General features: G+C 49.1%; 51 protein-coding genes and 5 tRNA genes (1 of these 56 running past the window's edge). 26 read left to right on the forward strand and 30 right to left on the reverse strand.

Going from position 1 to position 57,671, the window contains the following annotated elements:
- The 4 genes from fusA to MA2_RS07030 form a co-directional block, all read right to left on the reverse strand.
- Positions 1–2,062, reverse strand: a 2,062-nt coding sequence (gene fusA / locus MA2_RS07015) for an elongation factor G (RefSeq protein WP_067058318.1), incomplete at its 3' end; no start/stop codon positions are given.
- A 347-nt stretch (positions 2,063–2,409) separates the two neighbouring features.
- Positions 2,410–2,883: a 30S ribosomal protein S7 gene (gene rpsG, locus MA2_RS07020; protein ID WP_067058320.1), complete on the reverse strand. Its 474-nt coding sequence runs from the start codon at positions 2,881–2,883 to the stop codon at positions 2,410–2,412.
- Positions 2,884–3,051: 168 nt separating this feature from the next.
- On the reverse strand, positions 3,052–3,426 hold the full coding sequence (rpsL, locus tag MA2_RS07025) for a 30S ribosomal protein S12 (RefSeq protein ID WP_003656377.1): 375 nt from the start codon (positions 3,424–3,426) through the stop codon (positions 3,052–3,054).
- Between the two features lie 225 nt (positions 3,427–3,651).
- Positions 3,652–4,602, reverse strand: coding sequence for a hypothetical protein (locus tag MA2_RS07030; protein ID WP_067058322.1), 951 nt, complete (start codon positions 4,600–4,602; stop codon positions 3,652–3,654).
- Positions 4,603–4,899: 297 nt separating this feature from the next.
- Between MA2_RS07030 and MA2_RS07035 the strand changes: the two genes are divergently transcribed.
- Positions 4,900–6,123 (forward strand): beta-ketoacyl synthase N-terminal-like domain-containing protein, encoded by a 1,224-nt coding sequence (locus tag MA2_RS07035; protein ID WP_067058408.1) that lies wholly within the window; start codon positions 4,900–4,902, stop codon positions 6,121–6,123.
- A 46-nt stretch (positions 6,124–6,169) separates the two neighbouring features.
- Here MA2_RS07035 and hisC read toward each other — a convergent pair whose 3' ends face one another.
- Entirely contained in the window at positions 6,170–7,285 is a 1,116-nt protein-coding gene (gene hisC, locus MA2_RS07040; RefSeq protein WP_067058410.1) for a histidinol-phosphate transaminase, read from the reverse strand.
- A 236-nt stretch (positions 7,286–7,521) separates the two neighbouring features.
- Between hisC and MA2_RS07045 the strand changes: the two genes are divergently transcribed.
- Both MA2_RS07045 and MA2_RS07050 read left to right on the forward strand, forming a co-directional pair.
- Positions 7,522–8,799, forward strand: coding sequence for an MFS transporter (locus MA2_RS07045; protein ID WP_158080607.1), 1,278 nt, complete (start codon positions 7,522–7,524; stop codon positions 8,797–8,799).
- Positions 8,800–9,019: 220 nt separating this feature from the next.
- Complete coding sequence (locus MA2_RS07050) at positions 9,020–9,595, forward strand: ferritin (protein WP_067058326.1); 576 nt, start codon at positions 9,020–9,022, stop codon at positions 9,593–9,595.
- 153 nt (positions 9,596–9,748) lie between these two features.
- Here the strand turns inward: MA2_RS07050 and lon are convergent, their stop codons facing one another.
- Both lon and MA2_RS07060 read right to left on the reverse strand, forming a co-directional pair.
- Positions 9,749–12,253 carry an endopeptidase La gene (lon, locus tag MA2_RS07055; protein ID WP_067058412.1) on the reverse strand — a complete coding sequence of 835 codons (2,505 nt, stop codon included), beginning with the start codon at positions 12,251–12,253 and terminating at the stop codon, positions 9,749–9,751.
- A 160-nt stretch (positions 12,254–12,413) separates the two neighbouring features.
- On the reverse strand, positions 12,414–13,292 hold the full coding sequence (locus tag MA2_RS07060; protein ID WP_079352190.1) for a 5-formyltetrahydrofolate cyclo-ligase: 879 nt from the start codon (positions 13,290–13,292) through the stop codon (positions 12,414–12,416).
- A gap of 197 nt (positions 13,293–13,489) precedes the next feature.
- Here MA2_RS07060 and fumC point away from each other — a divergent pair, with 197 nt between their 5' ends.
- The 5 genes from fumC to MA2_RS07085 all read left to right on the forward strand — a co-directional run bounded on the left by fumC (position 13,490) and on the right by MA2_RS07085 (position 16,817).
- The gene (gene fumC / locus MA2_RS07065) at positions 13,490–14,905 is read left to right on the forward strand and encodes a class II fumarate hydratase (protein ID WP_067058328.1); all 1,416 of its coding nucleotides are present in this window, start codon (positions 13,490–13,492) and stop codon (positions 14,903–14,905) included.
- Positions 14,906–15,133: 228 nt separating this feature from the next.
- Positions 15,134–16,249 carry a quinolinate synthase NadA gene (nadA, locus tag MA2_RS07070; protein WP_067058331.1) on the forward strand — a complete coding sequence of 372 codons (1,116 nt, stop codon included), beginning with the start codon at positions 15,134–15,136 and terminating at the stop codon, positions 16,247–16,249.
- A gap of 212 nt (positions 16,250–16,461) precedes the next feature.
- Positions 16,462–16,538 (forward strand) — tRNA-Pro (locus MA2_RS07075).
- 68 nt (positions 16,539–16,606) lie between these two features.
- Positions 16,607–16,683, forward strand: a tRNA-Arg gene (locus MA2_RS07080).
- A gap of 58 nt (positions 16,684–16,741) precedes the next feature.
- A tRNA-His gene (locus tag MA2_RS07085) sits at positions 16,742–16,817 on the forward strand.
- A 148-nt stretch (positions 16,818–16,965) separates the two neighbouring features.
- Here the strand turns inward: MA2_RS07085 and ppk2 are convergent.
- Positions 16,966–17,976 carry a polyphosphate kinase 2 gene (gene ppk2, locus MA2_RS07090; RefSeq protein WP_079352186.1) on the reverse strand — a complete coding sequence of 337 codons (1,011 nt, stop codon included), beginning with the start codon at positions 17,974–17,976 and terminating at the stop codon, positions 16,966–16,968.
- A 184-nt stretch (positions 17,977–18,160) separates the two neighbouring features.
- On the opposite strand from ppk2, the gene MA2_RS07095 reads away from it, so the two are divergent.
- The 6 genes from MA2_RS07095 to MA2_RS07115 all read left to right on the forward strand — a co-directional run bounded on the left by MA2_RS07095 (position 18,161) and on the right by MA2_RS07115 (position 23,479).
- A complete protein-coding gene (locus MA2_RS07095; protein ID WP_067058334.1) occupies positions 18,161–18,715 on the forward strand; it encodes a hypothetical protein in 555 nt (184 codons plus the stop codon).
- A 113-nt stretch (positions 18,716–18,828) separates the two neighbouring features.
- The gene (topA, locus tag MA2_RS07100; protein WP_067058336.1) at positions 18,829–21,522 is read left to right on the forward strand and encodes a type I DNA topoisomerase; all 2,694 of its coding nucleotides are present in this window, start codon (positions 18,829–18,831) and stop codon (positions 21,520–21,522) included.
- Entirely contained in the window at positions 21,519–21,644 is a 126-nt protein-coding gene (locus MA2_RS11440) for a hypothetical protein (RefSeq protein WP_255246912.1), read from the forward strand. The genes topA and MA2_RS11440 overlap by 4 nt, the downstream gene beginning before the upstream one ends.
- A 79-nt stretch (positions 21,645–21,723) precedes the next feature.
- Positions 21,724–22,734, forward strand: coding sequence for a DNA cytosine methyltransferase (locus tag MA2_RS07105; protein WP_067058338.1), 1,011 nt, complete (start codon positions 21,724–21,726; stop codon positions 22,732–22,734).
- A 98-nt stretch (positions 22,735–22,832) separates the two neighbouring features.
- On the forward strand, positions 22,833–23,222 hold the full coding sequence (locus tag MA2_RS07110) for a helix-turn-helix domain-containing protein (RefSeq protein WP_067058340.1): 390 nt from the start codon (positions 22,833–22,835) through the stop codon (positions 23,220–23,222).
- Between the two features lie 59 nt (positions 23,223–23,281).
- Complete coding sequence (locus tag MA2_RS07115; protein ID WP_147285184.1) at positions 23,282–23,479, forward strand: hypothetical protein; 198 nt, start codon at positions 23,282–23,284, stop codon at positions 23,477–23,479.
- A 14-nt stretch (positions 23,480–23,493) separates the two neighbouring features.
- On the opposite strand, the gene MA2_RS07120 is transcribed toward MA2_RS07115, so the two are convergent.
- Positions 23,494–23,808 (reverse strand): hypothetical protein, encoded by a 315-nt coding sequence (locus MA2_RS07120; protein WP_211269864.1) that lies wholly within the window; start codon positions 23,806–23,808, stop codon positions 23,494–23,496.
- A gap of 124 nt (positions 23,809–23,932) precedes the next feature.
- Positions 23,933–24,811, reverse strand: a complete 879-nt coding sequence (gene rsmI, locus MA2_RS07125; protein WP_067058344.1) for a 16S rRNA (cytidine(1402)-2'-O)-methyltransferase — start codon at positions 24,809–24,811, stop codon at positions 23,933–23,935.
- A gap of 234 nt (positions 24,812–25,045) precedes the next feature.
- On the opposite strand from rsmI, the gene MA2_RS07130 reads away from it, so the two are divergent.
- The 3 genes from MA2_RS07130 (at position 25,046) to MA2_RS07140 (ending at position 27,536) form a co-directional block, all read left to right on the forward strand.
- Complete coding sequence (locus MA2_RS07130) at positions 25,046–25,999, forward strand: biotin--[acetyl-CoA-carboxylase] ligase (protein WP_067058346.1); 954 nt, start codon at positions 25,046–25,048, stop codon at positions 25,997–25,999.
- A gap of 131 nt (positions 26,000–26,130) precedes the next feature.
- The gene (locus tag MA2_RS07135) at positions 26,131–26,919 is read left to right on the forward strand and encodes a type III pantothenate kinase (protein WP_067058348.1); all 789 of its coding nucleotides are present in this window, start codon (positions 26,131–26,133) and stop codon (positions 26,917–26,919) included.
- A gap of 74 nt (positions 26,920–26,993) precedes the next feature.
- Positions 26,994–27,536 carry a hypothetical protein gene (locus MA2_RS07140; RefSeq protein ID WP_067058350.1) on the forward strand — a complete coding sequence of 181 codons (543 nt, stop codon included), beginning with the start codon at positions 26,994–26,996 and terminating at the stop codon, positions 27,534–27,536.
- A gap of 73 nt (positions 27,537–27,609) precedes the next feature.
- Here MA2_RS07140 and MA2_RS07145 read toward each other — a convergent pair whose 3' ends face one another.
- Together MA2_RS07145 and hisD are read right to left on the reverse strand one after the other, a co-directional pair.
- A complete protein-coding gene (locus MA2_RS07145; protein WP_067058352.1) occupies positions 27,610–29,181 on the reverse strand; it encodes a TerC family protein in 1,572 nt (523 codons plus the stop codon).
- 190 nt (positions 29,182–29,371) lie between these two features.
- On the reverse strand, positions 29,372–30,673 hold the full coding sequence (gene hisD / locus MA2_RS07150) for a histidinol dehydrogenase (protein ID WP_067058354.1): 1,302 nt from the start codon (positions 30,671–30,673) through the stop codon (positions 29,372–29,374).
- Positions 30,674–30,982: 309 nt separating this feature from the next.
- Here hisD and poxB point away from each other — a divergent pair, with 309 nt between their 5' ends.
- The gene (poxB, locus tag MA2_RS07155) at positions 30,983–32,710 is read left to right on the forward strand and encodes a ubiquinone-dependent pyruvate dehydrogenase (RefSeq protein ID WP_067058356.1); all 1,728 of its coding nucleotides are present in this window, start codon (positions 30,983–30,985) and stop codon (positions 32,708–32,710) included.
- Positions 32,711–32,879: 169 nt separating this feature from the next.
- Here the strand turns inward: poxB and hisG are convergent, their stop codons facing one another.
- From hisG to ettA, 11 genes are all read right to left on the reverse strand, one after another.
- Positions 32,880–33,527, reverse strand: a complete 648-nt coding sequence (gene hisG / locus MA2_RS07160) for an ATP phosphoribosyltransferase (protein ID WP_067058418.1) — start codon at positions 33,525–33,527, stop codon at positions 32,880–32,882.
- Positions 33,528–33,537: 10 nt separating this feature from the next.
- Complete coding sequence (gene murA / locus MA2_RS07165; RefSeq protein WP_067058416.1) at positions 33,538–34,803, reverse strand: UDP-N-acetylglucosamine 1-carboxyvinyltransferase; 1,266 nt, start codon at positions 34,801–34,803, stop codon at positions 33,538–33,540.
- Position 34,804: 1 nt separating this feature from the next.
- On the reverse strand, positions 34,805–35,050 hold the full coding sequence (locus MA2_RS07170; protein WP_067058358.1) for a BolA family protein: 246 nt from the start codon (positions 35,048–35,050) through the stop codon (positions 34,805–34,807).
- A 115-nt stretch (positions 35,051–35,165) separates the two neighbouring features.
- Positions 35,166–35,582: a YraN family protein gene (locus tag MA2_RS07175; RefSeq protein ID WP_067058360.1), complete on the reverse strand. Its 417-nt coding sequence runs from the start codon at positions 35,580–35,582 to the stop codon at positions 35,166–35,168.
- Between the two features lie 93 nt (positions 35,583–35,675).
- Positions 35,676–35,752: transfer RNA gene (locus tag MA2_RS07180), tRNA-Asp, on the reverse strand.
- A gap of 63 nt (positions 35,753–35,815) precedes the next feature.
- Positions 35,816–35,891, reverse strand: a tRNA-Val gene (locus tag MA2_RS07185).
- Positions 35,892–36,251: 360 nt separating this feature from the next.
- Positions 36,252–37,391, reverse strand: a complete 1,140-nt coding sequence (locus MA2_RS07190) for a DNA cytosine methyltransferase (protein ID WP_067058362.1) — start codon at positions 37,389–37,391, stop codon at positions 36,252–36,254.
- A gap of 3 nt (positions 37,392–37,394) precedes the next feature.
- Positions 37,395–37,661, reverse strand: a complete 267-nt coding sequence (locus MA2_RS11330; RefSeq protein WP_211269865.1) for an Eco47II family restriction endonuclease — start codon at positions 37,659–37,661, stop codon at positions 37,395–37,397.
- A complete protein-coding gene (locus MA2_RS11335) occupies positions 37,622–37,771 on the reverse strand; it encodes an Eco47II family restriction endonuclease (protein ID WP_211269866.1) in 150 nt (49 codons plus the stop codon). The genes MA2_RS11330 and MA2_RS11335 overlap by 40 nt, the downstream gene beginning before the upstream one ends.
- On the reverse strand, positions 37,761–38,150 hold the full coding sequence (locus tag MA2_RS11340) for an Eco47II family restriction endonuclease (protein ID WP_211269867.1): 390 nt from the start codon (positions 38,148–38,150) through the stop codon (positions 37,761–37,763). The genes MA2_RS11335 and MA2_RS11340 overlap by 11 nt, the downstream gene beginning before the upstream one ends.
- A 109-nt stretch (positions 38,151–38,259) precedes the next feature.
- Positions 38,260–39,921, reverse strand: a complete 1,662-nt coding sequence (ettA, locus tag MA2_RS07200; RefSeq protein ID WP_067058364.1) for an energy-dependent translational throttle protein EttA — start codon at positions 39,919–39,921, stop codon at positions 38,260–38,262.
- A gap of 282 nt (positions 39,922–40,203) precedes the next feature.
- Between ettA and MA2_RS07205 the strand changes: the two genes are divergently transcribed.
- Positions 40,204–40,479 carry a GNAT family N-acetyltransferase gene (locus tag MA2_RS07205; RefSeq protein ID WP_067058366.1) on the forward strand — a complete coding sequence of 92 codons (276 nt, stop codon included), beginning with the start codon at positions 40,204–40,206 and terminating at the stop codon, positions 40,477–40,479.
- Between the two features lie 35 nt (positions 40,480–40,514).
- Here MA2_RS07205 and MA2_RS07210 read toward each other — a convergent pair whose 3' ends face one another.
- The 3 genes from MA2_RS07210 to MA2_RS07220 all read right to left on the reverse strand — a co-directional run bounded on the left by MA2_RS07210 (position 40,515) and on the right by MA2_RS07220 (position 43,376).
- Positions 40,515–42,140, reverse strand: coding sequence for a radical SAM protein (locus tag MA2_RS07210; RefSeq protein WP_079352187.1), 1,626 nt, complete (start codon positions 42,138–42,140; stop codon positions 40,515–40,517).
- A 165-nt stretch (positions 42,141–42,305) separates the two neighbouring features.
- Entirely contained in the window at positions 42,306–43,085 is a 780-nt protein-coding gene (locus tag MA2_RS07215; RefSeq protein WP_067234176.1) for a prolipoprotein diacylglyceryl transferase, read from the reverse strand.
- Between the two features lie 63 nt (positions 43,086–43,148).
- On the reverse strand, positions 43,149–43,376 hold the full coding sequence (locus MA2_RS07220; protein WP_067058368.1) for a hypothetical protein: 228 nt from the start codon (positions 43,374–43,376) through the stop codon (positions 43,149–43,151).
- 350 nt (positions 43,377–43,726) lie between these two features.
- Here MA2_RS07220 and pgsA point away from each other — a divergent pair, with 350 nt between their 5' ends.
- On the forward strand, positions 43,727–44,386 hold the full coding sequence (gene pgsA / locus MA2_RS07225) for a CDP-diacylglycerol--glycerol-3-phosphate 3-phosphatidyltransferase (protein ID WP_067058370.1): 660 nt from the start codon (positions 43,727–43,729) through the stop codon (positions 44,384–44,386).
- A gap of 33 nt (positions 44,387–44,419) precedes the next feature.
- Here the strand turns inward: pgsA and MA2_RS07230 are convergent, their stop codons facing one another.
- Positions 44,420–45,301: a crotonase/enoyl-CoA hydratase family protein gene (locus tag MA2_RS07230; RefSeq protein WP_079352191.1), complete on the reverse strand. Its 882-nt coding sequence runs from the start codon at positions 45,299–45,301 to the stop codon at positions 44,420–44,422.
- 86 nt (positions 45,302–45,387) lie between these two features.
- Positions 45,388–48,486 carry an ATP-binding protein gene (locus tag MA2_RS07235; protein WP_067058371.1) on the reverse strand — a complete coding sequence of 1,033 codons (3,099 nt, stop codon included), beginning with the start codon at positions 48,484–48,486 and terminating at the stop codon, positions 45,388–45,390.
- A 257-nt stretch (positions 48,487–48,743) separates the two neighbouring features.
- Between MA2_RS07235 and cysM the strand changes: the two genes are divergently transcribed.
- The 4 genes from cysM to MA2_RS07255 all read left to right on the forward strand — a co-directional run bounded on the left by cysM (position 48,744) and on the right by MA2_RS07255 (position 52,571).
- Complete coding sequence (gene cysM / locus MA2_RS07240; RefSeq protein WP_079352192.1) at positions 48,744–49,688, forward strand: cysteine synthase CysM; 945 nt, start codon at positions 48,744–48,746, stop codon at positions 49,686–49,688.
- Entirely contained in the window at positions 49,685–50,569 is an 885-nt protein-coding gene (locus tag MA2_RS07245) for a 3'-5' exonuclease (RefSeq protein WP_079352188.1), read from the forward strand. Before cysM ends, MA2_RS07245 begins: the two co-directional genes overlap by 4 nt.
- Positions 50,570–50,629: 60 nt before the next feature.
- Complete coding sequence (locus MA2_RS07250) at positions 50,630–51,334, forward strand: fumarylacetoacetate hydrolase family protein (RefSeq protein WP_067058427.1); 705 nt, start codon at positions 50,630–50,632, stop codon at positions 51,332–51,334.
- A 133-nt stretch (positions 51,335–51,467) separates the two neighbouring features.
- Positions 51,468–52,571 (forward strand): RNA-guided endonuclease InsQ/TnpB family protein, encoded by a 1,104-nt coding sequence (locus MA2_RS07255; RefSeq protein WP_067058373.1) that lies wholly within the window; start codon positions 51,468–51,470, stop codon positions 52,569–52,571.
- 45 nt (positions 52,572–52,616) lie between these two features.
- On the opposite strand, the gene MA2_RS07260 is transcribed toward MA2_RS07255, so the two are convergent.
- A complete protein-coding gene (locus MA2_RS07260; RefSeq protein WP_067058375.1) occupies positions 52,617–53,240 on the reverse strand; it encodes a glutathione S-transferase family protein in 624 nt (207 codons plus the stop codon).
- Positions 53,241–53,520: 280 nt separating this feature from the next.
- Between MA2_RS07260 and MA2_RS07265 the strand changes: the two genes are divergently transcribed.
- Both MA2_RS07265 and MA2_RS07270 read left to right on the forward strand, forming a co-directional pair.
- Positions 53,521–54,249, forward strand: a complete 729-nt coding sequence (locus tag MA2_RS07265) for a glycosyltransferase (protein ID WP_067058377.1) — start codon at positions 53,521–53,523, stop codon at positions 54,247–54,249.
- A gap of 321 nt (positions 54,250–54,570) precedes the next feature.
- The gene (locus MA2_RS07270; RefSeq protein WP_067058379.1) at positions 54,571–55,152 is read left to right on the forward strand and encodes a BLUF domain-containing protein; all 582 of its coding nucleotides are present in this window, start codon (positions 54,571–54,573) and stop codon (positions 55,150–55,152) included.
- Positions 55,153–55,282: 130 nt separating this feature from the next.
- Here MA2_RS07270 and MA2_RS07275 read toward each other — a convergent pair whose 3' ends face one another.
- On the reverse strand, positions 55,283–57,671 hold the 3' portion of the coding sequence (locus MA2_RS07275) for an insulinase family protein (RefSeq protein WP_067058429.1). It continues 605 nt past the right edge of the window; only the last 2,389 of its 2,994 coding nucleotides appear in the window; its start codon lies off the right edge, out of view; it ends in the stop codon at positions 55,283–55,285.

Raw genomic sequence — 57,671 nt, forward strand, 5'->3', positions numbered from 1 at the left:
CAGCGTATTTCGCAAACTCCATTGAGTAAGTGGCACGACCCTGAGACATTGAGCGCAACTGAGTGGCATAACCGAACATCTCTGCTAGCGGTACTTCAGCGCGGATTTGTTTGACACCGCCAAACAAGTCATCCATACCTTGTACCATACCACGGCGACGGTTTAGGTCACCCATGATGTCACCCATGTAGTCTTCTGGTGTTTCCACCTCAACTTTCATAACTGGCTCAAGCAGTACAGGGTTGGCATTCATAAAGCCTTTACGGAACGCAATCGAACCTGCCATCTTAAATGACAATTCGTCCGAGTCCACGTCGTGGTATGAGCCATCATACAACGTCGCCTTAACGCCAACAACAGGGTAGCCTGCCAAAACGCCGCTCTTCATACGGTCTTGGATACCTTTATCAACCGCACCGAAGAACTCTTTTGGTACCACACCACCGACAACTTCTTCGGCAAATTCGTACTCTTTGCCTTCTGCTGGGTCAAGCGGTTCTAAACGTAGCCAAACGTGACCGAATTTACCGCGACCACCTGTTTGACGTACGAATTTACCTTCTTGCTCAACAGTGTTGCGGATAGTTTCACGGTAAGCCACTTGAGGCGCGCCCACATTGGCTTCAACGTTGAATTCACGCTTCATACGATCTACCAAGATCTCAAGGTGCAATTCACCCATACCGCTGATGATGGTTTGACCTGATTCTTCATCCGTATGAACGCGGAATGATGGGTCTTCTTTTGCCAATCGGTTCAAGGCAATTGACATTTTTTCTTGGTCATTTTTGGTTTTTGGTTCAACCGCCAATGAAATCACAGGATCTGGGAATTCCATACGCTCTAGCGTGATGACATTCTCTTCATCACATAAGGTATCACCTGTGGTCACATCTTTCATACCAACCAAAGCTGCGATATCACCTGCACGCAATTCACCGATTTCTTTTTGCTCATTGGCATGCATCTCAACGATACGACCAATACGCTCACGTTTCATCTTAACGGGGTTGTAAACCGAGTCACCTTGTTTGACCACACCTGAGTACACACGTACAAACGTCAAGTTACCCACGTACTTATCGTTCATGATTTTGAACGCTAGGGCAGCAAATGGCGCATCGTCTGATGACTCACGGCTCGTTTCGGTCTCGTCTTTGTCATCTAACACACCGCGGATCGCTTCAACGTCGTCAGGTGCTGGCAAGTATTCAATTACTGCATCCAACATTTTTTGCACGCCTTTGTTTTTAAAGGCAGTACCACAAAGCATTGGAATAATTTCGTTAGCGATAGTACGCTGACGGATTGCGGTTTTGATTTTTTCGATAGGCAAGTCACCGTTTTCTAGGTACTCATCCATCAGTTCTTCTGACGCTTCGGCAGCCGTTTCAACCAACTGTGCGCGGTACTCTTCTGCCAAATCTTGTAGATCAGCAGGGATGTCACGTTCTTCAAATTTCATACCTTGTGACGCAGTATCCCAGAAGATCGCTTTCATAGTGATCAAATCCACCACACCTTCAAAGCTATCTTCTTTACCAATCGGCAATACCACAGGCACAGGGTTACCACCTAGACGGTTTTTGATTTGGTCTTTAACGCGGTAGAAGTCTGCACCAATACGGTCCATTTTATTGACAAACGCCAAACGTGGCACGCGGTATTTGTTTGCTTGACGCCATACGGTTTCAGACTGTGGCTGCACACCACCTACTGCACAATATACCATACACGCACCGTCTAGCACACGCATTGAGCGCTCTACCTCAATGGTAAAGTCCACGTGACCGGGGGTGTCAATAAGGTTGATACGGTGCTCTGGAAATTGCTTTGCCATACCTGACCAAAAGCAAGTGGTTGCCGCTGAGGTAATGGTAATACCGCGCTCTTGCTCTTGTTCCATCCAGTCCATGGTTGCCGCGCCCTCATGGACTTCGCCCAATTTATGGCTACGACCTGTATAAAACAAAATACGTTCTGAAGTGGTGGTTTTACCCGCGTCAATATGGGCTGAAATCCCGATATTGCGGTAACGGCTAAGGGGTGTTGTACGAGCCATAATTTTTCCTAAATATTCTAGGTGCTAATTGTTAATTGCTAAGCATTAACCCAACATGAATCATCATTATCATTATTCGGATATGTCATTGTGGTAGGTCAAACACGCGCATCGGCTAAAATTTAGACAGTTGTTAAAGTTTTTAATCACTTGCCTAAATTATGTCAATTCACATCTTCGACAGACGATAGACATAGGCGTATTATGATAGGGGCAAGTCATGACAGATCAATGACAAAATCATCTGACCAGACAGCTTGCCTTATGATTGCGAACACTAGATGGGGCTTGCGATCAATTTTACAAGCCCCGTCATTGACAACAAAATAATAATCAAACGCTAAACATTAGAAGCGGTAGTGCGAGAACGCTTTGTTAGCGTCTGCCATGCGGTGAACCTCGTCACGGCGTTTCATCGCATTACCTTTGCCTTCAGACGCGTCCATCAATTCGCCCGCTAGGCGCAATGCCATGGATTTTTCTGAACGGCGAGCAGCAGCATCTACCAACCAACGCATTGCCAAGGCAGTACGACGGGAGGGACGTACTTCCATAGGCACTTGATAGGTAGCACCACCCACACGGCGAGCCTTGACCTCAACCATTGGGCGAACTTTTTCTAGGGTATCTTCAAAAAACGCCACTGGGTCAGTGATGTTATTTTTTTCAACCACACGGTCTAGCGCGCCGTAAACGATTTTTTCGGCGATTGATTTTTTACCATCCACCATCACATGGTTGATGAATTTGGCGATAGTCTGGCTACCAAATTTTGGATCTGGTAGAATTTCACGGGCGGCAATGACGCGACGTCTTGGCATGATAAATTCCTTGTGTATTCAGGGGGATCTGGTCGGGGCAATTTGGGTTTTTTTGACAATAAATTACCACACCAGCCTTACTGCTCATGGCGGTATCGATTCAAATTTAGTGAATCGACCTATCCATCAGCAAACAATTATAAAATAACTTAGATCAAATGACCTAAATTACGCTTTTGGACGCTTCGCGCCGTATTTAGAACGACCTTGTTTACGGTCTTTTACGCCTGCACAGTCTAGCGCGCCGCGTACGGTGTGGTAACGCACACCTGGCAAGTCTTTTACACGACCACCGCGAATCAATACAACGCTGTGTTCTTGTAGGTTGTGACCTTCACCACCGATATAGCTTGATACTTCATAGCCGGAAGTCAAACGCACACGGCAAACTTTGCGCATCGCAGAGTTTGGTTTTTTAGGGGTGGTGGTGTAAACGCGGGTACATACGCCGCGACGTTGTGGGCATGCTTGCAACGCAGGAACTTTTGATTTTTCCTTGATGGTTGTGCGCCCTTTACGGATTAATTGGTTTGTGGTTGCCATATGGCACTCTTCTCCCGTTACAGTCAATGCAATAGACATGACACGGCAAAACCGAGCCAGTCATTTTTTGGACAGCGTATTATAGAGAAACTGTCAAGTTTTTTCAAGTGTTTATTGTGAAAAATGCCTAAAGCTGAGCAAATTGGCAAAATAAGGCAAAAAAACACGGTCGTATAAGACAACCGTGTTTTGTATTTACTCGTTAAACAAAACGTGTCAAGCAAATTAAGCAGATGGATGGGCTGGCTGCTTGTGAGTAAGCTGATCGGGCTGGTCTTGCTTAGCCGAGTGATCGGCAAAAATCGCTTGGGTCACGGCGATGACTTCATGAATGATTTGGTTGTTGTAAGCGGTACCAATTCCGACCGCGGTGATGGGCAAAACTTTGTGCAAAATACCAACGTTAAACCGCTCAAGGTTGAGATTGATATTTTCAGCAATTTCATCAAATGCCGAAAATAACTGCGCAATGGTTGAATTGTCCAACAAATCTTGGTTTTCTGCTAGTGTATCATCGGTCATGGCTTCAAATAAGCCTAAGCCTGCCAATAACGTTTGTTTTTCTTGTAATTTTTTTAAATTAACTTTGCTCAAAATTTCATACGCTAAGATCACGCCCGTACTGCCCGTCAATGGGCGATCATACACATAGCTGATTTGGAAAATATGGCGTAAACACACCGCCAACAGCCAAAATGTATCGCCCAAAATGCCCAATAGACCTGCAAAGTTGCTCACACTACCTAAGGTTGCCAAGGCACGGTTTTGGTTGGCGATTTCCTCGGCAAGTGCGTCGCGTTCGGCAGTAGATAGCTGCTTGCCAAATTGCGGATTGTTGTGTAAATCGGTATCTGCCCAGCTTTGCGCCAATTTGCCGACGCGCATAAACACGCTGTCACTGGCTTTGTCAAACAGTGATTGCGGTACAAAGCGATCAGCGTATTTTTGGTAACGGCTTAACGGGGTTTTACCCATCAGCTTGGCAGATAGAGCAGGGATTTGGTCATGAAAGGCGTTTTTGTGTGCGCGAATATCGTCGCGTAAGGTAGTTAAGTCCAAATCTTGCAACATATCTTTGGGCAAGTCGCTGCTATCTGTGAATGTTGCTAAACGTCCACCCAACGCGTTTAAGCCGTCACGGGTTTTGCCAAAAATTGTATGGGTTAGATTTGCCATGGGTATTCCTTATTGTGGATATATTTTGGGTATCAACTGGTTAAGTAAATGCAAACGCACATTAGGGTAAATAAAACCTTGCGCTATTACAAGGTGTGAACGTTATGCAAACGTATGGGCTTGGTTAAAGCTGCGTGTATACTGGGCAAATGTTGGTTTTTTTAAAAAGCTCTATTAAGGCTCAGTTTATAGAAATATTTTGTAACAAAATCGGACTGCTACTAGCGTTTATAGGCTGAATTCACTACAATTTTGCCTTTGTGGACTTAAAAATTTTTGACAGATAAAGGCAAAGCTATGCGGCGGGTGGTCATCACAGGGGCAGGTTTGGTATCGTGCATTGGCAACGATTGGGCAAGTGTGGTACAGGCACTGCGTACAGGGCAATCGGGCATTGCGTTTAATCCGATGTACGCCGAACAGGGTTTTAAATCCTGCGTGTCGGGCTCAGTGGATGATGCCGCACTGGATACGTCGATGATTGACCGTAAGCTCAAGCGATTTTTGTCAAAACCTGGGTTGTATGCCTATGTCAGCGCGTGGCAAGCATTGGCGCAAGCAGGCTTGAGTATGGATGCGGTGGCGCACAATCCACGGATTGGGGTAGTCGCAGGCTCGGCAGCGTCTTCAACACATGATGTGATGGTGGCGTTGGATGGCATGCGTGACAAGGGCTTACGCGGTGTTGGTGCGATGACGGTGCCAAAAACCATGTCTAGCACGGTATCGGCAGCACTGGCGACGGGATTTAAGCTTGCAGGTGTGAACTATTCGATCGCTTCAGCGTGCGCCACCTCAGCGCATTGCGTGGGGCACGCCATGGAGCTGATACAGCTTGGTAAGCAAGATATCGTACTGGCAGGCGGTGGTGAGTTGGAGGATTGGACGCAATCATGCATGTTTGATGCTATGGGTGCGCTTAGCACGCGCTACAATGACACGCCCACCCAAGCCAGCCGCCCGTACGACGCTGCGCGTGATGGGTTTGTCATCGCAGGCGGTGGCGGTATGGTGGTGGTCGAAAGCCTAGAGCACGCGATAGCGCGCGGTGCGCCGATTTTGGCAGAAATCGTTGGCTATGGTGCGACATCCGACGGTGCGGATATGGTCGCACCCAGCGGTGAGGGCGCGGTGCGTTGTATGCAGCAGGCGCTGGCACAAGCAAGCATGACGACGGTGGATTATCTCAACACGCATGGCACCAGCACGCCGATAGGCGATATGGCAGAATTAAATGCCGTCAAAGCGGCGTTTGGTGCACACACGCCGGCGATTAGCTCAACCAAATCCATGACAGGGCATAGCCTTGGTGCGGCAGGCGTGCACGAGCTGATTTATTGCTTGATGATGCTGCAAGAGGGTTTTATCGCGCCAAACATCAATATCAATCACCTTGATGATGCAGCCCAAGGCTTTGATATTGTCCGTCAGACGCGTAAGACACAGCTTGACAGCGTGATGACCAACAGCTTTGGCTTTGGGGGTACCAATGCCAGTTTGATTATTCGTCGTTTTGTTTAAATATATTTAAAAATAGCCTTAAAATTTAAACTTGGCAAGCGGTTAATCATTCTGCCAACGCCGCCAACGCATCAAGCAAACGCTGATTTTGCTCAGCCGTGCCAATCGTGATACGCAAATAATCACGGATTTTGGGCTGGTTAAAATAACGCACAACGATGCCCTGCTCACGCAACGCGGCAAAAATTTGCGCAGCATTGCCATTCATCAAACCAACAGGCGGCTTGGCAAACACAAAATTGGCTTGTGACGGCAATACATCAAAACCTTGGGCGGTCAAACGCGCACTTAAATCTTGACGTAGAGCGATGATCTCATGGCAGCGCGTGGTAAAATATGCGACATCTTGCAAACTTGCCAACGCGCCTGCTTGTGCCAAGGTATCTATTGGATAGCTATTAAAGCTGTTTTTATAACGAGTCAAAGCTTCAATCAACGATGGATTAGCAAACGCCATACCAACGCGCAGCCCCGCCAGCGCGCGTGACTTTGAAAACGTCTGCACCACCACTAAGTTGTCGTATTGCTTAACCAATTCAACAGCAGAGGCATGTGCCACATCAGCAAAATCAATATACGCCTCATCAATCACTACCACGGCATTGGTGTGTTCTTTGAGCAATTTTTCGATATCGCCACGCGCAAGTAAAATCCCTGTCGGCGCGTTGGGATTGGCAAGGATAATCCCACCACACGGGCGACGGTAGTCATCGACATCAATGCTAAAATCGGCTTTGAGCGCAATTTTTGCCAACTCAATGTGAAATGTGTCAGCGTACACGGGGTAAAAACTGTAGCCAATCTCAGGCGTAAGTACGGGGCGATCTTTGACAAAAAAACAAGTAAAAATATGCGCCAGTACCTCATCTGAGCCATTACCAACAAATACCTGATTGAGATCTAACCCATGCAAATCCGCCAATGCTTGGCGCAGCTCATCGGATTCAAAACTTGGATAACGCCTGAGCGTATCGGCTTGATTGGCAAGCGCGGCAACAATCGCTTCGGCAACACGCGGTGAAGGCGCAAACGGATTTTCGTTGGTATTGAGCTTGCACAAATTGGCAAGTTTGGGCTGCTCACCGGGTACATACGGGGTGAGGTTTTTGATATGCTGACTCCACAGTCGGTTGTTGATGACCGTGGGGGTGGTGGAAGTCAGGTGAGAGGTTGCAGACGTATCTGTCGATGCCACAGTGTCACTCCGTTGATAATGATAAGCGCAGGCAAACGGCGAGGTATAAAAAAATTTGTCAAATACCACAAGCAATAGCTAGCAATATCGGCTAATATGCTACACCGCATGGGCGATTATCTTAGCATAAAACCGCGTGCCGCCCTAGCGTGTGCCGTCATAAAAAAATGCGATACGGGAGCAAAAAATTGGTTAAGCCTGTTATGTCGTCATCCACACTGTCCTCACCCAAGCCCTCTGATCATCCCCCCCAATCTAATCCGTCAAATCCATCACTGCCGCCATACTATCGGCGTGGTTTGTTGTGGGCAGTGGGGCTTGGTTTGGTGCTACTTGCCGTCAATATGCGCGCACCGCTGATTGGTTTTGGCACGGTTGCGCCGCAAGTGCAGCAGGACTTGGGCGTATCCACCAAGTTAATCGGCGTGATTGGCACAATTCCCATGCTGGTGTTTGCCATGATCTCGCCACTTGCGCCGCGTTTGGCACAGCGGATTGGGTTACTTGGCAGTATGCTGCTAGCCAGCGTGGCACTGGCAGGCGGCATATTGCTGCGGATTGTTCAACCAGCATTTGGTTGGTTGGCTGCAGGCACGCTGCTATTGTCGGTGGCGATTGCGCTGGGCAACGTGCTGATCCCTGCCGTGGTCAAACAGTATTTTGCCGACCGCATCAATACCTTGATGAGCGGCTATTCACTGTGGCTGGCAATACTGGCAGGATTGGCGGCTTGGCTGACGCCACATTTGGCACAGCAGCACGATTGGCGGTTCGCGCTTGGGGTGTGGGTGGTGCCAACGTTGATTGCATGTGTGGTTTGGGCATGGGCGTGTCAGCTTGGACGTGCGCAAGCCGATCCATCGATCGACGCGGCTACCGATACTCACAGCATGTCAGCACAGGCACCGCGCTCGGTGTGGCGTATCCCCATGGCATGGTATATTAGTTTGTTTATGGGCTTACAATCGCTGTTGTATTTTACCTTGGTCAATTTTTTGCCCAGCTTATTGGTTGATAAAGGCATGGACGCGGCGCAAGTTAGTAACATTGGTATGGTTTTTCAAATTATTGCCTTGCCATCGGTGCTATTTTTGTCGGTGGTGGTCAAAAAAGGCGGCAGTCTGCGCGCGCTGATGATGTCAGGGGCAATTAGCAACCTGTTGGGTGTGATTAGCTTTGGTTTTATGCCAAATGCGTGGTCATACGCCGCGGCGGTTGCGGCAGGTTATGGCTGCGGCATCACGTACACCTTGTGCTTGATTATTTTAACCTTGCGTAGCAAAGACAGCGCGCAAGCTGCAGAACTATCAGGCATGGCGCAAACCATTGGCTACAGTATCGCGTTGATCGGCCCCTTGGCGACAGGCTGGCTCAAAGATTTATCGGGCGGGTGGCTGCTACCGATGGCGGTTTTGACGGTATTGATGGTGATTAAATGCGTGTTTGCATGGCTAGCGACCCAAGAACGCCCCATCGAATAAGTCGATAATTTCCAAAAAACTGTTGATTAAGCGTATCTATGTGTTAGCACCGTGTAGGCTTTCAGCGGTTTTGCGTAAGGATTTGGCGCAAAGTCGTGTTTAGTCGCTATAATACGCACAAAGCCCAATACTACCCAGCGTTATTCGACTATACTACTTAGTTAGTACAACAATGCTAGGCAATTTGGGTTAAATCACAAGCAATAATTTGGAGAAAATCATGAGTAAGAGTGACCTACCATTCCACTATTCTGACAAACGCATTTCTGACAAAATGGAAGCTGCGCTAAATGAACAAATGATGACTGAAGCTGCGCAAGCGCAAGCGTATTTGGCGTTAGGTAGCTGGGCGGAAGTCAATAACTACGACGGGGTGGCTGATTTCTTCTACAAGCATTCTGCTGAAGAGCGCAACCACATGTTTAAGTTCTTAGAATATATCAATGAACGCGGTGGTGAAGCCAAAATTGGTGCAATTCCTGCACCACGCGATAATCCAAGCGATCTTGAAAGCTGCATTGAAGATATTTGGCAGCATGAGCTAGATAACTCACGCAAAATCTATGCATTGGTTGATTTGGCGTTAGAAGAACGTGACTGGGCAACATTCAATTTTCTACAATGGTTCGTTAAAGAGCAAATCGAAGAAGAAGCCCTAATTGGTGATCTACGCGATAAATTCTCATTGGCATCAAGAGAAAAACAAGACAATCAAAACTTCTACTCATTCGACCGTGACATGTCAAACGCTTCACAATCGGGTGAAATTCCACGTGAAAAAAGCCTAGATGAATAATATAGGGTGAATAACTCAGACGAATAATTCGCTTAATCGCTGAACTGGCAGTCAATCAACTGCCAGTTTTTTTATGGGTTTTAAAAGGTATAAAAAAAGCTGGCATCACGTGCCAGCTTTTTGGTTAAATTTGAGTAGCGATTACATGCAAGGTTAGCTTTTTAGCGTGATGCTATCATTGCCATCAAGCTTGTCTAGTGCCACCGCATTGGGTTTTAGCGGGATAGGTTGGCTGACCAATGCCGCTTTAAATACCTCATCCACGGTTTCAACGGGCTGAATATACAAGCCTTCTTTGACGTTGTCAGGAATATCTTGCAAATCGCGCTCGTTGGATTTTGGTATCAACACGTGCTTGATACCGCCGCGGTGCGCCGCCAGTAGCTTCTCTTTTAAACCCCCGATCCGTAGCACCTTACCGCGCAAGGTCACCTCACCAGTCATCGCGATGTCAGGACGGATAGCAATGCCTGTCATTGCCGATGCCAGTGCCAACGTCAGGGCAATACCTGCCGAAGGGCCATCTTTTGGCGTTGCACCCTCGGGCATATGCACGTGAATGTCGGTGTTTTTAAACGTGTCATAGCTGATGCCAAGTTTGGCACCGCGCGCACGTACCACGCTCATGGCAGCACGAATCGATTCTTTCATGACATCGCCGAGTGAGCCTGTAAAGCTTAATTCACCTTTGCCTTGTAGCGCGACCGCCTCAATGGTCAGAAGCTCGCCGCCAACCTGTGTCCATGCCAAGCCTGTCACGCGTCCCACTTCTGGGTCTTGCTCGGCTAAGCCAAAGTCAAACTGGTGTACGCCCAAGTAATCACCGATGTTATCGGCATCGACCACGACGTGTTCGGCAGTATCGGCGTTGTTTTTGGCATTGTCTTCAGCTTGTTGGACGTGGTTTTTGACCACTTTACGCGCGATTTTGTTAATCTCACGCTCAAGGTTACGCACGCCTGCTTCGCGAGTATAACGCTGCACAATCGTTTGCACCGCGTCGGTGGTGATTTCCACCTCACCCTCGGCAAGACCGTTTTGCTCCAAGGCTTTGGGTAGCAAATATTTTTCGGCGATGTTGATTTTTTCGTCTTCGGTGTAGCCTGGTAGGCGGATGACTTCCATACGGTCAAGCAGGGCAGGCGGAATGTCCATGCTGTTTGCCGTACAGATGAACATCACCTGCGACAAGTCCAAATCCATGTCCAAATAATGATCATTAAAGGCATGGTTTTGCGATGGGTCTAGCACTTCAAGCAGGGCTGAAGCAGGATCACCGCGAAAATCTTGCGCCATTTTGTCGATTTCATCTAACAAAAACAGCGGATTTTTTACGCCAACTTTTGCCAATGATTGCACGATTTTACCAGGCATTGCACCGATATAGGTGCGTCGATGTCCGCGGATTTCGGCTTCATCACGCACACCGCCTAATGCCATGCGAACAAATTCACGCCCTGTTGCGCGCGCAATCGATTCACCCAATGAGGTTTTACCTACGCCAGGTGGGCCGACCAAACACAAAATAGGGCCTTTCAACGCTTTGACGCGTGACTGCACTGCCAAAAACTCTAAGATACGGTCTTTGACATCGTTTAGCCCGTAATGCTCGGCCTCAAGCACGTCTTGCGCGTGGTTGATGTCAATGTGCACATCGCTGGTCTTGTGCCAAGGCGTGTCCAAAATCCACTCAAGGTAGTTACGCACCACCGATGATTCTGACGATGCAGGCGGCATCATTTTGAGTTTACGAAACTCGCTTTCGGCTTTTTTGCGCACGTCATCAGGCAAGTCGGCTTGCTCAAGACGGTTGGCAAGCTCGTCAAGGTCATCATCGTCTGATGGCTCGCCGCGTTCTTCGTGCAGATCCGACAGCTCGTTTTTGATCGCCTTCATTTTTTCATTGAGGAAGTATTCACGCTGGTTGTTTTCCATTTGGCGGCGAACTTGCTCTTGCAATTCTTGCTCAATGTTTTGCTCGGCACTTTGCTGTACCAAGTAATCAGTTAGCGTTTTGATATGCGCGGCTAGGTCGTCTTGTTCCAAAAACGCTTGTTTGTCGGCAAGGTTTAACGACACGCGTGTGGCAATAAAATACAACAGCTCTTCGATGTTGCTGATGCGCTCGGCAACACGAATCAATTCACGCGCATTGCGTAAGCGGCTTTCGGCGTATTGGCTAAACAATGCCAACAAGGCAGCTTTATGGTCTTGCTGCTCATTGGCAGGCAAATCCACTGTCATTGGACTGGCAGCAAATTGCGCGACCAAGGCACGGCCTTCATCGTTGTTAAACTGCGCGTGTAGCGTGTCAGTTTGGAGCAATTCGGCGCGGTACAGACCTTCAATCAATACCTTGACGCACGTGTCGTCGTTTTCATGCGGCATGGTATTGACGATGCGGCACACGGTACCGTATTGATACAGGTTGGACTCGTCGATGTCTTCGGTCAAAGAATCTTGCTGCGCGACAACCAAAATACGGTTGTCATACTCGCGCTGCGCCAATTCAACAGCATTCACCGACAGCGCGCGTCCAACAAATAGCGCGATTTGCATGTGCGGATATACCACCACATCACGCAATGCCAACAATGGCAAGGTATTAACCGTATCGTCGGCATGTTCAGAAGTCACATCATAGACTTCATTGTTCATATCTTGCAGATTATCTTGCATAGTATCCCCTTCAAACTCAGCCGCTCATGCGTCGGCTGGTGACATACGCTAGATATGGTGTTTGACAAATAAATTGCAAGCGTTTGGCTAAGCGATTGTTTAAACGATCATTTACCTGCCAATCTGGGCAAAAAACGCGCTAAAAATCGCTGTCCGTGTCACGATTGACCGCCAAGAATGCGTCGGCTTGCGCCAATAGCTGCGCTAAGTGGTTGGGGTTCATCACGGTGACGATCTGCGCGGATGACAGCGTGTCATCCACGGGTGCAATATCATCATCAAAAACCGCCACGTCATTGGCAACCGTGGGCGTGGAACAAGTGGGCAATTTCAACAAAAAATCGTTGGGTGCTGCGGTAACTGGTTTGGGTGACCTAACCGCAAAATGCTGGCGAAAATCCATTATGCCGCTAGGCTGCACAGCCAAATCTAGCCGCGCATCCCACGGCTGATGCGGCAAATGCGCCACGCGTTGCCAATCATACGCCCAACCAATCACCAAGGGCTTATTGCGACGATGCGCCAAGGTGCGGTCATAAAATCCGCCGCCCATGCCAAGCCGATAGCCGTCATCATCAAACGCGACCAATGGCACAAACAACACATCCAAGTCACGCGCCGTCACCAATGCGCCATAGGCAGGCTGACGCATAGCAAGCGGATGGCGAGCAAGCCGCGCGTTTTTGAGTGTGGTAGCGTGCAACTGCCGAAAACGTAACGCGCTGTGCGCATGGATGACGACAGGCAAAAACACGCGCCAACCACGCCGCCGCGCCCAATCAATCAGCCCCTGTGTCGGCAATTCGCCAAATGCGTCAGCATACACACCAATATTGAGCGGACGGTTTGGCTGACGGGGCAGGGGAAGACGGCTGAGCCTACGCAGGGCTTGTCCTGCCGCATGGCGACGCTCAGCAGATGACAGCATACGGCGTTCGCGTCGCAGACGGCGGCGAATGACTTGTGGGGTATCGCTTGCGGTGATACGGTCAGTTTGGGTGGCTTGGTGCTTGGGCATGATAAACATTTTATGTTGCGCTGGATTTTTTACAGTAAACCATTTGCCCCGACAAAACAAGCCCAACAAAACAGATGAAACACGCGCCAAAAAAGCGTATAGTAAGCGTATTTGTGTTTGCCAAATCAAGCAAACTGATTAAGCACACCGATTTTTGACGTCGTACAAATTTTTATAGTGAGCAAAAGGAAAACCACATGAGCGAACAAACCAACAACCAAACAGGCGATTTTCGACAAGAAAAAGACACCATGGGCGCGGTGCAAGTGCCTAGCCAAGCCTATTGGGGCGCGCAAACCGAGCGCAGCCGCAACAACTTTAAAATCGGTGGCGAAACCCTGCCACAACCCTTGATTGAAGCAATGGCATTGGTCAAAAAAGCCGCTGCGCTAACCAACGCCGACTTAGGACGCATCAGCAATGACAAGCGTGATTTGATCGTGCAAGCGGCAGATGAAGTCATCGGCGGTAAGTTACGCGACCAATTCCCGTTGGTGGTGTGGCAAACAGGTTCGGGCACGCAATCAAACATGAACATGAATGAAGTGCTTGCCAACCGCGCCAACGAAATCGCAGGACACGACAAAGGCAGCTACCAAACTATCCACCCCAATGATGATGTCAATCACGCGCAATCTACCAATGATAGCTTCCCAACCGCGATCCGTGTGGCAGCCGCGCGCCAAATTAATAGCTTGCTCATTCCAGCGGTGAAGGCACTGCGCGACACCTTGGCAAAAAAAGCCAATGACTTTGACGATATCGTCAAAATCGGGCGCACACACTTGCAAGATGCCACACCTTTGACCTTGGGGCAAGAGTTTAGTGGCTATGCCAGTCAGCTTGACCATGCTTTGACTCGCTTAGACGCAGCACTACAGGGCTTGTATGAACTGCCTTTGGGTGGTACGGCGGTTGGTACGGGGCTAAACGCGCACCCAGATTACGCCGTCAAAGCGGCGCAAACTTTGTCAGATTTGACAGGCTTGCCGTTTGTCACCGCGCCCAACAAATTTGAAGCTTTGGGCGCGCGCGATGCTGAAGTGTTTGCCTCGGGTGCACTCAAAACCTTGGCAGCCAGCCTCAACAAAATTGCCAATGACGTGCGTTGGTTGGCATCAGGCCCACGCTGTGGCATCGGTGAGATTCGTATTCCTGAAAACGAACCTGGTTCATCCATCATGCCAGGTAAGGTCAACCCAACTCAGTCAGAAGCCATGACCATGGTCGTCGCGCAAGTCATGGGTAATGATGTAACCATCAACCTAGCAGGTGCGTCAGGCAACTTTGAGCTAAACGTATTCATGCCTGTGATTGGCTACAACTTGCTGCAATCCATCCGTCTATTGGGCGATACTTGCAACAGCTTTAATGAGCATTGCGCGGTGGGTATCGAGCCTGTCAAAGAAAAAATCGACGAGTATTTGCACAATTCATTGATGCTAGTAACCGCGCTAAACCGTCACGTCGGCTATGAAAATGCCGCTAAAATCGCCAAAACCGCCTACAAGGACAACAAAACCTTGAAGCAAGTTGCGGTTGAATTGGGCTTGATGACAGCAGAACAGTTTGATGAGTGGGTCAAGCCTGAAGCAATGGTCAAATCATCATAAGCCAACGCATAGCTTTGATGACTTAGCTTTGAAACCTAGCTTAATATTGCGTTGATCAGCAAGCCAGTGGTATGCACCATTGGCTTGTTTTTTATGGGTTTTATTAGTAAACTAAAAATTCCAAGGCGGATAATAGCTATCTTTTATCAAACCGATTGAGCTGTTTGACCTAAGCCGCCTGCTTGCCGCGATAGACACGGCAAGTTTTGCCATGAGAAGGATTTTTTCATGACCATCACCAACCCAACGGCAAATGCCCTGCCAAAACCTGCCCGTGTGGTTGATTTAGCCGCCAAGCAAATCGTTGAACACCATCTAAACAAATTAGCCGTTCCGCAAGATTTGTCGCTAAACCGCCATGAATTTGAGCAAAAAAAAGCGCAAATTATCGAGCTGTTACGCGCCAATCATGCGACATTAATCGCCCATTATTACACCGATCCTGCCATTCAAGCCATCGCTGAGGCCAGCGGCGGCATCGTGTCCGATAGCCTTGAGATGGCACGATTTGGGCGTGACAGTGACAGCGCGGTGCTGTTGGTGGCAGGCGTGCGCTTCATGGGCGAGAGTGCCAAAATTTTAAGCCCAGACAAAACTGTGCTGATGCCGACGCTAGACGCGACTTGTTCACTGGATTTGGGTTGTCCTGCCGAGGCGTTTAGCGCGTTTTGTGATGCGCACCCTGAGCGCACCGTGGTGGTCTATGCCAATACCTCTGCCGCCGTCAAAGCGCGTGCCGATTGGGTGGTAACCTCAAGCATTGCCGTTGAGCTGATCGACCACCTAGACAGCCAAGGCGAAAAAATTATCTGGGCACCCGATCAGCATTTAGGGCGTTATATTCAACGTCAAGTTGGCGCAGATATGCTGCTATGGGATGGTGCGTGCATTGTGCATGAGGAATTTCGTGCGCGCAGCCTTGCCAGTATCAAAGCCTTATACCCCGATGCAGCCGTGTTGGTGCACCCCGAATCCCCACTTGAAATGATTGAAATGGCAGATGCAGTAGGTAGCACCAGTCAGCTAATTGCCGCTGCCCAGCGTTTGCCGCATAACACACTGATTGTCGCCACCGACCGCGGAATTTTTTATAAAATGCAGCAAGCTGCCCCGCATAAAACCTTTATTGAAGCCCCCACTCGTGGTGAAGGCGCGACATGCCGCTCATGCGCGCATTGCCCGTGGATGGCGATGAATGACCTTGACCAAATTATCACCACCTTGCAGCAAATTGGCACACCGCAAGCAGCACAACATGAGATTATCGTTGCACCTGACTTGATTACCCAAGCCAAAAAACCGCTTGATCGTATGCTAGCGTTTGGCGCGTCGCTCAAGCGTTAGCGATTGGTTAAACACAAGCAAGCATTTGGATAAGGGCGTGGTGTTCGCGTGTCATAGCACCAGACTCAGCCATCTGTATGAGGCGCTGACAAAAACCAACCAGCACAAAAATAAAAATAAATGCAAAAACTGCTTGACACATTTGCGACCTTGCATTAATATACCCACCACTTAACGCAGTGGTGGAAATTTTAGCCACTGGCGATAAAAGTCGGGGCGTAGCTCAGCTTGGTAGAGCACCTGCTTTGGGAGCAGGGGGTCGTAGGTTCGAATCCTGTCGCCCCGACCATTTTTTTAAGTACTCATATTTGAGTCATTGAAGTATCAGAGCCGTGCAGGCTGTAAAGTCCTTAATACGCGCCTGTAGCTCAGTTGGATAGAGCATCTGCCTTCTAAGCAGGTGGTCACAGGTTCGAATCCTGTCAGGCGCGCCATTTGCCTGCTGTATTGGTTGGTTTTGACAATACTTTTTAAGCCGTAGGCTGATCTATGGCGGATGTAGCTCAGTTGGTAGAGCCCCGGGTTGTGATCTCGGTGGTCGTGGGTTCGAGCCCCATCATTCGCCCCAATCTCTTATGACATTATTGATGACATCACTGAACTGCTAGCCATGAGGTATAGTGGTTTTTTTTGTTTTTGCTAAAGTCTAAATTTTTGCCATAAAAAAAGGCAACCATCGGCTGCCTTTTTGGCTAAAACCAACGAGCGCTTATGACCTAGTACACTTGCGGCACATACATCTCGGCAGGGATTTCTTCACGAACGTAGTCATCGTGGTGCACGCGTGGAGGCAATTCGACGATTTCGTGGGGAATTTCTTCATACGGGATTTGTGACAACAAATGGCTGATGCAGTTGAGTCGTGCTCTTTTTTTGTCGTTGCCTTCAATCACCCACCACGGTGCTTCAGGTATATTGGTGCGCTCAAACATCACTTCTTTGGCTTTGGTGTACTGCTCCCAACGACGGCGTGATTCCAAATCCATCGGCGATAGCTTCCATTGTTTGAGTGGGTCATACACACGGCTTAAAAAACGCGCGTGTTGCTCTTCGTCGGTGATTGAGAACCAATATTTGATCAAGCGAATGCCCGAACGCACCAACATGCGCTCAAATTCAGGCGCAGATTGGAAAAATTCTTGATACTGCTCTTCGGTACAAAAGCCCATCACGCGCTCAACACCTGCGCGGTTGTACCAGCTGCGGTCAAATAACACGATCTCACCTGCGGCAGGTAAATGCGCGACATAACGCTGAAAATACCATTGGGTTTTTTCGCGGTCACTGGGTGCAGGCAATGCTGCGACACGGCACACACGTGGGTTTAAGCGTTGGGTAATGCGCTTAATCGCACCGCCTTTACCTGCCGAATCACGCCCTTCAAAAATCACCACGACACGCTCGCCGTTGTGTACAACCCAATCTTGCAGCTTAATCAGCTCTTTTTGTAGGCGGATCAGCTCTTTGAAATACACATGACGATTCAGTTTTTCATCGGCTGTTAATTCGCTGCGCGTGTAGCGGTGATCTTGTACGTAATCGTCAAGTTCGTTTTCGATTTCTTCATCGTAGCTGTCGATCAGCTCATCTTGCAGCTGTTGGCGGATGTTTTCATCACCGATGTCCGCATCATTAAGGTAGTTATCAGCGGTCAAGTCATCGGTTGCCATGGCGACTTTTTTTTCAAGTTGTTCATCGTTTAGGGGGGTAAGTGGGCGGTAGGTCATGGTGTATCCTTTTAATCGTATATATCATACGGTTTGTCGGGTGGATAGTGGTGAGAAAAAACGCATTTTTTTCGCCTATCTTAACGCAACAATATGACAACGCCATGACGACTTGACGCTTGTGCTAAACTAGGCGGTGACGTGTTGTTGGATGATCGGGCAGTGATAAACAGGTGAAAAATTGATGGGCGTATGGGTTTGTGTGGTGATTGCGCTGTTTGTGCTGGGCAGTCTCATGGCGCTGATGCCATCGGCGCGCGCGCGCCAGCTTGATGCGCTGCGTATGACGGCGCGGCGAATAGGTTTGCAGCCTAAATTGGTCGCTTGCCCCGATTGGCTGGTGCAGCAGCTAAACAAACAGCCTAATCTACCAACGGATAAGATGGTGGCGCAATACGGCTGTTTGATTGAGGGCGCGCGTTTGCCTGCGTGTGATTTTCTTGCTGTCGATGGGCGATGGCAACTGGCGGCGCATTGGCAAGCATTTGCTCAAACTGAGCCGTCCATGACCAACAAATTTTTGTTAAATAACGCGCTCAATGGTGCGTCGATTGATTTGCCTACCAATATCGCACAACACGCGCTTGGCTTGAGTGTGCAGGCAAATTTTATTGCGTTATATTGGCGTGAAAACCTTGACGCGTCGCCTGCCACGCTTGAAACGCGAACAAATGACCTAATTCAATTAAAAACCGATTTGCAACATTATGCTGATTTGTTGCACAATGGCGCAATTTAGCACGCAAATCCAACCGATTTTGTCGGTTAGCCTATCAGCTGATCCGACCCATGTTGTTAGCAACGTATATAATTTTATCAACCAATTTTTTAATCGCGTTATTCAATCAACCTATGCGTAAACCAAGTTCAACCACGCGCAGTAAGACTGCCAAAGCCTCAACCACCAGCCCTGCTGATGACGTACAACCAAAAAGCAGCAAGGGTAAGGCATTGGTGATTGTCGAATCGCCTGCCAAAGCCAAAACCATCAATAAATACTTGGGCAATGACTATATCGTGCGCTCAAGTGTCGGGCATGTCCGCGATTTGCCTGTATCAGGTAGCGGTGAGAAAACCAAAGCCAAAACCAAAGATGACGGCGTCAAACTTACCCGTGAGCAAAAGGCGCAGCAAGCCTTGGTGCGGCGCATGGGCATCGATCCTGAACACGGTTGGGCGGCGCATTATGAAGTTTTGCCTAACAAAACCAAGGTTATCAAAGAGCTAAAAAGCCTTGCCAAAGATGCCGATGCCATTTATTTGGCTACTGACTTGGATCGCGAAGGTGAGGCGATTGCGTGGCATTTAAAAGAAGTCATCGGCGGTGATGACAGCAAATATAGCCGTGTGGTGTTCAATGAAATCACCAAATCTGCCATTCAGCAAGCGTTTAGCCAACCGACCAAACTCAATTATGACCGCGTCAATGCCCAGCAGGCACGACGGTTTTTAGACCGCGTGGTGGGTTACATGGTGTCACCGCTGTTGTGGCAAAAAGTTGCCCGTGGCTTGTCGGCAGGGCGTGTGCAGTCGGTGGCAACGCGTTTGGTGGTTGAGCGTGAACGCGAGATTCGTGCGTTTACGCCTGTTGAGTACTGGCAAATCCATGTTGATGCCCACAGCGAGCGTTTGCAAGCCGTCAAACAGCCGCCGTTTGATTTGCGCCTTGAGGCGACCAAGCAGGCAGGCGAGGCGTTATCACTGAGCAATCAAGAACAGACCGATGCGGTGGTTGCACGGTTGCACAAAGCGCAATTTGTCGTGGCTGATCGCGAGCAAAAACCCACCCAGTCCAAGCCATCCGCGCCGTTTATCACCTCAACCTTGCAGCAAGCGGCAAGCACGCGTTTAGGTTTTCCTGTCAAAAAAACCATGCTGTTGGCGCAGCGGCTATATGAGGCAGGGCATATCACCTACATGCGTACCGACAGCACATTTTTGTCTGCCGACGCGCTTAGCAGCGTGCGCGGCTATATCGATAAACAATTTGGCAAAAACTATCTACCCGAACGCGCCAATGTGTACGGCAATCGCCAAAACGCGCAAGAGGCGCACGAGGCAATCCGCCCATCAGATGTTGGCGTGACTTCAACCATGCTCAAAGGCATGGAGCGTGATGCACAGCGGCTGTATGAGCTGATTTGGCGGCAATTTGTTGCTTGCCAAATGTTACCTGCCAAATATTTGGCATTGACTTTGACCGTGCATGCCGATGATATCGAGCTCAAAGCGCGTGGGCGTGTGATGACGTTTGACGGCTACACCAAAGTACAGCCACCTGCCAATAACGAGGACACGCTGCTGCCTGACGTACAAGTCGGCGAGGAGCTTGCCGTGGATGCGATTGCGCCCAGCCAGCATTTTACCAAGCCGCCTGCACGCTACACTGAGGCAAGTTTGGTCAAAGAGTTGGAAAAACGCGGTATCGGGCGGCCTTCAACTTACGCATCGATTATTTCGACCATTCAAGACCGTGGCTATGTACGCCTTGAAAATAAACGCCTATTTGCCGAAAAAATGGGCGATATTGTCACCGACCGTTTGACAGCAAGCTTCCCTGATCTGATGGACTATACCTTCACCGCAGGGCTAGAGGACAAACTAGATGATGTCGCTGATGGGCAACAGAACTGGAAGCACGTGTTGGACAATTTTTATGGTGACTTTAAACACAAGCTTGAGCACGCCAAACAAGCCGATGGCATGAAACCCAACGACCCGACCGATGTGCCCGACATTCATTGTGACCTGTGTGGCCGCCCGATGCAGATTCGCACAGGTTCAACAGGCGTATTTTTGGGCTGCACAGGCTACAACTTGCCACCCAAAGAGCGCTGCAAAGGCACCAAAAACTTGATGCCCGTAGAAGCGTTTGCCAGCCAAACCGCCAGTGACGATAACGACCAAGATGAGATTTTGGCACTGCTAGAGAAAAAACGCTGCCCCAAATGCAACACCGCGATGGACGGTTATTTGGTCGATGGGGGGCTAAAACTGCACGTTTGCGGCAACAATCCCGATTGTGATGGTTATCTGCTTGAAAAAGGTGTCTTTGAAACCACAGGCAACCACGATGTACCGACCATCGAGTGCGATAAATGCGGCGGTGAGATGCAGCTTAAAACAGGGCGATTTGGCGCGTACTTTGCTTGCCAACAATGTGACAACACGCGCAAGGTACTTAAAAACGGTGAGCCTGCGCCGCCCCGCATGACCCCGATTGACATGCCGCATTTAAAGTCACAAAAGCATGATGACCATTATATTTTGCGCGAAGGTGCGGCAGGGCTGTTTTTGGCGGCAAGCAAATTTCCCAAAGTGCGTGAAACCCGACCGCCCAAAATCACCGAATTGCGCACGGTGGCTGACCAGTTAGAGCCAAAATTTCAGTACCTGCTGACCGCGCCCGATACTGACGATGACGGCAACCCAACGATTGTGCGCTGGAGTCGTAAAGACGCCCAGCAGTATGTCGGTTCAGAAAAAGACGGCAAAGCAACCAAGTTTGCGTTGGTCTATCAAGGTGGTAAGTGGGTAACGGCATGACGATAAATGTGCTTGATGCGATTATTCATTTGCTGCAAACACCTGTCACCGACTTGCAGCAGCAATACGTCGGACGCAATCGCGCAAACTCCAAATGCCAATTTACGCGACGTACACATTAAAAATCCCAATAACCCTGCTCAGTTACGGACTGCTAAACTCATTGAGTTTTGGCAATAAGCAATCATATTAACTTAACCAATGACAAGTAATCTATCAATCAAACAACCAACGTTAATCAGCCTATTTGCAGGCGCAGGTGGTATGGATTTGGGCTTTCGGCAAGCAGGTTTTGATGTGTTGCTGGCCAATGAATACGACAAAACCATCTGGCCAACCTACGAATACAATCACCCCAATCCTTTGTTAAAAGGTGATATTCGGCAATTCTCCGCCGCTGATTTTCCCGATTGTGATGGCATCATTGGCGGGCCGCCGTGTCAAAGTTGGAGCGAAGCAGGCGCGTTACGCGGCATTGATGATGCTCGCGGACAGTTATTTTTTGACTATGTACGAATCTTGCACGCCAAACAGCCCAAATTTTTTGTCGCTGAAAATGTTTCAGGCATGTTGGCAAAACGTCATCAACCTGCTGTGCAACATATCGTCGCACAGTTTGAGGCAGCAGGCTACGATGTACACATTGCATTGCTGGATGCGTATAATTATGGCGTAGCACAAAACCGCAAGCGCGTGTTTTATGTTGGGTTTCGTCAGGATTTAGCGGTGACAAATTTTACTTTTCCGTCACCACTGACTGACGAGGAAAAAACCACCTTGGCGGATGCGATTGGCGATTTAGCCGACAATGCGCTACCTGCAAAAGCCAACAACAAAACCAATGCTACAGCGTGCGCGGTTGCCAATCATGAATACTTTATGGGCGGTTATTCGCCAATTTATATGAGCCGTAACCGCGTACGTGCATGGAATGAGCCATCATTTACCATTCAAGCCAGTGGGCGACAAGCACCGCAGCACCCCAACGCGCCCAAAATGCGCCATATCGGGGTTAATCAGTTTGAGTTTGTCGGCGATGTTAGTCGCTATCGGCGGCTATCGGTGCGTGAATGCGCGCGTATTCAAGGCTTTCCTGATAATTTTATATTTATTTATCAATCGCTTAACGATGGTTACAAGATGATTGGTAACGCTGTGCCTGTGCGCTTGGCACAGGCGATTGCCGAGCGGATTTACCCATTGGTGGTTTAAGTTTAACTTATCGTGCGTAATTCTCTACCTATAATCTCTGATTTAGGTGGAGATGAAAGCACTAACGCCCTAATTAGGGTTTTCTACTAGGAGTAAAAATGAAACAAGTAAATTTTGAAATCCCTCACGAAATCAATTTTTTGGAGCTTGGATTGCACCATAATGATGGTGAGTCTGACTGGTGTATGGAGCAGATAATCAACGAGGTGAGCGACCAGCCAAAATACCCCCCCATGATTTGGTACGACGCAATCATTGCGCCGCCGACGCCTGAGCAAATTACTGATTTACGCAAGCATACCAATCTGAATCAATCACAAACTGCAAACCTACTTGCTTTGTCGAGTCAACAGCTTATCAGCATGTATGAGCAGGGCAAAAAATCGCCAAGCAAACAAACATACACGCTTTGGCTATTGCTGACAGGGCAGCACCCCACGCTTGAGGTGTTACCGCGCGTTGGTTTAAATGGCGATGATTTGGGCTGATGTCGACGAAACAACTTTCATCAACATCGGATAAATTTATGTTTTTAAAAGATTTTTTTATGTCAAACAACAAAAACACAGCTAAAACCCATAGATACCGCGAAAAACGCCAAACCAAACGATTTGTCATAGATTTTTACATGGACGATGAAAGACAAGCCAAAATCCATGAATGGCTAAAAAGCCAACCTAACAGCAAAGAGGTTGTTTTACAGTCACTGGCGCAAACGATGGAAGCTGAAAATGAACGCATTTGAGAAAATGACGGCTTTTAACAAAGCCAACCCACCGTCAAATTTGGCTCAATGGTGGTAGGCGTTGGCAATATATCGGTATTTTCAACCAATACGCTTGCATAGTATTTGCCTGTCGCGGTTTTGCTAATCGTAACTGTTTTGATGTTGCCAACAAATTCACGGCTAAATACGGTTTTAATGCCTTTGATTTTGGGTAGATTAATAATGCCTTGTTCAAAGTTTACGGTGCAATGTTGAGGGCATTGGTAGCTACGTTGAGGGATTTTTTTAGATTTGAACCGTGGGAACTTGGCACGACCTTTGAAGAAATTGGTAAAAGCGGTATGCACGTTGAGCAAGGCATTGAGTAATGTCTGGCTATTGACTTAGTTTAGCCATGAAAACTTGCTTGTTTTCTTTTTCTTAACTAACTGACTTTGGATTTGGGTCGCAAGGATTCCCACACCATAACCGCTAGGCTTGGTGGTGGGAGTATGTCAACTGTTGCAACAATAATGCGCGTTGATACAGCGCGTTTTTTTTTGCCCCTGTCAAATCCGCCGCCAGTTGGGCTGCTTTTTTGACCGATAAATCCGCCAGTAGGCGCGTAAGCAGCTCATCGTGCGCGTTTTCTGTCTGATCTGCATCGGCAAGATTTGCCCCTGCCACCACCAAAACCATCTCACCGCGCGTTTGGTTGCTATCGGCAGCGATAAATTCGACCAAACCTGCCAAATCCGTGTGGTGGATCGTCTCAAAGGTTTTGCTGATCTCACGGCACAGTGTAACCGCGCGTGTGTCACCCAATACGGCAACCATATCCGCGACACACTCGGTGATCCGATGCGGCGCTTCATAAAAAATCAGCGTTGCAGGCATGGTGCGTAACTCCTGCAAAGCCTGTTGGCGCGCGCCCGATTTGGCAGGTAAAAAACCATAAAAATAAAACCGATCCGATGGCAAACCTGCTACCGACAACGCGGCAATCGCTGCACACGCGCCGACCACAGGCGATACCCGAATGCTCGCTTGATGACAGGCTTTGACCAACCGATAACCAGGGTCACTGATCAGCGGTGTACCTGCGTCCGAAATCAGCGCGATATGCTCGCCGTTTTGTAGACGCGCGATGAGGCGTTCAGTTTGGCTGTCGGCATTGTGGTCATGGTAGGCAAGCGTTGGCGTGGCAATGCCAAAATGGCGCAACAAAGTACTGGATGTGCGCGTGTCTTCGCAGGCAATGACATTGACGGATTTGAGACATTCAACGGCGTGGGCGGTCATGTCTGCCAAATTGCCAATCGGGGTGGCGACGATATACAGCGTGCCAGTTTGGGGGGTGTGGGTCTGCATTGGTGTATTGATGTATTGATGGTGTTTGGCTGGTAAAAAGTTTATCTTAACATATCCCGTTGCAAGCGGGGAGTTTGTCACATTGGACTTTTGAATTTTGAGCCATCTGGGCGAAGGCAAACTTGCTGCTTGTCAAACAAACAAGCATTTAGTGATAAAGTGGCGTATGATAATAAGCCCAAAGCGCAAAACCGCGCCAAAATTTGCTTGACTGGTTAAACTATCAAAAAAACCATGCCGATCACCGATATTTGCCACCATCACCTCAGCGAAACGGACTCCACCAACAGCCAGCTGCTGGCTGCCATGCTTGCCAGTTTTGGGCAGGTCAATGCCAACAACCAAACGTTGCCAAACTCAGCCATGAATTGGCAACCGCAGCCGCACTATACGCGCCCGTACCGCCTGACGGCAGACCACCAACGCGCAGGACGTGGGCAGCATGGGCGTGTTTGGCAGTCGCCGCTTGGCAATTTGTACTATTCTTTATACATTCCCAGTGAAAAATACGCCGATGACGCCGTGCGTAAAACAGGCTGGACACTGGCGCGACCACTTGATGGGCGGCTGTCGTTGTGTGTGGGCTATCAGTTGGCGCAGCTGTTGGCAGGCAAGGGCATAGACACAACGCGCCATCACCCTGCTGCAAGCTCACTTGGGGTAAAATGGGTCAATGATATCGGTTGGTATATCGGGGCAGATTTTTGCAAGCTGGCGGGGATTTTGCTGGAGCCTGTCACGGCACATGGCAACATGCTGGGCGTTGTGATGGGTGTGGGCATCAACGTTGCCCACGCGCCCGATTTGCCGCCGCAAGCCGCTGTCGATTATCGGGCGGTGGCGTTGGCAGATGTCTTCGCGGCTGCGCAGTTACCACCGTTGGTGGACTTGGCGCAAACTATTGATGGCATGCTGATGCAAGCAGTGGCGCAGTTTAATGGCTTGCACGATGCCCAAACGGTGCAAATATTTTGCCAACAATTTGCCACGGTGGATTTGCTATTGGGCAAGCACGTGCAGGTGTTGCCCATCCAAGGCGATACGCCGCCGATAGTTGGTGTGGGGCAAGGTATTGATGCAGCAGGCTGCTTGCAGGTGCGTTTGTCAGACCGTGACCATCACGCTACCGTCACGCGTATTTGGAACGGGCGTGTGCGTGTGTTAGATGCCGAGACGTTAACTATTTAAACGGCTAAAAAATCTTATTCAGCATTAGATAAATCCCAAAAACGCCTCCAAAAAAGATCTGAAGTATTTTTCAAATCGCTGGATTGCAATATCCGCGTTCGTTTACAAAAATTTTTAGGGTAACGCGCCGTATGCCTAGCACTGCTTTGACCACATCTAACACCACTGACACGCACCACCCAACCACCAAACTTTGGCTGGATTTGGGCAACACGCGGCTTAAATACTGGCTAACCGACGCACACGGGCAGCTACTTGATCATGCCGCAGAGCAGCATTTGCAAGCCCCTGCTGAGCTGTTGCGCGGTTTGGTATATCGTTTTGAACGTTTGGCACCTGCTTTTATCGGCGTGTCGTCGGTGCTTGGGCAGGCGGTGAATACACAGGTTAGCCACTGCCTTAGCCAGCTTGGCGTGCCGTTTGAGTTTGCGCAGGTCAATGCTGCCCACCCTTTGATGCAAAGTGCGTATGACGCGCGCCAGTTGGGTGTAGACCGTTGGTTACAGATGCTTGGTGCGGTCGATGTCAGCGCGCGCCAATGTATCGTTGGTTGTGGCACAGCATTGACGATTGATTTGATTGATTGTGGGCGGCATATGGGCGGTTATATTTTTCCCAGTATTCACTTGCAGCGCTCGGCGTTGTATTCGGGCACGCGCCAAATTGGGCAAGTTAGTGCCAGTTTCGACAGCATTGCTTGTGGAAAAAACACAGAGCAGGCGGTGCAACATGGCATTTTGTTGTCAGTGGTAGGGGCAATTCATGAAGTACAACGCCAATATACAGGCTTTGCCTTGATTTTAACAGGTGGTGATGCGCCTGTGGTGGCAGCGCAACTTGATCCAACGCTTGCGCCCACGCCCGTGATTGCGCCCGATTTATTGTTACAAGGCTTGCGGCGTTTTTTTGCTGATGTTTAAGGTATTTTGGGTTAAAATCGGTGTTTAGCCAATCGCAATTTTTTTTAAATTTTTATTTGCCTAGGTGCATCACAATGAAACACGAAACTTTTTTGTTCACTCGCTTGTCTGCGGTCATCACACTGGCGGCAGCTGTTGTTTTGACGGGTTGCCAGTCGTCCAAAGACCATACACCAAAAAATAACGCGCCTGCACGCCTACAAAATGCCACACCTGCCGATACCTATCCTGCATTGCCACCTGCCAATGACCGCGTGCGCCTGCGTGAGGGGCAAACCGTCGCCGTACCCAACGCGCCATTTGCCATCAAGTTTGAGCAAGTCACCGCCGATGACCGTTGCGCTTTGACGGGGCAATGCATCTGGGCAGGCAATGTCACCGCGCGTTTGCAGCTGATTCCTAACCAAACCAACGCCAATGTGGCAACAAAAACCGTGGACTTGTCAATGGGGGACTTGCGCGAAGGGTTGAAACTTGATCGTGACGTGGTATTTGCAGGTTATGATGTCGCATTGGATGCGGTATATCCCACACCAACCAGCGGTGATGCGTTTGAGCAATTACGCGGCAAATACTTGATTGACCTTAAAGTCACCAAAGCCAATGCCAAAAAATAATGGCTAGTTTTTTTAAGGCGAAAAAAAGGTTGGTGCATGAACCAACCTTTTTAACATTAAGCAATCAAAATATTTAATCAGCGTCTGATATCGCCATCAAGACAGGTTCAACTTTAACCAATGTAATTCGCGTCGGTGTGGTTTGCAAAATAGTAAAGCGATAGCCATCAGCGGTCACGCTTTGATTGACCTCAGGCATATCCGTCAGCTGAGCGATAAGATAGCCGCCAATGGTTAGCTGCTCAGCATCCATCAACAAATCAGGTTCATTGAGCTCCAAACGTAGCTGATACAAGCTTGCCGTACCCTCAACAATCCAGCCATCGTCTTGGCGCATGATTTCAGGCGTTTCATCCTCGTCGGGGAATTCGCCTGCAATCGCTTCAAGCACATCCAGCGGTGTTACAAGACCTGCCACTTGTCCGTACTCATCAATCACCATCGCCAAGTTGCCTTTGGCATTTTTGAGCATATTAAGCAGCTTTAGGTTGTCGATATTCTCTGACACGAATACAGGTTGTTGTTTGGCAAGAAGTGGCTTGATGGCGGCTTCTAAGTTTGCCACATTATGCTCAAGCGCATTTAAAATATCCTTGGCGCGTACCACCCCAAGTACCTTGTCAATGCTATCACGGCATACAGGAAACAAACTGTGCGGTGTATCAAGCAGCTGATGGCGGATATCCTCACGGCTGGCGTTGATATTGACCCAAGAGATCTCAGCGCGCGGTGTCATGATGGTTTGCACATCACGGTCATTGAGTGCCAACACACCGCTAATCATATAGCGCTCTTCTTCGGCAAATGGCAGGCTATCGACATCAAACGGTGCAGGCGTTTCTTCATCCTCGCTGACTTCTTGTGTCTTACCACCCATGAGGCGCAAAATCGCATCTGCCGTGCGGTCACGCAGTGGGATTTGGTTTTCGTAGCGGGTGCGGTTACGAATCGCAAATTGATTAAACGCCTCGATGAGGATTGAAAACCCAATGGCAGCGTACAGATAACCTTTAGGAATATGAAAGCCTAAGCCCTCGACAATCAAGCTAAAGCCGATCATTAACAAAAAGCTTAGACACAAAATCACCACAGTGGGGTGACGACCGACAAACTCGGTAAGCGCCTTTGATGCCAGCACCATGATACACATGGCAATCACCACCGCCGCCATCATGATCGGCAGTTGTTTGACCATGCCAACGGCAGTAATCACCGCATCAAATGAGAACACCGCATCCAAAATGACGATTTGTGTTACCACCGCAGCAAAGCTTGCGTGCACCTGATTGCCGCCTGTCTGCTCAGGTTTACCCTCAAGGCGTTCGTGCAGCTCGGCGGTTGCCTTAAACAACAAGAAAAATCCACCGACAATCAAAATTAAATCGCGCAGCGAAAAATCAAAACGCCCAAAGCTGATAATCGGATCTGTCAAAGTAATCAGCCACGACATGATGGACAGCAAAAACAGCCGAGTAATCAACGCCAACATTAAGCCAACGTTGCGTGCTTTGTTGCGTTGTTTGGGTGGCAGTTTATTGGCTAAAATCGCGATAAATACCAAATTGTCGATGCCCAGCACCAGCTCAAGCACCACCAATGTGGCAAGACCCAACCAAGCGGATGGGTCGGTCAGAAGTTCAATCATGTCGGCAAATGGTCGTAGAAAATTGCAGTGGTTGGAGGGTTACTTATGTAAATTTTAAATGATACGCCAAGTTAATTCTAAAAATTGACGCTAGCATACCACAACACTTGACAATTTTAATAAGCAAATTGTTGTCATTCGTTTGCAGCGATTCAATCGTTTTTAAACAAAATAGCAGGTGCGCGAACAATCACTGATTATCAACCCGATACCGCGCTGACAACGCATGCGCCATCAAGTTTTCATGCTGTGCCAAAAGATCTGCTGTGCGTGCCAGCAGCTGCGCGCCGTCATGCGTGCAATGAATAATAGACGATTTTTTTTGAAAATCATACACACCAAGCGGTGAGCTAAACCGCGCTGTCCCTGATGTTGGCAACACATGGTTGGCACCTGCGCAATAATCGCCGATTGCCTCGGGGGTATAACGACCCATAAAAATCGCCCCTGCATGACGGATAGCGCCCGCCATCGCTTCGGGATCATCAATCGATAACTCCAAATGCTCAGGCGCAACTTGGTTAATCACTTGCACCGCTTCGGCGCGGTCACGTACCAAAATTAGCGCCCCACGGTTGTCGGTAGCCGTGCGCGCGATATCAGCTTTAGGCAGCGTCGCCAATGCGTGCTTGATTTCGCGTTGCACGGCATCCAACAGCGTTTGACTAGTAGTCACAAAAATCGCTTGCGCCACCGTGTCGTGCTCAGCTTGTGACAACAAATCCATCGCCAGCCAATCAGCACGATCGGCAGGCGCGCCCTCCGCATATACCAGCACCTCAGACGGCCCGGCTATCATGTCAATACCCACTTGTCCAAACACCGCGCGTTTGGCCGCCGCGACGTATTTATTACCAGGGCCTGTGATTTTATCCACGCGTGCAATGCTTGCCGTGCCATACGCCAATGCCGCCACCGCTTGCGCCCCACCGATGGTAAACACGGTATCAACGCCTGCCACATGCGCCGCCGCCAGCACCAAGGGGTTAAGCTTGCCATCGGGAGCAGGTACCACCATCACGATACGCCCAACGCCTGCCACCTTAGCAGGAATGGCATTCATCAATACCGATGACGGATAGCTTGCCAACCCACCAGGAACATAAATGCCCACACTATCTAGTGCGGTCACCTGTTGCCCAAGCGTATTGCCCAAAGCGTCTTGGTACGTCCAGCTATGCTGCACTTGACGCTGATGAAAATCAAAAATCCGTGCTGCAGCAAGCGTGAGCGCGTCTTTGACCTTGGCATCTAAACCATCAAACGCTTGCTTGAGCGCGTCAGCAGAGAGCTGTAATTGTGCCATACAGGTGGCAGGATGGCGGTCAAACTGCTGCGTCAACGCCAACACCGCCGCGTCACCGTCACGGCGCACCTGTGCGATGATGTCATCCACCGCTTGCACCACGCTGGCATCGGTTACGCTGTCAAATGCCAACAGCGCGGCAAGTTGATTGGCAAAATCGGGGCTTTGGCTGGATAACACACGCATTTTTTCACATTCCTTGACAAAATTTTGCAAACTTCGTTGGCTAATATACTACTATATTACAGATTCATACAGCGATTGGGGGTAAAATTTATCACGAAACATGCCGCACAACCAGTCACACAATTGGATATAAGCCAAAACTTGATTGAACACTGTGCTACGTATTATTATCGTGTGAGCTGCTGTATAAATAAAACTGCTGCTCGCGTGATGATCGATACAAATATTTTATAAACGATTTAAAAAATTTATATCTTAACCACCCAACCAACTACCAATTTTAATCAACCACAATATAAGGACAACACCATGTCAGCATTTTCGATTGCCGATTTACTGGTTAAAACGCTTGCCGATGCAGGCGTAGAGCGCATTTGGGCGATTACGGGCGACAGCCTCAACGGTTTTAATGACAGTATCCGCCGCGATGGGCGTATTCGTTGGATGCATGTACGTCACGAAGAAAGCGCAGCGTTTGCCGCAGGCGCGGATGCCGCCATTACAGGTAAAATCGCCGTGTGTGCAGGCAGTAGCGGTCCTGGTAACTTACATCTAATCAACGGCTTGTATGATTGTAAGCGCAATCACGTACCTGTGCTTGCCATTGCTTCACATATCCCTGCCAGTGAAATCGGTTTAAACTACTTCCAAGAAACTCACCCTGAGCTGATTTTCCGTGAATGTAGCGATTTTGTTGAGCTCATTAGCAGTGAAAAACAAATGCCAGAACTGCTACAACGCGCGCTAAACGTCGTCGTGGGACAGCGCGGCGTGGCGGTGTTGGTGCTACCGGGGGATATCAGCACGCGGCCTGTACTAGACCCCAAAGCAGGCGAGTGGGTGCCACCACGCTTGCCACGTGTAGTACCAACCGAAGAGGATCTAACCACCATGCAGCTATTGCTAAGCCGTGACAAAAACGTCACCATCTTGGCAGGTTCTGGCTGTGCAGGCGCACATGATGAAGTCGTTGCCTTGGCTGCCAAACTCAACGCGCCGATTGTCCACGCTTTTCGCGGTAAAGAATACCTAGAATGGGACAATCCGTATGACGTTGGTATGACAGGCTTAATCGGTTTTTCATCGGGCTATCACGCGATGATGAACGCCGATACCTTGCTTATGTTGGGTACGGATTTTCCGTATCGCATGTTCTATCCAAAAGGTAAAACCGTTATTCAAGTCGATGTCAATCCGCAAGCCTTAGGTCGTCGTACGACGCTTACACTGGGTGTGTTGGCAGATGTTAAAGAAACCCTAACCGCACTGCTGCCACGTCTAGAGCAAAACACCGATCGCACATTCTTGGATAATGCGCTAGATAACTATGCCAAAGCGCGTCAAGGCTTGGATGACCTTGCCACCCCAACCGATGACGGCAAGCCACTGCATCCACAATATATCATGAAAGTCGTCAGTGAGCTGGCAGATGATGATGCGATTTTCACCGCCGATGTTGGCTCACCTGTTGTTTGGGCAGCGCGTTATCTTAAAATGAACGGCAAACGCCGCTTGCTTGGATCATTCAACCATGGCTCAATGGCAAACGCTATGCTACAAGCGATGGGCGCACAAGCTGCCGCGCCAGACCGTCAAGTCATCAGTATGTCGGGTGATGGTGGTTTGACCATGATGATGGGCGAGCTTTTGACCTTGGTACAAATGCAACTACCTGTCAAAATCATCGTTCACAACAACGCAAGTTTAGGCTTTGTTGAGCTTGAAATGAAAGCCATGGGCTACCTTGACTACGCGGTGGATTTAAAGAACCCGAACTTTGCGGCGATGGCACAAGCGATGGGGCTGACAGGCTACCGTGTCGAAAATGCCAAAGACTTGCGCCCGACACTTGAGGCGGCATTCGCCCACCCAGGTCCTGTTTTGGTCGATGTTGTCACCGAAGCGCAAGAATTGATCATGCCACCACACATTGACCTTGAGCAAGTCAAAGGCTTTGGCTTGTACATGATGAAAGCTGTGCTAAATGGTCGTGGTAACGAATTGATCGAATTGGGTGAAGTCAATTTGCTGCGTTAATCACGGCTCATCACGAGCAAAAGCGCATAAAAAAACCGCCTAGTAATGAACTGTACCCTAAAAATTAGACTATTAGTGTCCAACTTCTAGGGTGCAGTTCAAAGCTGAGCGGTTTTTTATCGTCTGGGAGCAGCGATCCCCTACCTTTAGGGAGGGGAGGAGGTCAAATCTATTTGCGCTTTTCGACGCTATCTTGTAACTGCTGCAAAATCGGCGCAAATAGCGGAAATTTGCGCTTGTAGCTGACTTGATTGACAATCAAGCGTGACGATACTTGGCAGATTTCATCACGCGGCTCAAGTCCATTGGCGCGTAACGTGTTGCCCGTATCGACCACATCCACAATCAAATCACCCAAACCAACCAGCGGAGCCAGCTCCATTGAACCATACAGCTTGATGATATCTACCTGCACGCCTTGACTGGCAAAATAACGCCGCGCCACATTGACATATTTGGTGGCAATGCGCAAACGACGATGGGGAAGTGGCTGTCCTTTGACACCTGCCGTCATTAAGCGACATTTGGCAATATTTAAATCCAGTAGCTCATACAGATTGCTTGCACCATGCTCAAGTAGCACATCTTTGCCTGCCACACCAAAATCTGCCGCGCCATGCTCGACATACGTCGGCACATCGCTGGCACGCAAAATCAACACGCGCACATCGGGGTGAGTGGTGGTAAAAATGAGTTTACGCGAAGCCTCAACATCTTCGGTCAAAGCAATGCCAGCATCGGCAAGCAGTGGTAAGGTGTCGTTTAAAATACGCCCTTTTGACAATGCAAGTGTCAAGCCGTGATAGGTATTGCTCATGGTGTTGCCCTCATGGTGCCTCACTGACGCGCTCGATTTGCACACCCAAACCGCGCAGCTTGTCTTCGACATGCTCATAGCCGCGGTCAATGTGGTAAATACGCTCAATACACGTTTCGCCCTCTGCTGCCACTGCCGCCATGACCAACGACATCGACGCGCGTAAATCAGTTGCCATCACAGGCGCGGCGGTGAGCTTTTCCACACCTTTGACCACAGCGGTATGCCCGTCTACGCGAATATTCGCGCCCATACGCTGCAGCTCGGGCACGTGCATATAGCGGTTTTCAAAGATATTTTCAATAATCGTGCTGGTGCCATCGGCAATGGCGCAAATGGTCATCAGCTGCGCTTGCATATCAGTGGGGAAAGCAGGGTGCGGTAAAGTACGCACATCAACCGCTTGTGGGCGACCATCCATTTTAACATTGATCCAGTCTTCACCTGTGGTTACAATCGCGCCCATTTCGGTGAACTTTTTGAGCACCGCTTGCATCAGGCTAGCATCGGTGCGCTTTGCCGTCACCTCACCGCCCGTCATCAACGCCAATGCCAAATACGACCCTGTTTCGATACGATCAGCCACCACGCTGTATTCGCAGCCGTGCAAACGTTCCACGCCCTCGATGGTCATATAGGCTGTACCAATACCGTCGATCTTGGCGCCCATTTTAACCAACATATTGGCTAAATCGACCACCTCAGGCTCACGCGCGCAGTTTTCTAAATGTGTCGTACCCTCTGCCAATACCGCCGCCATGAGCGTATTTTCGGTACCGCCCACGGTCACCATATCAAAGGTAAAATGACAGCCTTGCAAGCGACCATTGGGCGCGTGTGCCTTGACATAGCCATTTTCAACCGTGATTTCTGCCCCCATCGCTTCAAGGGCTTTAAGGTGCTGATCCACGGGGCGCGAACCGATCGCGCAGCCACCCGGCAATGACACTTCCGCCTGCCCAAACCGAGCCAACAGCGGACCTAACACCAAAATTGACGCGCGCATAGTTTTGACTAGCTCATACGGCGCATAAAAACTGTTGATGGTTGAGGTATCACAGGTCACCATATCGCCGTGTTTTTGGATATCAATGCCCATACCTGCGATAAGCTTGACCAAGGTGGTCACGTCCTTGAGCGTGGGCACGTTGGTTAGGGTAGACGGTGTTTTACCCAAAATCATCGCTGCAAGCAGTGGCAAGGCGGCGTTTTTCGCGCCAGAAATCACCACTTCACCCTGCACGCGCGTGCCACCTTGAATGATTAAACGCTCCACATCAGCCCCCTTGTTTGCTGCGCCACTCATCGGGCGTTAGGGCTTGGATGTTAAGCGCGTGAATCTCCCCCGTCGCAAATTTATCACTGACCAACGCCAACACAGCTTGCTGACGCGCCACAGGGCGTTTACCAGCAAAACTGTCATCAACCACGCGCACATCAAACTTATTGCCTTGGTTGGCAGCTTCAATCAGCGCGTCGGGAAAGTGCAGGCGCAACAAGGCAATCAAATCTTCGGCATTCATCGGGCTTAACCTAGAAATTTTTATCAAACAAAAAGAATCTAACCAACTGGCTATCAGCTAGCTAGCATAGCATATTTGCCAAATAGACGGCAAAATTTTGTCATGCTGATCGGCATTAATATTCAGCATCAAACGCTGCGACCATCCATTTAGCAATAGTAGAATAAGCGTTGTCAATGCCAATAGAGGTGTCAAAACTTACCACATCAAACCGCACCTCACACGCAGCAAATTCATCATGCGCTTGCAAAAATGCTTGCGCCGTTGCCAGTAGTTTGCGCCGTTTGGTTGGCGTAATGCTGTCTAAAGCGGTACCAAAACGGCTAGGTCTGCGCTGACGCACCTCGACAAACACCAAACACGGCGGCTGTGTTGCGGCTATGGGCGGTGCCAGCATGACCAAATCCAGCTCGCCAATGGCTGGGCAGTGCCAGTTTTTGGCAACCAGCTGCAGGCCGTGTTGCTGCAAATAATCACAGGCTAGCTGCTCAAAATATGCACCTTGCTGTTGGCGTGGGCTGGCTAGTTTCATGGAGATATTTTAAAATTTTGCCAAAAAAAACGCCAAATCAGGGGTGATTTGGCGTATAAACTGGTAGTATATATAATACGATCGTTTTTAGTATGGCGCAGCGGACGGGACTCGAACCCGCGACCCCCGGCGTGACAGGCCGGTATTCTAACCAACTGAACTACCGCTGCAAAACTGTTTCAACGCTGATCTACTTGTCCAATGCAAATTGCCACAAAGCGGATTACCAAGAATGGTGGGTGGTAACGGGATCGAACCGCTGACCCTCTGCTTGTAAGGCAGATGCTCTACCAACTGAGCTAACCACCCGCGTTGTCTGTGAGAGCGTATTATAAAGATTTTTATTCTTGCGTCAAGCACTTTTTGCAAAAATTTTGCCTAAGATTGCAAATTTTTGCATTTGCTTAGTGGTTTTGTGTTTTGGGCAAGGTTTGCTAACACAATACACGCAATAAATTGCCGTATTTTCATCAATTTGTCATATCTGAGGCGTATCATGATTTTAAAACAGAGCGCAGCCAGATGATTAAAACTCTGAACAGGTATTGATAACAAGGTACAATGCCGCGCGAGACTAAATGCGATAATGATCATAACACGTACCCAAAACAATAATATCCGCATAACAATAACAACAACGCGATAATAACTATAACATCCCTAAGCTTGTCACCCAAAGGATTTAATTCCCCCGATTAAATCCTTTTTATTTTTTGTCTTTATCAAAGCTTGATAAAGTGATTTGCCCAACGCATACGCCAAATTGACGGGTACAGCATTACCGATTTGTTTGTATTGCTGGGTCATGCTGCCGCAAAATTGCCAATTGTCAGGAAAAGTTTGGATGCGTGCATATTCACGCACAGTTAATGGGCGAGTTTCATCAGGGTGACAACGCTCGGTTTGGTTTTGTGCAGGTGAGCAAGTTAAGGTCAGACTAGGTTCATCCCATGCCAATCTCCGCGCCAATCCCGTTTTACCACCGCCTAAAAAATAGCTTTTTTTCATGTACGCACGGGCGATGTCATCGGGCAAATCACGCCAATAGCCACCTGAAGGCACCAAGTCCATGACTGCTTTTTTGTGCGCAGGATAGACTTGTCCTTGGGAGGGTGGGACATCGCAGTCATATAAGCGTCCTTTTTTTAAGCCATCGGCGAGAGTGTATTCAGCGGCCTCAGGCATAGGCCAAACAAAATCGATATCATTGACCAAATCTTGCCGAATTGCTATTAGTATCAATCGTTCGCGTTTTTGTGGCACACGAAAATATTTGGCATGTAGCACAGTCGGTTTAAGTAGATGATAGCCCACGTCATGTATGGCTTGTTGAATGGTCGCTAAGGTTTTACCGCCATCATGATTCAGCAAGCCGCGTACGTTTTCGCCCAGTAACATCTTGGGCTGTATTTCAGACACCGCACGGGCAAATTCAAAAAATAGTGTGCCACGTGTATCCTCAAAACCGCCTTTGTTGCCTGCATAAGAAAATGCTTGGCATGGAAAACCGCCTGTTACTAAATCAATTCGTCCATAATAAGGGTTAAAATCTAACGTTTCGATAGGTTGCTCAGCGACTTGCCAATGTGGGCGATTGTGACGCAGCGTTTGGCAAGCCCATTTATCTTTTTCATTGAGCAAAACATGTGAAAATCCTGCTTCCTCAAGTCCTAGTGCCAAACCGCCTGCACCTGCAAATAATTCAATGCTGGTTAGCAAGTTATTTGAGTAAGCGGCAGACTCAGCGGATCGTGTTTTTGCACCGATATTTGGCATTAAGTCAGCAAACAAATCAGGTGTTTGTGTCATCGTTTAGCCCCATGCAAAATTGTTAAACCCATGATAACTGGCAAATGAAGTGGTGAAGATGTTTTTAAGTAAATCATCGCTCGCAATATCGGCAAGTTCGTTTAGCACGGTATTTTGGATTATGGTGTCTAAATTGGTTATTGTTAAAACATCATCGACAATTCGGGGTAGATAGCGGCAAAGCTGATAAAAACTATCGGCTTGACCCGTGGCTAACGCATAAAACTGGTCTATTGACACACGGCGAATTTGCCCACTTGCCCACGACAAATGCTGTTGCCATTGACGCTAACTTGCCACGGAATATTTTGGCTGCGTTTGGCAATGACTTCAACCAACATACAAGTTGCTTGTGGATTATCAAGCAGCTTACTTTGCATGGCAAGGTAGGTTTTTTTGGGCGGATGATGAATTCATCGTGTTGTGTTTATTTTTCATTTCAACAAAAATTTGCTGAGCTTCGTTCACCACATCAAAGCCCACAAGCGGCACATGCCAACCATCAATGTATTGAAAAAGATTTTGGTGAAAGTAGCCAATATGATTATTGTTAGATTTGTCCAGTTGGCGAATGACCTCACTTTCGATAATCTCTGACCAACTTTGCTGATAGATTTTGGCATCAAAAGTCAGTTTGATGGGGTCAATGATATTTCTTTGAAAATCATTGAGCGTGATAATAGAGCGATATTTTTCAACCGTTTGTTTGACGTGTTGAAAAATTGCTTCGTCGCTGATAAAGCCGAGCTGATAAGTCATAATATGCGCCTAAAATGAATTAGCCTTACCAATACAGGTTTGGTAAGGCTAGTCTTTAACAATAGTTGGCAAAAAATGATTGTCTAAGTAACTAAGTCAATCCTTTAATTTAACCACCAATTTTTTTATACTTCATGCGTTTGGGACCAGCGTCATCGCCAAGTTGTTTTTTACGATACGCTTCGTATTCTGAATAGTTGCCGTCAAACCACACAGGGCCTTCTTCCTCAAATGCCAAAATATGCGTGGCAATGCGGTCAAGAAACCAGCGGTCATGCGAAACCACCATCACGGTACCAGGGAATACTTCAACGGCTTCTTCAAGCGCGCGCAAGGTTTCAACGTCCAAATCGTTTGAGGGTTCGTCAAGTAGCAATACGTTCGCGCCTTGTTTTAGGGTCTTGGCAAGTTGCAAGCGGTTGCGCTCACCACCCGATAGGCTGCCGACGCGTTTTTGTTGGTCTTGCCCTTTGAAGTTAAAACGTCCGATATACGCACGGCTTGGCGTGGTGTAGTCACCCACGGTAATCATGTCAAGACCGTCAGAGACTTCTTCCCACACGGTTTTGTTGTCGTCAAGCTCGTCGCGAATCTGACCAACATACGCTACCTTGACCGATTCGCCGACTTCAACGCTGCCTGTATCGGGCGTGTCTTTGCCTGTGATCATGTTAAACAACGTGGTTTTACCTGCGCCATTGGGCCCGACAATCCCAACGATCGCCATCGGCGGTACGGTAAATGATAGGTTCTCGTATAGCAAACGGTCGCCAAATGATTTAGAGATGTTTTTGACCTCAATGACCTTATTGCCAAGACGTGGTCCTGGTGGAATGTAAATTTCAGCGGTTTCGTTGCGTTGTTGGAATTCTTTGGAGTTGAGTTCTTCAAAACGTTGCAGGCGCGATTTGGATTTGGCTTGCTGGCCTTTTTGGTTTTTGCGCACCCATTCAAGCTCTTGTTTTAACGCTTTGGCAAAAGCCTCTTCTTGCTTTTGTTCTTGCTCTAGGCGTTTGTTTTTCTGCTCAAGCCATTCGGTGTAGTTGCCTTGATACGGGTAGCCATAGCCGCGGTCAAGCTCCAAAATCCACTCGGCAACGTTGTCTAAAAAATAGCGATCGTGGGTAATCGCCACAATTGTGCCATTGTAGTCTTTCAAAAACCGCTCAAGCCATGCCACGCTTTCGGCATCTAGGTGGTTGGTCGGCTCGTCAAGTAGCAGCATATCAGGTTTTGACAGCAGCAGGCGGCATAGGGCGACGCGGCGTTTTTCACCACCTGATAGCTTGCTGACGTCGGCTTCCCATGGGGGTAGGCGCAGCGCGTCGGCAGCTTTTTCAAGCTGATTGTTGAGGTTGTGCGCATCCCATGCTTGGATGATGTCTTCCATCTTGCCTTGTTCTGCCGCCAGTTTGTCAAAATCCGCGTCAGGGGCGGCGTATTCGGCATAGATTTCATCAAGACGGGCAAGCGCATCTAACGGCTCGCGCAAACCGTCCTCGACGTTGGCGCGTACGTCTTTGTTGGGGTCAAGTTGTGGTTCTTGCGGCAAGTAGCCGACTTTAATACCCGTTTGGGCGCGCGCCTCGCCGTTATAGTCTTTGTCCACGCCTGCCATGATGCGTAGCAAGGTTGATTTACCTGCACCGTTTAGGCCCAGCACGCCGATTTTTGCGCCAGGGAAAAACGACAATGAAATGTCCTTGAGAATTTCGCGCTTGGGCGGAACAAGTTTGGACACTTTATTCATGGTGTAAATATATTGTGCCATGTATAGCCTTTAAAAATAACTGGTTGAAAATAAAGGTAAAATTAATAACATTAAGCTGGTGGAGATGCGGCTAAAAATCAAGCAATACGCCATACCAATAAATGCGTTATTATCGCATTGTCTTGCCAGAAGGGCAACCTAACCGCAAGGTTTAGACAAGCTTTCTGAAGGTTTGTGTAAGGTTTTGTTGTGTCTTGATTTGTGCTATCTTATCTGCTTGTAAAACGAGCTGTTTAGAACAAACCGTGTTTTAATCAATAGTTAAACAAAAAAGGCATAATCATGGCAAATATTACCCACAATACCGCTGCACAACGCTTTGAGCTCACCCAAGACGGCGCGACCGCGTATCTAAGCTATCAAGTGGCAGGCGACAAACTGATTTTTGACCACACTATTGTACCGCCTGCGATTGAGGGTCAAGGCATTGGCAGTCAGCTTGCCAAACACGCGCTTGATTATGCCCGTCAAAACAACAAAAAAGTCGTGCCTGCGTGTTCGTTTGTCGCACATTTTATGCAAAAACATACCGAATATCAGGACTTGCTTGCGCCATAACTCGGCTTAATTTTTTTTGAGAAAGCTTAAAAATATCAATCCGTTGTCAGTGCGGTCACGGTCAGTTTTTGCGTGTGGCTTTTTTTTGCTTGGCTGTTTTTTACTTGGCTATTTTCGGCATTCACGGTGCGGCGGGCAAATCGTGCCGTATCCAGTGTTTGGCGAATTTCGGCAAGTTTTTGTTGTTTATCATCGCGATAAAAAATATTAAAACTCTCAAACGGTATCATCTTGCCATCGGGTTGGGCAAAGTGTATACAGGATTTTTTCAGGCTGCGGATATCAAGGTTTTGCGCATCCATAAACTGCACAATCATCAACCGAAACACGTTGTCATACGCCAAATCGGGTGCGCTGATTTTTGGCAAGCAACATAGCAGCTCGCTTAAGCAGTTGGCTTGTGATTCGGGCGAGTGGTTGGTCGACAAAACTTTAATCAGTTGGTCTTTGGCTTCGCGTTGTAAAGTCTGTTGGAGTTTGGGATTTTGCTCAAACATAATCGTGTTTTCGCCGCCTTGCATGATGACATCGGGCGTGACATAGCGCGTCAGCGGTGCAATATGATTTTCCAGTTTGAGCGCGTAGCCCATCGCCAAGGTGTCAGGATTGCATGGCACAGGCACGATGTCATCGAGGGTGAAAATCTTCGATTGTGCGGCAATCTTGCGGCGCAGCTCAGAGATGGTCAGTCGTTCGCGCCCATCGGGTAAGGCATCGGTCAAATCGGTATGCCCATCGACCCGTCCACTGACAGATAGCGGCTGAAAACTCACCCCACGCACACAACGAAAACCGCTGGCATAGGCGATTATCTCGCCCAATTCATCATCGTTCAAACCACGGGCAATGGTCGCCACCAATGTCGTAGAAAGGTTGTGCACCTCTAGATTTGCCAAGGCTTGGGCATGAATGTTGGCAAGGTTTGCGCCGCGTAGTACACGGATTTTGTCGTCATGCAATGAATCAAACTGCAAATACATCTCGATGCCTTGCTTGCCGTCGTTGAGGGCAGGGTGGCTGGCAGGACGGCGGTAAGCGTACTCGGCAAATTTCGCCACAAATTCAGGCTCTTTGGCCAACCGAATGCCGTTGGTGTTGATCATCACATGGCGAATCGGCAGGGTTTTGATATAATCTAAAATCTCAAACAGCTGCGGATGCAAGGTCGGTTCGCCGCCCGATAGCTGCACGACATCGGGCATGCCTTCACTAGCAACCACGGTGTCGAGCATGGCTTTGACGGTGTCGATCGACTTGTGACGATATGGCAAATGCGGCAGCTTGTCCTCACGGCTCATACCGCTATCGGCAAAGCACACAGGGCAATCCAAGTTGCACATATCGGTGATTTCGACGATCGACAGGCACGAATGCTGCATGTGGTCGGGGCATAAGCCGCAATCATACGGGCAGCCATAGCGCATCGGCGTGGCGAAGCGTTCGGGCATTTCGGGGGCTTTGACGTAGACCTCACGGCATTTGCGGTAATAGTCGGCATCGTCCATCACCAGTACGCGCTCAGTGCCGTGCTCGGGACACCATTTGTCCATATATACCTGATTATTTTTGAACAAAATTTTGGCTTCAACGGGATACAGGCAAATGCTACAGACCGAAGACGTGGTGTCATAAAAATGATACGGGCGGTTTTTGCGGCTCATAATAGGCTATTTAAAATAACGTGATGATTTAAAATACAGCTAAAAATTGGCTTGACGACACCTTTACCACATGAAGTTTAGCCTAAGATTATTTTTCACCCATCTAGCTCATGCGGTCAATAGTACAAATTTATCATGATGATATTGAAATTTGATGAAATTCAATCAATGCTTGTTGGCAGCTAAGCTGGGCAGCCGCCGCACATCATGCCACAATAGGGGTAAATAAACCATTAACACCAGTGCGCACGCCCACTGAATCGCCGACCAACCAAACGCATAGGCATACGGCACAGGCTTAATACCATCGACTAATAGCCGCCAAATCAGATAACCTGCCATCATAACCTTAAACGTCAGCCCCGACACCGCGCGCCAACGCGGATAGGCATGGCGCACAATGATCAGCATGGCGATACACCACAGCATGTCATAGATTTGTGTTGGGTGACGGCGCACACCATCACCAAAATCCACGCCCCACGGCAGACTGGTCGCCACGCCATAAGTGCCATCATGCAACCCTGCCAAAAAACAACCAATCCGCCCAATGCATAGCCCCACACAAAACGGCACAACAAACGCATCGCCCGTTGAGTAACGCACGCTCACCAGACGTTTAGCCAGCTCAATACCTATCCACGCGCCAATCAAACCGCCGACAATCGTTTGCCCATACGCCAGCGACCACACCCCATGCAACGCCCACGCTTGCGGCACCTCCAGTACAAATAGCAGTTTGTTGCCAATCCCTGCTCCCAGCAAGCAACCAATCACCACCACAAGATTACTGAGCGTGAAAAAATCCGTCGTCACAGGCGCATCGGCAGAGACAAACCAATGGCGGCGTTTTATATAGCTATAAAGTCGCACACCGACCAATACACCCAGCCATTCAAAAATAAAATGCACGACATGGGCGCAGTGAGAAGACAAAACAATCATCAATCACCTTGTGGTTTGCGTATTCAAGAATGCTTGCCAAGTTAAAACCTATGCGACCGACCCCTATCCTTGTAAAAAAAATCCCCCACCCCAGCAGATACCAAAGCCAACCACAAACCCCACCGTGCAGGACAATAAACCAATGAGCGACCATTTTTGCACCCGTTTGGCTGTGGGATTTTGGATAAAAGCGGTGATCAGCGCAATCAGGGCGCAAATGGGCGCGGCAAATACGCCCACCAACATCAAAAGCATGGCGAAAATAAACAGATTTTCATAAAAATTATTCATAATAATCGATAGATCCTTCATTTGACGTCATTTTAATCCTAGCCGATACGACGACTTATCGCTTTGCCAAAAATCAAAGATTTTGGCTAAATTTTAGCAAAAAAAACCCTATCGAACAGAAAATTTAAACACAAAATAATAAATTGACAGTTAATCAACGCTCGCCAACGGTTGAAACTGATCATAACGGTTTGTCGAATTGCATACCCCATCTCGTCAAGATTGGGCTATAATGCCAACAGCAACGCGCCAGCCCTTGTTTTTTGGAAGTTTTTGTTTGATTGACTTTACAATTTAATCTTTAGATGTATTTGAGCCTTATTTGCTAAAAATTATTTTCTAACATTCTTATGAGCCTAAGCCAAAATCGCCCCGATACACCACGCAGCATTTTTAATTTGCCCAATAACTTGACGATTGCGCGTATTGTCATGATCCCGCTGTTTGTGGCGATTGCGTATTGGCCGCCTGCGATGGGTATTGGGCAACCTGCCATCAGCAACAACGCGATTGCCAATATCGGCATGAACCATTGGGATGACAGCTTGCTGCGGCATTTTTTGCTGACGTTTGTGTTCATTTTGGCGGCGATCACCGATTGGCTCGATGGTTATTTTGCGCGGCGGCTGAATCTGACATCCGCGTTTGGGCGGTTTCTTGACCCTGTGGCGGATAAGCTGATGGTTGCGGCGGCGTTGGTGATTTTGGTGCAATGGCATCCTGATGTGGTGATGGCAATTTCGGCGATTGTCATTATCTCGCGTGAAATTGCCGTGTCCGCGCTGCGTGAGTGGATGGCTGAGTTGGGCAACCGCACCAGTGTTGCGGTGTCGTATGTCGGCAAGCTTAAAACCACGTTTCAGATGATCGCCATCACCGTGCTGCTGTTAAACTGGCAGTCGCTTGAGGTGCTTGGCTATGGCTTGATGGTCGTGTCGGTGGTCTTGACGCTGTGGTCGATGATGATTTATCTAAAAGCCGCTTGGCCATACCTTAAGCAGTTTGACTAAGCTTTAAGCAAATAAGCCCCAAGCAAATAAGCCTTAAGAAAACTGGCGCGGCAAAAACTTCACCGCGTGATCTTTGGCTTTTTTGAGTGCAAGACGGCGATTGTTGCCGATCAGTAGCTTAAGCTGCCAGATTTTTTCTTGATGCAAAACGTTAGCAGATTGTGCGTACATGGCATTGACGACGCGTTTGCTAGCAAGTACCGCGTCAGGTGAGCGCGTGGCAAGCTCTGCCGCCAAGGCGTGTGCGTCGCGCATTGGGTCATCGCTGATATGGGTGATGATGCCATAGTCTTGCGCAGCGGCGGCGTCAAACACACGCGCAGTCATGGCAAGTTCTTTGAGCACATCGGCACGCACCACCCCCAATGCGCTTTGAGTCAAACCCATGTCGGGCACCAAGCCCCATTTGGCTTCCATGATGGCAAACTGGCAATCTGGTGCGCTCAGGCGTATATCACACGCCAACGCCAACTGTAGCCCTGCGCCCAAGCAATGCCCGTGTGTCACCGCAATCACAGGCATGGGCAGATCGCGCCAGCACAAGCACACGCGCTGAAAACGGCTGGCGGTCGGCTTGATAAACTCTAATGCCAGTATTGGCAGATGTTTGCTTTGGTTAAGATCGGCAAGGTCAATGCCTGCGCAAAAACTTGCCCCTCGTCCGCCAATGACCACCGCGCGCACGTCACGCCACGTCGCAAGCGTTTGGGCAAGCCAGACCAACTGATCCATCATAGCAAAGCTAAGTGCATTGCGTTTATCGGTGCGGTTGAGCCATACGGTTAGTACGTTTGTATCGCTTAGTGTGATTTCAATCTGTGGTGCAAGGCGTAAGTTGAGCGCGGCAACACGTTTGGCAAGGGTGGGTTTTGGGTGGATCAACGCAGGCAAGGGTAGGGCAGCAAGTGCGATCATGGCAATTCCTTTTGACAAATGTTTGACTTGTTGGCTTACTGTAGCCGTAAGCGTGCCAAATTGCAAACCCCACCAGCAAAACACGTCTAAATCATCTTCCACACCATATCTTGTTCTTTGAGACGCGCGTAGCGCAGCGCAGGAAAGCTTGATAAATCGGCATGTTTGAGCGCATCAAGGGCAGTAAGTAGTGTTTGATAATGCGCTGTTAGCTGCTCAAACGCACTGGTAGAAACATCGCTGACCTCGGCAAGGCAGGCATCTTCAAAGCGTTGGCTGGCATGGCGCAGCTGCGGCACGCCTGTGTAGCGGCTTGCGCCCAAAATGCGGTGCGCCACATCGGCAAGCGCTTGGCGGTCATGTGCTTGCCACGCGGCGGCAAGCTCGCTGCGGTCTTTGTCGATGCCATCAACCAGCATCAGCAGCAAGCTGCTGGCCAAATCGGGCTTGTTGGCAGCACGTTGCAGCGCGTCTTGCCAATCAATTACTGCCAAATCGGTCGGGTCATGTTGGATGGTTACGCCCGTTGGCGCAGGTGACGTGGTTGGTAAGTCGGTAGGCTGAATCAAGTCGGGTGCGCTTTCGGTGGATTGCTCGTCTTGGTTTGGCAAGGCATGACAAAACATTGGCTCGTCAAGATTGACCGCTTGCCCCAACCAGCGTTGCAGCACGTGATGGAGCTGGGTTTGGTCGATTGGCTTGCCAACATAATCATTGATCCCTGCTTGGGTCAAATTGGGCAGTTCATCGCTCAAACTATGTGCAGTCAAAGCAATAATCGGCAAATGGCGTGTGGGTGTGCGCTGACTTTCGCGCTCGCGAATATGCGCTGCGGTCTGACTGCCCGACATGCGCGGCATTTGAATATCCATAAAAATCAAATCGATGCGCTGGGCTTGTGCGGGGTCATCCAGCACTGCCAACGCCTCAAAACCGCTACTTGCCGTGATGACTTCAACACCGACTTCTGCCAACAATGCCTCAAGCACCAATAGATTGGGCAAGTGGTCATCAACCGCAAGCACCGTAAAGCCATGCCATTGCGGCAACGTTGGTGCGGCAGCAGCAGCGTTTTGGTTGTCAAACAGGCGATACAACTGCCCACGTTCAAGCGGTTGGTACAGCGGCTGCACTTGATAACGCGCCAGCAGCTCGGGGTCAAGATTGACCTGATAACCAAACAGCGCAAGCTTGCCTGCGTAATGCAAGCGCACCTGCTTGAGCAGTGCCAATGTGTCTTCACTGCTGGCATTATCGACAATCACCCAATCCCATTGCCCACGTTCTTTGAGTTCTTCTAATAGCCCCATCAGCGTTGCTGCGCTGGTCACCTCAATGGCAAGCGGACGCAAACTGGCTTTGAGCACTTGTAAGCTTGCGCCATGCCCTAGCCACACCAACAATTTTAGCGGTTTATCGGATGGTGATAACACAGGCAGGCTATAGCTTGGCGGCAGCGCGGTGGTGGCGCGTACGATCGGCAGGCTAAACCAAAACGTCGTGCCACGCGCAGGCTTGGTGTCGTTGCTGGTATCATCGGCATTGGCAAAAAAACCAATTCGACCGCCCATTTGGTATGTCAATTGCTTACAAATCACCAAGCCCAGCCCCGTACCGCCATACTGGCGCGTGATCGATGGGTCGCCTTGCGAAAAACTTTGAAACAACGCTGTTTGCTGAGCAGCAGGAATACCGCGCCCCGTGTCTTGTACGCTAAATTGCAAAAACTCGTCGCGCTCATCGCTTAGCTCAACGCGCACAATGACCTCGCCATCATCGGTAAATTTAATCGCGTTATTGACCAAATTGGTTAATACCTGCTTGACGCGCAGCGCGTCACCCATCAATGCGGTGGGTACATCGTCGTACAATAAAATCGCCAGCCGTACGTTTTTTTCTGCCGCCAGTGGCGAAAGCATATCGCCCACATCATAGATCACGCGGTACAAGTCATACGGATGGCGATTGAGTACCAGTTTACCTGCCTCGATTTTGGAAAAATCCAGCACATCATTGACCAATGCCAGCAGGTGCGCTGATGACTTACGAATGGTCTGCACGTACAAGTCTTGCTCGGGATTTAGCCCACCGCCGCGAGCCAACAAGTTGCTAAAGCCATCAATGCTGTTAAGCGGTGTGCGCAGCTCATGGCTGATATTGGCTAAAAACGCGGATTTGGTTTGGCTGGCAGAAATCGCCGCATCACGCGCATTGCGGATAGAAATATTTTGCATTTCCATCTCATCGAATGCCTGCCGCAAATCATCTTCGGTTTGCTCAGCGTGCGCTTTAAGCTCTTGAAAGCTGGTGTGTAGCCGCCGCAAGGTTTTCGCCAAATCATGCTTGAGTTGGTTAAGCTCGCCGCGCGCGTGTAGCTTCAGTGGGCGGTTGAGGTTATCGGCGTGAGTGCGCTCAAGGTGTAGGCGCATTTCATAAATCGGCGCGATCCATCGCCGCGCGTAATTACTGATGCCTAGCAGCAATAACAGCACTGTCATCAGCCCTGTTGTGATCAGTACCAGCAGCACCTGATATCGCGCCAATGCCAGTGGCTGATCGTCAATATCCACCACCAGCCACAGCGCAGGCAAACCACGCACATTTAATGCCGTGAGCGGCGCAGCATACAGGGTGCTTGATGGCATACTGATGCTATGGCTGGGTGTTTTAATCAGTTGTTGAATGGTAAATTGTGGCAATAGCGTGGTATTGGGCGGCACGTCATCCATACTGCTGGCGCGGTTTAACAGGCTTGAGCTTGGCGTTAAAAATCCCCACAGCCCCGTTTGGCTCGGTGGGCTATCCCAATGTCCTTTGCTAGCAAGTAGCTGCCCGTTGGCATTGACCAGTGCGATAGCCTGCAGTGGTTGGGGGTCATCAAGACCTTGCAATGTGTTGCGCAAACGGTTTTGCAGGTTTTGTAAATCATCTGTGAGACCTAAGTTTTGGCGTTGCACCAGTTGGCGATTGAGGGCAAGCACGGTTGGTGCGTTGTCTTGCGCCAGTTGCTGATAGCGAAATAGCACATTTTGCGCAGTCAGCTGCTGGACTTGCCGCGCCGACGCGGTGGTATGCGCCAATACCAATAGCCCGCCAAACAATGCCAACACACTAATGGGCAAAAATACCAGTACAATCAACTGCCCGTAAGCAGTTGATAGGTCAATCAGTCGTGCTTTGCTCATTTTTTGCCTTACAGATTGGTCAGGGTGATGGGTAAACTTTGTCGATTTAATACTTGGGTCAAACGGTTGCGCCGTTTGTGTGGCATCAATATGGCTAAAATTTTATGCTACCTTTGGGCATGCGTGCAAATATTTGCCAGCAAAACATGGCGCAATTTTTTGCCACACAACACCACATGACGCTCAAAACAAAATTTGCTACAATTTTGGGCATAAACGATGCTAAAAATTGCCAACCGCCCAGCCAAGGAACTGCTATGCCTGCAACCACCTCAATCACTTCTGCTGAATTTGACGCACGCCCCGACCCACGCTGCCACACGGTAACACTTGCCGATTGCGTCGGTGGCACGCCGTTGGTTGAATTGCAGCGTATGCGCCCATCAAGCGCACGTTTGTTGGCAAAGCTTGAGGGCAACAACCCTGCAGGCTCAGTCAAAGATCGCCCCGCGTTTAACATGATTTTGCAAGCCGAACGCCGTGGACAAATTCAAAAAGGCGATACCTTGATTGAGGCGACCAGTGGCAACACGGGCATTGCTTTGGCGATGGTCGCCGCCATGCAAGGCTATCGCATGACGCTCATTATGCCTGCCAACTCAACCCAAGAGCGCAAAGACGCGATGGCAGCGTATGGCGCGACACTCATCGAAGTCGATAACATGGAAACCGCGCGTGATTTAGCGCAGCAAATGCAAGCGGAGGGGCAGGGCTTGGTGTTGGATCAATTCAACAACCCCGACAACAAGCAAGCGCATTATCTCACCACAGGCCCTGAAATTTGGCAGCAAACGGGCGGACGCGTGACGCATTTTGTCAGCTCGATGGGTACAACAGGCACGATCATGGGCGTATCGCAATACCTCAAAGAACAAAACCCAGCTGTCCAAATCATCGGCTTGCAGCCCGATGCACAGTCTAGCATTGCAGGTATTCGACGTTGGGCACCTGAGTACTTACCCAAAATCTTTGAGCCAAGCCTTGTTGATACTGTCATGGACATCAACCAGCACGATGCCGAAGTGTTCATGCGTAAGCTGGCGCGTGAAGAAGGCATTTTTTGTGGTGTGTCATCGGGTGGTGCAGCGTGGGCAGCGCACCAAATCGCCCAGCGTGAACCCGATGCGGTGATCGTGTTTATTGTCTGTGACCGTGGTGACCGCTACTTATCAACAGGATTATTTGGAGTAAGCGACGCATGAATGCGCCCGTATTGGTCTTTGATATCGAGACCATCCCCGACATTCGCCACGCCAAACACCTATATGCCGAGCTTGCTGAATTGCCCGATGACGAAGCGTTACCGCAGCTACTGACCAAGTACGAAGAAGAAACGGGCAAAACATTTTTGCCGTTGCCGCTGCATCGTGTGGCGTGTTTGTCGGTGCTGTGGGTGCAAAATGACAAAATGACGCTTAAGTCTTTGGCGTTGCCCGAACACAATGAAGCTGAGATTTTGAACAAATTTTTTACCTCACTAGATCGCGCCCCCACACTGGTGAGCTGGAATGGGCGCGGATTTGACCTGCCTGTCATGACGTATCGCGCGCTACACCACGGCATCAGTGCAGGCAAGCTGTTTAGCCAAAGTGGTGAGATGAAATACAACAACTACCAAAACCGCTACCACAATAAACACATTGATTTGATGATGCGGCTAGCGGCAGGTAGCACGCTCCAAAAACTTGATGTGGTCGCTAGTCTGTGCGGTTTTGCAGGCAAACAAGATATCACAGGCTATGATGTCTTACCGATGGTGCAAGCAGGTGAATGGCAAAAACTGACCACGTATTGTGAAAGCGATGTCATCAACACATGGCTGGTTTACTTGCGCTATCAGCGTTTGTTGGGGCAAATGGATGGCGAACAGTTGGCGCGATGGGAGGCTAACACACGCGACTATCTAAAAACGCTTAAAAACCCCGATGACAGCCTAAGCCTACGCCATGAGCAGTTTTTACAAGCATGGGGTGGTGCTGATGCTGACATGCACGCCGCAACAGCAACGGATGCCTTAGACACCGAAACGCCAATGCATACCGAAAGCCCATCAAATGAACCGACACACAACCCTACCGCTTGATCTTACATGATGACAAATGCGCAAACTACCACGCCAAACCACCAATCAGGAACCTATACAATGAACTATATTTTTCCACCCGTACAACCTGCCAGCCTTGCCATTCACCAAAGCACGCAGCGTTTTGCCGTGCGCCGCGTGTACTGCGTGGGGCGCAACTATGCCGATCACGCGCGCGAGATGGGCTCAGATCCGACACGTGAGCCGCCGTTTTTCTTTTGTAAAGCCAGTGACGCGGACTCCATCATTACTGTGCCAGCTGGGCAGGTTGGACGCATGCCATATCCCAGCCAAACCCAAAACTTGCATTTTGAGACCGAATTGGTCGTTGCCATTGGGCAAGCAGGGACAAATATCAGCCGCGATGCGGCCGCCGCGCATATTTTTGGCTATGCCATCGGCTTTGACATGACGCGCCGTGATCTGCAAAACGACATGAAACAAGGCGGCAAGCCGTGGGAAATCTCCAAAGCCTTTGATCATGCCGCACCGATTGGTACGCTATACCCCAAAGCCGCCGTGCCTGATATCCATAACGCCGCGATTACCTTAGATGTCAATGGCGAACTGCGCCAATCGGGCAATGTCAGCCAGATGATTTGGCAGATTGACGAAGTGATTGCCAATTTGTCAACGTATTTCACCCTACAACCAGGGGATCTGATTTTTACGGGTACGCCTGCAGGCGTTGGCGCGGTGCAGGTCGGCGATCAGCTGCACGCGCAGATTGATGGCTTGGGCAGTTTAGATGTCAAAATTGTTTAATAAAAAAGCGGCTTAATACAAGCCGCTTTTTATCATCCGTTGCCGTAAACCTGCGACTTTAGGCGGTGGATATAAGGCAACTCTGTAGCTATGCTTACACACGATAAGATACTAAATATGTTAAAATAAACCCATGAAAACACTCAAGCTACGCATACGAGACAAACACACAAACCAACTAAACCGCCTAAGCGGTTCGGTTAATTTCGTATGGAACTATATCAATGACTTGAGTTACAAGTACCTACAAAAAACAGGCAAATTCTTTTCAGCCTATGACCTAAACGAATACACCAAAGGTAGCGGTGAACTACTTGGCTTGCATTCTCAAACCATACAAGCCATTAATGAAACCCACGCCAAAAGCCGTAAGCAGTTCAAAAAGGCAAAGTTAAATTGGCGAACCAATAACCCAAAGGCAAAGCGTAAATCATTAGGTTGGCTACCGTTTAAGCGATCGGCGATTAAACATATCGCCACCCATGCCACAGGCAAGAAAGGCTTAAAATCAACCTTACAGCTTAGTTTAGCCAAAGGGCAGAAGCTAATTATAGACTTATGGGATAGCTACAATCTTAGCCTATATCAAATAAACACCTGCGAGATTGTACAAGACAGCCGTAACCGTTGGTATGCCTGTATCACCGTTAAAGACTATCCTAAAACACCATGCGGAACAGGTAGTGTCGGCATAGACTTAGGCTTAAAAGACAGTGCCACCGCCTCAAACGGCGATAAACTACAAATCAAACAAACACAGGCATGGGCTAAAAAATTGGGTGTCGCCCAACGTGCCAAAAACAAACAACGTGTCAAAGCGATTCATGCCAAAATCAAAAACACACGCCAAGACCTTATCCACAAATTCACTAGCCAATTAGTCAAAGACAATGCCCTAATCGTGGTCGGTGATGTAAAAACCACCCAATTCAACCGTAAAAAAGGCAAACTAGCCAAAAGCGTATATGACGCAGGTTGGTTTGAACTCAAACGCCAACTGACCTACAAGTGCGAGAACGCAGGTTGCCGTTTTGAAATCGTCAATGAGAAATACACTACCCAAACTTGCTCGTGCTGTGGCGATATGTCCAGTAGTCCAAAAGGTAGAGCAGGTTTGCGAATAAGAGAATGGACTTGTGCAAAGTGTGGCACATGGCATGATAGAGATATCAACGCCAGTAAGAACATTCTTGCGGTCGGGCTTGACCGTCTTGTAGAAGGAATCCCCTCACTTTAGGGAGGGGAGGAAGTCAATGGGTTTGGCTAACAATCACTGGGCAATTTACTGACCAACTTTGTCCAAACCTTCTTGCTCAAGCACCGCTTGCACGCCTTGGTCTTGCTCCATGCGTTGGATAAACGCGCGTAGCGCATCATGACGCTCAGCAATAATATCGCTTTCGCTTGACCAACGCAGCATGACGTACAGGTACACATCGGCAATGGTTTTTTCGCCGATCAAAAAATCTTGCTGACGTAGCGTCTCATTGGGGTGATCAAGCAGCTTGGCGATGCGGTCTTTTGCTTTGTCTTTAAGCTCAGCTTGTGCGGCTCGATCAGATACCATATCCTCAGGTGAAAAAATCGGCATAAACCGCTTGTGCACATCGGCGTTACAAAATGCTAGCCACTGCAAAGCTTTGGCTTGGCGTTGGTAGTCGCCTGTACCAAAGAGCTGTGCGGTCGGATAGCGCAGGTTTAAGTAATTTAACACCGCCACATTTTGCGTCAAAATAAAACCGCCATCGACGATCATTGGTACCGCGCCTTGTGGGTTCATCGCGCGATATTCGGGGCTTTTGAGTGTCGCATGATCGACCAATTTTAGTTCATAATCTGCTTTTGCCCATTCAAGCGCTGTGTGAGGTACCATCGAGCACGCACCAGGCATACCGTATAATTTCATTGTCTTGTCCTTGGTTAAAATAAACGTTTACAACGCAAAAGTTATCAACTTTCTCAAAAGTTATCAACTTTCTCTAAGCTATTGTAAGACAAAATCATACCTGCTATGGCAAGTTTGCTGTCTGTTATGGTTAAAAACCGTTACGCTAGGTAAGCACAGCAGCCGAACATCACATCATCAAAACGACATATTTACACGCTATGCTAAGCGTTAGCCAAAAATTTGCCAAATCCACCAAATAGCAACGATTGCGCCGTATCAGCCGAAAATTGAGCCGCCTATGTTGATGAGCGTTGTGATTATTACCCTAAATGAAGCCGAGCGCATTGCCAATTTGCTTGATGATTTGGCGCGACAAAGCTACCGAGATTTTGAGGTCATCGTGGTGGATTCCAACAGCGATGATGAGACGTGTGAAATTGCGCGCGGATTTGCCAAGCGTTTGCCCAGTCTGACTGTGCACCGTATGACACAGCGCGGTGTGTGTTTGGGGCGCAACACGGGGGCAAACTTGGCGCGTTATCAACGATTGCTGTTTTTGGACGCAGACGTACGTTTAGCCCGCGATTTTTTGGCAAAAGCGGCGCGGCAGCTTACGCGGCGGCAGTTTGATGTGGCAGGTGTCTATACCAATGCCAAAGCGTTGCCGCTGCATTTTCGTTTGGGTTACCACGCGTTTAACGTCGGTATTTTTGCCACCCAATTTGGTTTTCCAACCGCGATTGGCGCGTGTTTGTTTTCGACCAAATCCGTGCACACGGCGTTGGGCGGTTTTGATGAAACCATCACGTTGTGTGAGGATTGCGATTATGTCAATCGCGCCAGCCGTATCGCGCGGTTTGGTATGCTAAATTTAAGTTTTAGTTTTGACCCCCGTCGCTTGCGACAAGACGGCTACTGGCGTACGGGCTTAAAGTACCTGCACGCCAATGTACATCGGTTTTTTGTGGGTGAAATTCGTGACCATAAAATTCGCTACGAATTTGGTCATTACAAAAAAAATGGCTAAAATTTTACGACTGAAATTTTAGCAGGCAGCCATGGAACAAGGCTGACTTTTCTTAACGCAAACTTAAGTAAAAAAATTTTTTGATAACCGGTAGTTTTGGATAGCTCAGCGGTATTTATTGATCGCTATTTTTTTCTTATAATAACAATTTAATTACAAAAAAATATCGTTATATCTACATAAAGCGATATTCTTAACTTGATTTTAGTTAATTAAGGTCTTGCAAGTCAAAAATTTGAATGGCGCTGATCGGTAAAGATCTATTCGCCACGTTGCGGTAGCCATCAGCTTGTATCATTTGTCACCCAAGCAGGAGAGAGCATGAACGAATCTGTGTACTATATCATCTACACCAGCCGTTTGAGCATGCGTTATTTTCTTGATACGCAGGTGATTCATGAGCTGTGTGAGCAAGCACACCACAATAACCAAGTGCATGGCGTGACGGGGTTTTTGTTGTTTCGTCAAGGACGGTTTTTGCAGTACATTGAAGGACAGCGCGATGCGATTAAGCAGCTCTACAGCAATATTCAACGCGATCCGCGCAATGTAGATACACAGATCTTGCTTGAAGGCACGCGCGATGAGCGTTTGTTTGATCAGTGGGCGATGCATTGTGTGGATTTGGCGCAGCATGACAGCAGCGAAGAGATGAGCCGCAGCTTTGCTAAGTTTGATCCGCAAACGTGGGGCGAGGGCAAAACTTGCGAGGTATTGCATGAAATCAAGCACTTTTACGAGCATAGCCAGACGCCGCTCAATGATATTTATCCGCCGCAGCCAATCAGCTATGTTGGGCTACAGGTACGCGCTTTGGCACGCCAACACAGCAGTTTTGTGATGTTGCAAGTGGCGTTTTTGTTGGCGGCATTGTGCGTGTTTGGGGTGACTTATTTATTGTGATGGTTGGTATGGTAACGGCTGTTTGGTCGGTTTTTTCTTAAAAGCTGTTTGATATCGGTATTTTTTAAATCAACTTAATCAAAAAGCCGCTGGAGTACCAACGGCTTTTTTGCGTTAAATGGCTATGGCATTACGCCACTTGCTCAACATGAAAGCCAAGTTTTGCCAAACTGTCACGTTGGTCAGCAGGGGCAAGAGTGGCGCGAGAGCCTGTTTTGCCTTGCAGGTATGTACGGGTCACGCGTTGCAAGTCTGCCAATGTCACTGCCAAAATCTTGCCGCGAAGTGCTTGTTGCCAGTCTTGTCCACGTCCGTGTAGGGTGGCAAACAATGCTTTGATCGCCTCGCCTGCCGGGCTAGCAGGTTTGTCCATACCTGCCATGATGCCCAAAATCGCCTCTTCAATCCACAAACGGGTTTGGTCGCTGTCGGTTTGTGCCAGTAGCCAATCGACGCTGGCCTGAAAATCGGCAAACGTATCGGCGCAGCGTGGATCGCGATAGCTGTAGAAACGAAACGCGCAACTGTTGCCATCGTAGCTTGCGCCACCACCGTACGCGCCACCTGTTTCACGAATTGCGCGGTGCAAGAAATTGTTGCGCAGCACGCCTGCTAGCACCATCAAAGCAGGCGCGTCGGCGTGGTCGCTTGGCACAGCAGCAAACGCCAAGGCGTTGTGAAACACGTTGGTTTGGGCAAGCCATGCGATGTCATCTTGTGTGGTTGTAATCGGCACATCGTTCAGCGCGGGCGCGTCGGGCAGGGTTGTGTCTGCCAAGCTGTCGATAATCGCGGCTTTTAGCACAGGCAAAGTCTCAGCCTCAGCAACCAACAAAGCTTGGCGCGGTAAGGCGCGTACGGCTTGGTGCAGCGCGGTCAAATCTGCACTCAGCTGCTGCCAGACGGCTGGGTCAGCCTCTGCTGCTGTCAAAAGCGCGGTCAAATCATTGAGCGCAGGCAAGCCACCGCGTGTATATTCAAGTCCAGCTTGCGCGCTGTAGTTGCGGCTAGCGGTTTGCATGGCATATGCATGCCCAACGTTGGCAAGGCGTGATTGCCAGCTCATTTGGCGTTGGGTAAGTAGCTCGGCGATCCGCGCTAATTCGGTAAACACCGTGTCATCAATCACTTGTTTTACCAAATCAATCGCCTCAAGCTTACGATTAAGCGCGCGGGTGGCAAACACAAGGTAAGAATCAAAGCGTGTTGGGTCATCCACGCGTGTGCGTTGACTGATACGCACCGTCACACCGCTTGAATGCTGTGCTTGCAATGCTTGAAACGCGCGTGCGTCATACTGGCTTGTGCCAACCTCGCTTATCAACGTTAAATAATTTGCCAGTTGCGGATGGTCAATAATCGCTTGATGCTCAGGCTGATCTAATGGCATGATGACTTGATAATAATACAAGCCGTTGGTGCCTGCTTCGTATTCATACAACACGCTGTCTTGCCCTGCCAAGTGCACAGGCGTGCGTGTGCCATGCTTAAAGGCAATCTCGGCAGGAATGTCATCAAGCCCAACCTTAGGTAGCAGATCAACGTCATCGACTTGTGCTTGGCGTTCTGCCAAAGCAGCCGCATCGGCGCGTAACTGTTCGCGCTCGGCATCACTCAAATTTGCGCCAAGTTTGGCAAGCTTGTCCTGTTCGGCTTGCAAGGCGGCGGCAGATTTTTGTGCATCAGGAACCAATGTTAGGCGCACGCGGTGCGGATTTTCTAGCAAGTGCTGACGAATCAACTTGCCGATAAATGCAGGGTCTTGTACCGCGTCACGCAGCCAGCTTAGCGTTTCATCAATATCCCACACGCTGATGGGATCGCCATCATGAATCGCCGTGCTAAACGCTTCTAACAGCAAATTTAAGCCATATGGCATGCTATCACCACCGATATGACGCTGATCAAGCTCGATTTGGTGCAAAATCGTCTCGATCTCGACAGGATCAAGTGGGCTATCGGCAACCTGTTTTAACACCGCCAAAATGCCTTGTTCAATCGCCTCAGCATGCTCAGGCTCAGAACCGCGTACCCCTGCATAAAACACCATCTGGTAGTGGCTATCGTCCAGCCCCAATAGCGGTGTTGGCGCACTGGCAAGCTCGTGGCTTTCTAAGTATGCACGCAGCGGCGAACCTGCATGCTCCACCAATACCCCTTCCATCAAGCGCAAAGCAAGGCGTTGTTTGGCATCCAAAATCGATGGTAACAACCACGCCACAACATGGTGGGTTTGTTTGGGTTTAACCACATCGACGCTGTAAGTTTCGGTCACCGCAAGCGGCGCAGGCAACGTGGTTTCTAGGCGTGAGGCATGTTTGTGCCCATGGCTAAACGCATGCCCATCGACCGCCAACGCATCGGCATGTAGCCGCGTTTGGGTTTCGGCAACAGGGATATTACCAAAGCTCATCGCCACCGCGTTGCTGGGGTGATAATGACTTTGGTGAAACGCCACCAAATCCGCGTGCGTTAAGTCAGTAATCGCGCTTGGCTCACCACCAGAATTATAATGATAG

This window comes from Moraxella atlantae NBRC 14588, assembly GCF_001591265.1.
In the GTDB taxonomy this organism is placed as follows: domain Bacteria; phylum Pseudomonadota; class Gammaproteobacteria; order Pseudomonadales; family Moraxellaceae; genus Faucicola; species Faucicola atlantae.

Coding starts and splice junctions, on each gene's coding strand:
- rpsG (WP_067058320.1), bottom strand. CDS start 2,883: ATGCCAAGACGTCGCGTCATTGCCGCCCGTGAAATTCTACCAGATCCA.
- rpsL (WP_003656377.1), bottom strand. CDS start 3,426: ATGGCAACCACAAACCAATTAATCCGTAAAGGGCGCACAACCATCAAG.
- MA2_RS07030 (WP_067058322.1), bottom strand. CDS start 4,602: ATGGCAAATCTAACCCATACAATTTTTGGCAAAACCCGTGACGGCTTA.
- MA2_RS07035 (WP_067058408.1), top strand. CDS start 4,900: ATGCGGCGGGTGGTCATCACAGGGGCAGGTTTGGTATCGTGCATTGGC.
- MA2_RS07045 (WP_158080607.1), top strand. CDS start 7,522: ATGTCGTCATCCACACTGTCCTCACCCAAGCCCTCTGATCATCCCCCC.
- MA2_RS07050 (WP_067058326.1), top strand. CDS start 9,020: ATGAGTAAGAGTGACCTACCATTCCACTATTCTGACAAACGCATTTCT.
- lon (WP_067058412.1), bottom strand. CDS start 12,253: ATGAACAATGAAGTCTATGATGTGACTTCTGAACATGCCGACGATACG.
- MA2_RS07060 (WP_079352190.1), bottom strand. CDS start 13,292: ATGCCCAAGCACCAAGCCACCCAAACTGACCGTATCACCGCAAGCGAT.
- fumC (WP_067058328.1), top strand. CDS start 13,490: ATGAGCGAACAAACCAACAACCAAACAGGCGATTTTCGACAAGAAAAA.
- nadA (WP_067058331.1), top strand. CDS start 15,134: ATGACCATCACCAACCCAACGGCAAATGCCCTGCCAAAACCTGCCCGT.
- ppk2 (WP_079352186.1), bottom strand. CDS start 17,976: ATGACCTACCGCCCACTTACCCCCCTAAACGATGAACAACTTGAAAAA.
- MA2_RS07095 (WP_067058334.1), top strand. CDS start 18,161: ATGGGCGTATGGGTTTGTGTGGTGATTGCGCTGTTTGTGCTGGGCAGT.
- topA (WP_067058336.1), top strand. CDS start 18,829: ATGCGTAAACCAAGTTCAACCACGCGCAGTAAGACTGCCAAAGCCTCA.
- MA2_RS11440 (WP_255246912.1), top strand. CDS start 21,519: ATGACGATAAATGTGCTTGATGCGATTATTCATTTGCTGCAAACACCT.
- MA2_RS07105 (WP_067058338.1), top strand. CDS start 21,724: ATGACAAGTAATCTATCAATCAAACAACCAACGTTAATCAGCCTATTT.
- MA2_RS07110 (WP_067058340.1), top strand. CDS start 22,833: ATGAAACAAGTAAATTTTGAAATCCCTCACGAAATCAATTTTTTGGAG.
- MA2_RS07115 (WP_147285184.1), top strand. CDS start 23,282: ATGTCAAACAACAAAAACACAGCTAAAACCCATAGATACCGCGAAAAA.
- rsmI (WP_067058344.1), bottom strand. CDS start 24,811: ATGCAGACCCACACCCCCCAAACTGGCACGCTGTATATCGTCGCCACC.
- MA2_RS07130 (WP_067058346.1), top strand. CDS start 25,046: ATGCCGATCACCGATATTTGCCACCATCACCTCAGCGAAACGGACTCC.
- MA2_RS07135 (WP_067058348.1), top strand. CDS start 26,131: ATGCCTAGCACTGCTTTGACCACATCTAACACCACTGACACGCACCAC.
- MA2_RS07140 (WP_067058350.1), top strand. CDS start 26,994: ATGAAACACGAAACTTTTTTGTTCACTCGCTTGTCTGCGGTCATCACA.
- MA2_RS07145 (WP_067058352.1), bottom strand. CDS start 29,181: ATGATTGAACTTCTGACCGACCCATCCGCTTGGTTGGGTCTTGCCACA.
- hisD (WP_067058354.1), bottom strand. CDS start 30,673: ATGCGTGTGTTATCCAGCCAAAGCCCCGATTTTGCCAATCAACTTGCC.
- poxB (WP_067058356.1), top strand. CDS start 30,983: ATGTCAGCATTTTCGATTGCCGATTTACTGGTTAAAACGCTTGCCGAT.
- hisG (WP_067058418.1), bottom strand. CDS start 33,527: ATGAGCAATACCTATCACGGCTTGACACTTGCATTGTCAAAAGGGCGT.
- MA2_RS07170 (WP_067058358.1), bottom strand. CDS start 35,050: ATGAATGCCGAAGATTTGATTGCCTTGTTGCGCCTGCACTTTCCCGAC.
- MA2_RS07175 (WP_067058360.1), bottom strand. CDS start 35,582: ATGAAACTAGCCAGCCCACGCCAACAGCAAGGTGCATATTTTGAGCAG.
- MA2_RS07190 (WP_067058362.1), bottom strand. CDS start 37,391: ATGACACAAACACCTGATTTGTTTGCTGACTTAATGCCAAATATCGGT.
- MA2_RS11335 (WP_211269866.1), bottom strand. CDS start 37,771: ATGCAAAGTAAGCTGCTTGATAATCCACAAGCAACTTGTATGTTGGTT.
- MA2_RS11340 (WP_211269867.1), bottom strand. CDS start 38,150: ATGACTTATCAGCTCGGCTTTATCAGCGACGAAGCAATTTTTCAACAC.
- ettA (WP_067058364.1), bottom strand. CDS start 39,921: ATGGCACAATATATTTACACCATGAATAAAGTGTCCAAACTTGTTCCG.
- MA2_RS07205 (WP_067058366.1), top strand. CDS start 40,204: ATGGCAAATATTACCCACAATACCGCTGCACAACGCTTTGAGCTCACC.
- MA2_RS07210 (WP_079352187.1), bottom strand. CDS start 42,140: ATGAGCCGCAAAAACCGCCCGTATCATTTTTATGACACCACGTCTTCG.
- MA2_RS07215 (WP_067234176.1), bottom strand. CDS start 43,085: ATGATTGTTTTGTCTTCTCACTGCGCCCATGTCGTGCATTTTATTTTT.
- MA2_RS07220 (WP_067058368.1), bottom strand. CDS start 43,376: ATGAATAATTTTTATGAAAATCTGTTTATTTTCGCCATGCTTTTGATG.
- pgsA (WP_067058370.1), top strand. CDS start 43,727: ATGAGCCTAAGCCAAAATCGCCCCGATACACCACGCAGCATTTTTAAT.
- MA2_RS07230 (WP_079352191.1), bottom strand. CDS start 45,301: ATGATCGCACTTGCTGCCCTACCCTTGCCTGCGTTGATCCACCCAAAA.
- MA2_RS07235 (WP_067058371.1), bottom strand. CDS start 48,486: ATGAGCAAAGCACGACTGATTGACCTATCAACTGCTTACGGGCAGTTG.
- cysM (WP_079352192.1), top strand. CDS start 48,744: ATGCCTGCAACCACCTCAATCACTTCTGCTGAATTTGACGCACGCCCC.
- MA2_RS07245 (WP_079352188.1), top strand. CDS start 49,685: ATGAATGCGCCCGTATTGGTCTTTGATATCGAGACCATCCCCGACATT.
- MA2_RS07250 (WP_067058427.1), top strand. CDS start 50,630: ATGAACTATATTTTTCCACCCGTACAACCTGCCAGCCTTGCCATTCAC.
- MA2_RS07255 (WP_067058373.1), top strand. CDS start 51,468: ATGAAAACACTCAAGCTACGCATACGAGACAAACACACAAACCAACTA.
- MA2_RS07260 (WP_067058375.1), bottom strand. CDS start 53,240: ATGAAATTATACGGTATGCCTGGTGCGTGCTCGATGGTACCTCACACA.
- MA2_RS07265 (WP_067058377.1), top strand. CDS start 53,521: ATGTTGATGAGCGTTGTGATTATTACCCTAAATGAAGCCGAGCGCATT.
- MA2_RS07270 (WP_067058379.1), top strand. CDS start 54,571: ATGAACGAATCTGTGTACTATATCATCTACACCAGCCGTTTGAGCATG.